This window comes from Pyramidobacter sp. C12-8, from assembly GCF_002007215.1.
Taxonomy (GTDB): domain Bacteria; phylum Synergistota; class Synergistia; order Synergistales; family Dethiosulfovibrionaceae; genus Pyramidobacter.
On record NZ_MUHX01000022.1, the window covers coordinates 1 to 43,019 of the forward strand.

Below are 43,019 nucleotides of genomic sequence, written 5' to 3' on the forward strand. Positions count from 1 at the left end.
GCAAAACCTCGTTGGCCGCCGTGATATCCGAGACGCCAAGCAGCCTCAGCTCCCCGGCAGCCTGTCCTGCATCGTGTTCCAAAGACGTTCGACACGCCCCTTCGCCTCCGGCGTCAAGGCAAAGATCTGCCCGATCCCAAGATCCTTCAGCCCCCGTCCGAAACAACTTAACGGCTCCCCCTTCCCCGCCTCATTCCCTTCATTTCCTTTATTCCTTTCATTCCCTTCATTTCTTTCATTCCCTTCGATCCGATCCTCATCATCCTGCGCCCGTGCCTTTGGAGAGCGGAAAATCGTATGCCGGTCGCTGTAAATCGCCATCGGCAGCCCATACCCCTCGATCCCCATCCCCAGCGCGGCGACATAGCCCGCCATACATTCGTTCTCAGTGAAACAGGCGCCAGTCACGATCCCCGTCGCATCGTCAATATAAGCGTGCAGCGTCGCGCGCCCGTTCCCCCTGCCAAACCATTCAAACGACGTGGCGTCAGTCTGCCACAACATCCCCGCGGCCACCTTCCGCGGTCGGGAACGGTGAAGCTTCGGCCGCCGCCGCACACTCTTCTTGCTCCTGATCCCCTCGTCCTTCAGAATGCGGACGACACTCGAACGGCTGATCCCGATCCCCTCCCGTTCGTTCAGGCATTCCGCAAAGTGAGAGAAGTTGAAATCGTAATAGACCTCCTCATACGCCTTCAGCACCGACTCCCTAACCTCATCTCCGATCCTGCGCCGAGACGTTCTGCCGCGGTTGCCGTGAACAAGCCCCGCCGCCCCTTGAGCGACGAACCTCTTCTTGATCCTGATGATTTGCCGTTGACAGAGCCCCAGCTTTTCCGCCGCCTCCCTGTTCGTCATGCGTCCGTCGACAAGCGCTCCGATAATCCTGATACGATCCAGTTCCTTTTGTGACAATGTCATTCGCTCCTGTTTCATGAACGGTATTATCTCAGAGTGACATTTTCTTGGAACAGTTATGGGGGACTTTATCACTGAACAACGACACAACGGCCATGAAAGATTGTAATCCAGGCGGACTGTGCTAGAATGATCGTGCTACGTAAAAAATAGAAAGTAGCGTTATTTTTACTCTTTGAATCGGAGGTTATGGATATGGCATCGTTGAAAATTCCACCGGAACTAACGCCCGTCGTCGCTTTTCACGGACATCTGTGTCCCGGCCTGTTGATCGGCTGGCGCGCTTCTCGAATGGCCATGAAGCTGCTGAATCTGTCCCGCGACGTGGATGAAGAGATTGTGGCGGTTGTGGAAAATGACGCCTGCGGCGTGGATGCGATCCAAGCAGTTCTTGGCTGCACGTTCGGAAAGGGAAATTTCATTTTCCGCGATTACGGCAAGCACGCTTTCACCGTTTTCCGCCATTCTGACGGACGCGGCGTGAGGCTGGTCTATCGCTCGCCTGAAAACGCACTTTCGCGCGACGAACACATGGGCCGTCTTTTGACGGAACCTGATGAAGCTCTGTTCGACGTGAAGAAACCCGAAGAGGCGATCCCGCAGAAAGCGCGTATTCACGATTCGGAAAACTGTTCCGTGTGCGGCGAGAAAGTCATGGTCACTCGCCTCGAGACGTGCGCGGACGGACGAAAAGTCTGTGTGCCCTGCGCGGAAAAGATCAGGAGGATGACAAAATGAAGAGTTCGATGAAATTTCTTGCGTCCCTTGTGTTAGCGATGCTGTGTGCGTCTGCGGCATGCGGCGCGGAGATGACGGTCACGGACTGCCTCGGGCGTTCCGTGACCGTGCCCGTCGCGCCGCAGCGGATCCTTGGCTCGGGATCCGGAGCCTTGAGGCTGCTGACCTACCTTCAGGCGAATGATCGCGTGATCGCGGTGGATTCCATCGAAAAGCGCAACGATCCTCCGCAGAGCAAAGCATCGCGTCCTTATGCCTTCGCTCATCCTGAGTTTGCCGCTCTGCCTCTTTTCGGCGAGTTTCGCGGCAAAGACAATCCCGAACTGATTGCCGGGCTTTCTCCGCAGCCGCAGGTGATCTTCAAAGTGTCGCCTCTTTCCGGTCCTCATCCCGACCAGCTGACGGCCAAAACGGGGATTCCCGTGATCGGCCTGGAATACGGAAATCTGAGCGACGAAAAGGAACAGTTCTACGCGACGCTGCGTCTGATGGGGAAAGTCCTTGACAAGGAACAGAGGGCGGAAGAAGTGGCGGCTTTCTTCGAAAAGCACCTCGCCGAACTGCGCCGGAGGACTGCCGGCGTTCCCGAAGAAGAGCGCAGAAGCTGCTATATCGGCGGCGTATCCATGCGCGGCACGCATGGTTTCACCTCGACGGAAACGGGATATCCGCCGTTCCTTTACACCGGCGCGAAAAACGTGGCCTCCGACGGTTCCGGCAGATCGGAAACGGTCAACGTCGCCAAGGAAAAGATCTTGCAGTGGGATCCCCAAGTCGTCTTCATGGACATCAACACCCTGCGGGCGAAAGGCGAGGCCAGCGGCCTCTGGCAGCTCAGTTTCGATCCCGTCTACGCCGAACTGTCGGCCGTCGAAAACGGCGAGATCTGGAGCGTGCTTCCCTACAATTCGTACACGATCAATTACGGTTCCGTGCTGGTCAACAGCTATTTCGTGGGGAAAACTCTCTATCCCGACCGTTTCGCCGACGTCGAGATCGCGTCCGTCGCCGACGAGATCTATTCTTTCCTTGTCGGAAAACCGCTCTACGCTCAGATCAGCGAAGCCCTTTCCGGCAAAATTTTCCGACGTCTGAACCTTGAAGGGAAATAAGCCGTGCTTCGGCAGGAGCATCTCCTTTCGTTGGAGTACGAAGCCTACGTCGGCCGTAAAAAGCTTTTTCTCCTTGGACTGGGAGGGCTGTGTTTGCTCCTCGGCCTGCTGTCCGTGGCCTGGGGAGCCGTCAGGATCCCTGTCTCCGAGGTGATCGAGGTTCTTCTCGGCGGCGGGGAAGGGCGGGCCAAGGTGATCGTCGTGAATATCCGCCTGCCCCAGACTCTGGCCGCTATGCTGGCGGGAGGCGGGCTGTCGCTCGCGGGGCTGGTCATGCAGGCAGTGCTGCGCAATCCATTGGGGTCTCCCTTCACGTTGGGGATCTCCAACGCGGCCGCTTTCGGCGCGGCCTTCTCGATCATCGTCCTCGGCTCGGGAACGATGCAGAGCACTGCGGCGGACGCGGTGACGATCATGGACCACTGGCTCACGACGGGGGCGGCCTTCGCAGCCGCTCTGGCCTGCATGGGCATCGTGCTTTTCATCGTCTCGGCAACCGGCGGCGCGGGCGAAGTCATGGTGCTGGCTGGCGTCGCGCTGAGTTCGCTGTTTACCGCCGGGACCATGTTTCTTCAGTATTTCGCCGACGACGCCCAGCTGGCGGCTACTGTCTTCTGGACTTTCGGCGACGTCTCGCGCGCGTCGTGGCGCGAGATCCCCATGATGTCGGCTCTGTTGGCCCTTTCTTCGGCGTTGTTCTTTTACAGGCGCTTCGATCTGAACGCTTTGTGCTGCGGCGATGAGACCGCTGTGTCGCTGGGCGTCTCGGCTTCGTGGATCCGTCTCGAAGCCATGGTCGTGACGTCGCTGCTTGCCGCCGTCATGGTGGCGTTTCTCGGCGTGATCGGTTTTGTCGGACTTGTCTGTCCCCATATGCTGCGCCGTTTCCTCGGGGGCGATCATCGTTTCCTGATCCCCGGCTCGGTTCTCTTGGGAGCGGCCCTTCTGACGGGCGCCGACATGGGGGCGCGGCTCCTGCTCGCGCCGCGTCTTCTTCCCGTCTCCGTCTTTACGGCGTTCATGGGCGCGCCGGTGTTCGTGGCGCTCCTGATGAAAAGGAGAAGCCGAAAATGACGCTGTCGGTATCGGGACTTTCCTTCGCCTACGGGCGCAACGACGTTTTGAAGGACGTGAGTTTTTCTCTGGAACAGGGGGAGATCGTCGTGCTGCTCGGTCCCAACGGCACGGGAAAGACCACGCTGCTGCGAGCCATTAACGGGATCCTGCGCCCTGCGATGGGGACGGTCTTTCTTGATGGGCGTACGCTCGCCTTGTGTCCGCGGCGCGACCGGGCCAAGATTTTCGGTTACGTCCCCCAGAGGGACGAACCGCAGCATCTGACCGTTTTCGACGCGGTCCTGCTTGGCCGCCGCCCGCACATCGCATGGACGATAAAGGACGAAGACGTTGAAAAAGTGGAAGCGGCGCTAAAAGCTCTGTCTCTCGAAAAATTTTCCCTGCGGTTCCTCGACGAGCTGAGCGGCGGCGAGTTCCAAAAGGTCGCTCTTGCCCGCGCTCTCGTGCAGGAACCCAAAGTCCTGCTGTTGGACGAACCGACGAGCAGCCTTGATCTCAAAAATCAGATCGACATGCTGCGGACGCTGCGGCAGATCGTTCAAGGACGGAACGTGGCGATTCTGATGTCGATCCACGATCTAAACACGTCTTTGCGCGTCGCCGACCGTTTGATCTTTCTGCGCGACGGCGCCGTTTGCGCGGCCTGCCGGCCGGCGGAGGCGACCGCCGATCTGATCGGCGACGTTTACGGGATTCCCGTAGACGTGATCGCGCACGACGGCGCGCCTTTGGTGATTCCGCGCCTGCGGAGCGATTCCGCTTTTCGCGCGTGATGCAAATTTTTGCTTTATGAAAAAACAATGACGCGGAACAAAAAAATGACGTTGGAAGTTCGTCCTTCCAACGTCATTTTTTTGTTCTTCACGCGCTTTTCCCTTGCGCGCGCCGTGTTTCAAGGTTCTAAATGTAGCTGGCGGCGGCGAGGATCTTGCGGGCTTCTTCTTCTTTACTCTTGTTCAGCTTGACGACGGGGCCGGTGCAGCCCATCGAGCTTTCGGCGTAAATGCCGTGCTTCCACAGCTCGCGCACGGCGTCCTCGATGGCGAGCACGTCGACGCCGTGGATTTCCTCGTCGGTCGGCTCGGCCGCCGGGGCTTTGATTTCCTCTTCGGCCGCGGCCGGTTTGGGCATGAAGCTGGCGATGATTTCCTCGAGGCCGCAGCCCTTGGCCGCTTCGACTTCCTTGGCGACCAGTTCGGGAAGTTTGCCTGCCGCCGCGGCGCCGCAATAGGCGACGGCGTTGGCGATCACGGGAGCGCCGGAAGCGCGCGAGATGATGTTGACGACGTGCTTCCAGCCTTCGCCGGCGGAGGGGCCGTAGCCCCAGCCCAGCGCTTCGTACGAACCGCCGGTGCTGAACGAGGAGAACATCTTCATCAGCACGTTGCCGGTCAGCGTGTCGCAGACGCACACGTCGACGACGCCCTGGAGGATGTCGTTGCCGCGCAGGACGGAACCGCCGTCGGCGCGTTTGCTTTCGCCGAAAGTGATGTCGTAGTCGTTTTCCTGGAGCTTGCGCAGCGCCTTGAAGACCACCTGCGCGCCTTCGACGTTGAGGATCCCAACGGTGGGGTTCTGTTTGCCGATGGACTTGGCGACGGCGATGCCGTAGACGGCGTTGCGGATCATGGCTTCGACGCGGTTGATGGCGCTGGTGCCGGTCGTGGAGGCGACGATCATGTCGCGGCCGCAGGCGGGCGTAAAGACGCGGCCGATCGTGGTCACGCCCATGGGGAACGGATGGTGCATGGCGACGATGCCGGCGACTTTGCCGCTGTCCATGGCTTCGTCCATGGCTTTCTCGAGGTCGATCTCGCAGTCGGGGGTCTCGATCCACTCGAGGTCGTCGAAACCTTCGACTTTTTTAGGGCCGATCATCACGACCTGGATGTTGGGGTTCTGGCGCTGGGCGAGGCGTGCGGCGTTGGCGATTTCTTCGGAGCCGTGCTCGCTGCCATTCGCCTGCAGGCCGACGCGGACGCGGGGGCCGCCGTGAGCGGCAGAATCGATGATCTCGGAGAGAGCCTCACCGATGAGCTTGCGAACGTCAGACATACAAAAGCCTCCTTACTTCTTGAGGTCTGCTGCGATTTCGGAAAGAGACTCCAACAGCAGGCTCTTGATGTCGTCCTTGCTCACTGCCGCGGCTACGGGCGCGGGCTTCTCGAGCAGGAACGAAGCGCCGTCGGCGAGATTGGTCAGGCGGGCGAGGAACAGGCTGCCCTTGCCGATGATCATGGCGCGGTTGATCTTGCCCTCCTTGATCCAGTCGGCGGCGGGGCCGATGAAGGGCGCGCCGGCGGGGATGTGTCCCTGAGTGTGGGCGAAGCCGTGCAGTCCCTTTTCCTTGACGAAGGTCATCATGTCCTTCTTTTCGATGCTCTTCTTCATGACGGCCAGAGCGGCGATCATTTTGATGTTGGCGAGCGGCACGTTGCCGGCGCCGGCGGGTTCGGTGATCTCGGGGATATGAAGTTCGGCGCCGAACTTGTCGACGTCGGCGAAGGTCAGGCCGGCCTTCTGGAGCGGCTCCCAGGTGAGGGCCTGCGTGACGGCCTGAGGCGAGGCGCCCGCGCCGACGGAGTGTTTGCCGAGGACGTCCAGACGCATTTCGGCGCTGACGCCGTCGCAGGGAGTGATCAGGATCGCGAACGAGCCAAGGCAGTCCTCGAGAGCGGGCATGTCCTTCTTGACGTGGTCGCGGCTGTTCATGTAAAGCTTGGGGATGGCGCCGCCGGCCAGGACGACGACGTTCTTGCGGGCGCCCGCGGCGACCTGGGAAGCGCCGTTGATCATGGCGTTGACGGGGCCGGCGCAGAAACCGCGCACGTCGCAGCCGCTGGCGTTCACGCAGCCGGCGATCTCGGCGATGGCCTTGGCGAAGTTGCCGCCGGCGCGCTGGCAGGCGTCGCCTGCGCCTTCCTCGGAACACTCGATCACGAAATCGACCTCTTCGGGTTTCAGGCCGGTGTTGCGGAGCAGATGGAGCAGGGCGAGCACGGAGCCGGCCTTGCTGGCAAGATTCTCGAGCAGAACGTGGGCAAACAGATTGTCGTCCACGGCGTGCGCCGCGCGCGCCATGCCGACGACCTTGCCGTCGAAATAGAGCGGCAAAACCTGAGTATGATCGCTGCTCTTGAGGTATTCTTCGATCTCGGCGCGATCGTGTCCAGCTTCGAGGCGGGCGAGAATGGACTCGGTGATCAGTTCGTGCTTGGAAAGCTTTTCGCGGACGGAGGCGGCAAAGTCCTTTTCGAGCCAGATCAGGTCGAAAACGTCGCAGATGTCGAGCAGGCCGAGGAATTCGTCTTCGGGCATGATCTCGCCGTATGTGCCGAAACGGGGCGCCTCGAGATTGTAGTTCTGGTACATGGGCGTCGGCTGCGCGTCAAGATCCTCAAGGGGCAGAGCTCCGATGTACGTCATGTTGGGAGCATATCCCTTCGCCTGTTCGTAGGTCTGAAGATGCTTGGGAAGAGCCTGAAGATACTCTTTCTCGCCTTCGCCGGCCGTATAGGGCGTGTTGCCGTAGTGAAGCCCCAGCTGGGGAACATGCTCAAGGCAGTAAGCGGAACCTTTGATTGCAACTCTGGACATTACTGAAAATACCTCCTCAGGGATTTTGTGGAGCGAAAATTTATCGCAAGGACTTTGCCTTGTAACCGACGCTATTATAATACAAGATGTCGCAATAAAAACCAAGATCCTTGATTTCTCAAGTGATGATGAAAGTTTTTATGTTTTTTGCTGAAATTGTCTTTTCCCCTTTCGCGACGAACATTCGCAGTTTTTATAATTGCAGTGATATTTCAATGAGAAGAGATTTTTTTACCGTGAAATGAGGCCTGTAGAAATACGATGGGCGACAAAATCAAGCAAATATGAAAAAGAGGCGGTGTCGAGCCGCCTCTCCTTATGATCATCGCCGCTGATTATTTGACGAAGACAAGTTTGTTCGATTGATCAGGCTGAATATCGTTTGTCTTGAGCTGATAGCCCTGGTTTGTCATGAAGCGGGTAACGTTCGTGATCGACGTCGGGTTATCGAGAAAAATCTCGATCTCCTTTTCTCCCGTCGCCGCCGCTTTTTTGGCCTCGACGACAGGCTGAGGACAGGAAAGTCCGCGTGCATCAACAACCATTTTTTCTCCTCCTTAAGCCTTCCTGCGCATCACGAAACCGACGCAGAGACAGAAAATCATGCCGATGACGAAAGCGGTCGGGGCGTGAGCGCCGATCCCGGCGCCGCTGCTGGCAAGACCGAAGTTATGGGCCACCGCCGCGCCCGCGATCATGCCGAAGACGAAAACAGCCGCATCGCCGTCGCCCTCGCCGGCCATGACCAGCTGACGGCCGGGACATCCTCCGGCGAGCGTGAAGCACAGGCCGGACAGGACCATGCCGAGGAAATTCCAGAGCGAGTCGGTATGAGCCACGGGCTGCCCCGCGAATCCGGACTTGAAGCTCCCCAGCACGAAGTTCATGCCGAACGCGGCCACCAGCAGGGCGACGATCCCCCAGAACAGATAGCCGTCGTGGGCGAGAACGAGATCCCTGAGCGCTCCGATCGTGCAGAAGCGGCTGCGCTGCGCAAGCCAGCCGACCAAAAGCATCACGGCCAGACTGACATACCACGGCGCGTGCATCGAGCCGGGACCCTTTTCGGAGAAGAAAATCGGTCCCGTCCCCTCGGCTCCCAACTTGGGCGCGATCAGCAGCAGCGCCAGCAGCCCAAGCGCGAACAGCGGCATCATCAAACCGGATAATTTCGCTTCGGCCGGAGCGGGATAGGCTCTACCCAAATTGTAGTTGGAACTGATAAAATAAATGCCGATCAAGATCCCCACAAAGAGTCCGGCGATGCCGTAAAGGGCGTTGAAATCGCCGCCCGCCAGACGGAGATACGCTCTCCAGGGGCAGCCGAGGAAGATCAGCGCGCCGATGGAAGCGAAAATGCCGAGCAGAAAGCGCACGGCGGGGGCCGATCCCGCGCGCGGCTTGAATTCCTTGAACGCCAGCGCGGAACCGAAAGCGCCGAGGATCAGGCCGATGATCTCCGGACGGATATACTGGACCGCCGCCGCCCTGTGAAAGCCCAGCGCCCCGGCGATATCGCGCTCGAAACAGGCAACGCAGATCCCCATATTGCCCGGGTTCCCCAGAAGCACGAGAACCGGCGCAAGTATGCCCACGGCAAGACCTGCGATAACGGGGCCCAACCGCGACACCATGAGAGAATCAAAATTTTTCAATGACAACCGCCTCCTGCGATGAAATGAAGTTTGAACAAGGCATAGTATAAATAACTATCATTGACCTTATTCTTGTTCTTTAGTATATTCGAAAAAAGCCGGAAGTCAAATTATCAAAACGCATGAATAAAACCCTTGCATAAATTCATAATCTATAAGGAGTTCTGTATAATGAAATGTCTTGCGACCTTTGACGTCACCAGTATGGCCCTGATGTTCGAGAAACAATGCCGCCGCGCCGGTTTCGACGTGAGGATCATCCCCGTGCCCCGGCAGATCTCGGCAAGCTGCGGGCTGGCCTGCTCCTATCCCTGCGACCGCGAAAACGAGATCATACGGCTTTGTGAAAAGGGCGGGATCGAGATCTCCGAGACGCATCACATGACAGACTGACGGTTTCACGGAAATTCCGCCTTGAGAGAAAATGTGCGATGCATTATACTGCAACCGTGTGAGACGCGTTCCCGCGTTTTCATATGGATAAAGTTTGGAGAAGAGAGAATGCTTGACAGGAAGTTGATCGAGATGATGTACGAAACGGCGGCCAAGAGCGAGCTGCAGGGCGCTCGTTCGGCGGCGGCGGTTTATCGGCAGATGCTGGAGATGCCGCTGGATTCGCAGATGACGGTCCGTTTTCGGGAAGGCGAAGATTTTATCGTCACCTGCCGCGAAGAAGGGTATGAGCTTGCGTAGTTCCAAAAAGAAGATCGATCTGCAGAGCCTGGACGCCGAATCCTTCACGATTGCCGACGCCATGGGGCTGTCGCGGGAACCGGCCCGCCTGTCTGCGAAGGAGCCGTCTCGCGCCGACGCCGAACCGGCGCGAGACCACGCGCTTGAGACGGCGCCGTTGAGGCTTTTCCTGGAGCGCAAGGGCAGAAGCGGAAAAAACGTCACGCGGCTTGCCGGTCTGCCGTCGGGAGAACGGAGCAGCCGTCTTGTGAAGGAGCTGAAGCAGAATTTGGGCTGCGGCGCCGCAATCGAAGAGGAGGATGTTTTCTTTCAGGGAGATCAGCGCGCGCGGTTGTCGAAACTTCTGAAGGATCTCGGCGCGCGGAATGTGAAGATCGTTTGAGGCAACGGGGATTTTTGTCTTATAATGATTTTATAAAACGGTGATCGAAAAATTTCATGCGGAGGCGTAAAAACGATGATGTTCGATAAGGCTGTCAAAATAAATTCTTTTCAATGGGAAGAACTGCCGCCGGCCGAAGAGCGGCAGCTGGACAAAGCCGCGCAAGTCTGCAAGGGCCTCGCGGTGGCGATGGTCGCCCGCGCCAACAGCGGGCACCCCGCGGGGGCGCTCTCCAGCATGAAAATGTACATGGCCGCCTACGGCGCTGCGAACGTGTCGCCACAAAACTGCGACTCGCTCGACCGCGATTTCGTCGTGATCAGCCACGGGCACACCTCGGCCGCGGCGTATGCGACCCTGGCGTATTACGGATTTGTGGACGCGTTCGACGCCGTGAACGAGTTTCGACGAACGGGCAGCCGCTTTCAGGGACACGTCGAGCGCATGGTCCCCGGCATCGACTGGGGTTCCGGCTGTCTCGGCCAGGGGCTGTCCGCGGGAGCGGGGTTTGCCCTGGCGCAGAAGGCGCGCGGCTACGACGGCCGCGTCTACGTTCTGATGGGGGACGGCGAGCAGCCGAAAGGGCAGATCGCCGAAGCGCGCCGCTTGATCGCGGCTCGAAAACTGACCAGCATGACGGCGCTGATCGACGTCAACGACATCCAGATCTCCGGGCGCTGCGGCGACGTCATGCCCGCGCATATCAAGGAGCTCTGGGAAGCCGACGGCTGGCAGACGCTCCTGTGCGACGGCGATTCGTTCGCGGAGCTGTACGCCGCTTTGAAGGCGGCGCGCGCCGCCGGGCGCCCGACGGCGATCCTCTGCCGGACGACTATGGGCAAGGGCGTTTCCTTTATGGAAGACAAGCCGGACTATCACGGCAAGGCCGCTTCGGGCGACCTCTACCGGCAAGCGATGAAAGAGCTGGGACAGCCGGATCTCGTCGTGTTGGCCGCGGAGCACAAAAAAGCGAAGTTCAGCGCCGCGCGCGCCGTCGAACCGCTTGAAGCGGTCCTCGATCTGGGCGCAGCGAAGGTCTACGGCCCCGCCGACACGACGGACAACCGCTCCGCCTTCGGCTCGGCGTTGGCGGAAGTGGGGCAGCTCAACTACAAAAAGACCGGGCGCGCCCCCGTGCTCGTTTTCGACTGCGACCTCGCCGGTTCGGTCAAGACCGGCGAATTTGCGAAAAAATGCCCGGACAACTTCATCCAGTGCGGCATTCAGGAGAACACCACGGCCACGGCCGCCGGAGCGGCGTCTGCCGGCGGCGTCGTGTCAGTCTGGGCGGACTTCGGCGTTTTCGGCCTGGCGGAAGCCTACAACCAGCAGCGCATGAACGACGTCAACCACGCGAACGAAAAGCTCGTCCTCACTCACGTGGGGCTCGACGTCGGCGAAGACGGCATGACGCATCAGTGCATCGACTACGTTGCGCTGATGTCGAACTTCTTCAACTGGAAGCTGGTCGTTCCCGCCGACCCGAATCAGACGGACCGCGCGACGCGCTGGGCGCTGAAAACGGCGGGCAACGTCTGCCTGGCGATGGGGCGCAGCAAACTGCCGGCGCTCTGCGCGAACGGCAAGCCGCTGTTGGCGCGCGATTTCACGTACGGCGAAGCCGTCAAAGTCCGCGAGGGCAAGGACGCCGCCATCTTGGCGCTGGGAGCGATGGCGGGGCGCGCCGTGCAGGCGGCGGAGCTGCTTGCCGAAAAAGGCGTCGAAACGGCGGTCTACGCCGTCTCGTGCCCGCTGGAGATCGACGAGAGCGCGTTGACGGAAGCGTTTCAGACCGGTACGGTGTTGACCGTCGAAGATCACAATGTCGTCAGCGGCATGGGCAGCCTCTGGCTGGCCCGCGCCGAAGAACTGGGACTGCATTCCGTCGCGCGCCGTTTAGGCGTGCATCGTTACGGCGATTCCGGCCCGAGCGAAGAAGTGTACGCCGCCATGGGGCTTTCCGCGGACAAAATCGCAGAATCTCTCGAGGAACTGAAAAAAGTCGCGCGCTAAGAGCTGTCGATGGAAGAAAAATTACTGTTCCACGCCTGCTGCGGTCCCTGCGCGACGACCGGCGTCCACGCTCTGACCGAGGAGAAACGGGAAGTGACGCTTTATTTTTACGGCGGCAACATCCATCCCTACGATGAATGGCAGCGGCGGCTGGAAGCTTTGCAAAAACTGGCGGCGGCGTATTGCCTCCCGCTGATCGTCCGCCCTTACGACACGTCCGAATGGGACCGCCGCACGGCGGGATTGGAAAACGAACGGGAAGGCGGCCGCCGTTGCGAGCGCTGCATGCGCCTGCAGCTGGAAAGCGCCGCGGAAAAAGCGGCCGAGCTTTCCGTGTCGACGCTTTGCACCAGCCTGACGCTCAGCCCGCAGAAACACCCCGACCTGATCAACCTCTGGGGGAGGGGGCTTGCCGGCCGTTACGCGCTGAACTGGGAAGAACGAATCTGGAGAAAAAAGAACGGGCAGCTCTTCTCCGTTCAGGAGTGCAAGCGGCTGGGGCTTTACCGGCAGAATTACTGCGGGTGCCGTTACAGCATGGAGCGCCCTCACCATTTTTAGGAGCGTGAAGATCGTATGCCTCATGAGAATTACATGGAGAACCGTCTGGTCGGTCTGAGAAAAAAACTGCTGGAAGAAAAACTCGACGCCCTGCTTTTGATCGATTCCGAGTCGAGCGGCTGGGAGAATCTGTTTTATTACAGCGGATTTCACGGTTCGTCCGCCGTCGTCGCGGTGACGCAGGAGCGGGCGATCCTTGCCACGGATTCGCGTTATCTGACCCAAGCCGCGCAGCAGTCGCCTTTCGAGATCCGCGCGGTGAAGACGGGGGAGAGCCAGGTCGCGACGGCCGGACGTCTTCTCGGCGAGCTGAAAATCCGCCGCTGCGGCTACGACGGCGCCATGCTCAGCGCGCAGACTTATCTGGCGCTGAGCGAGTTTTCCGTCGAATGGCGCAACTTTTCCTCAGCCATGGCTGAACAGCGCCGCCGCAAAGACGCTCATGAAATCGAATCGATCATCAAAGCGGCCGACATCGCTTCCGCCGCGTATCTGGAAACGCTGCCGCTGGTCAGGCCCGGCATGAAGGAAAAAGAATTCGCCAAGTTGCTCGAATTGAACATCGCCCGCCACGACGGCGAAGGCGTGTGGCACAAAAACGAGATGATCGTCGCTTCCGGCGTTCGCAGCGCCATGCCGCACGGCGTGGCCAGTGCGAAAAAAATGGAAGCGGGCGACCAGGTCACCGTCGATTACGGCGCGATCTTCGGCGCCTACATGTCCGACCTGACGCGGAACTTTTCTCTGGGCGCGCCCAAAGACGCCGAGTTTCTGGAGATCCACGAAGTTCTCCTGAAAGCCCACCGGGATTCCGCGGCGCTGCTGAAGCCGGGGGCACGCGGCTGCGATGTGCATGCGGTCGCCGCCCAGGTTATCGCCGACGCCGGTTACGGCGCGTATTTCGGTCACGGACTCGGGCACAGCTTCGGCCTGGAGATCCACGAAACGCCGCGCCTTTCGCCTCTGTACCAGGGACCTCTCCAGTGCGGCGACGTGATCACGATCGAGCCGGGCATTTACATTCCCGATCGCGGCGGCCTGCGCATCGAAGACGATTATCTGATCACGGAAGACGGAGCGCGCCGCCTTTCCGCCAATTTACCGCAGGAGTTCGTTCACCTGCCGCTGTGATTGATAAACTTGAATCATCGTCGTCGCGGTGGCGGCCGGGGGATTTATATGATAGAATTTCGGTAATGTTTCACAGATACGATATGGGGGAGGAAAAAACATGAAAAAGTATGTGTGTTCTGTGTGTGGGTGGGAATACGATCCGGCGGTGGGCGATCCCGATAACGGCATCGCGCCCGGCACGGCCTTCGAAGATCTTCCCGAGGACTTTGTCTGCCCCGTCTGCGGCGTGGGCAAGGATCAGTTCGAAGCGGTCGAATGAGTTCAGGTTCGTAAGATAAAAAGAGACTCTCGAGTTCATCTTTCTCGAGAGTCTCTTTTTTGTGCCGTTCCGTTCGCCGAGCGGACGAGGCGCGGTGGAAAAGCGGGGTTCTTTTCGAAGAATGCTTTATTTCGCCGCCCGTTCGGGTATAATTGACGGGAAGCTATTCTGGAATGTACTCGTGGAGGTTTTTTCAGTGTACGGTTTTGCGATGAAAGTTTACGGGTGTCAAATGAATCAGTACGACGCCGACAAGATCAGGACGGCGCTCGTCGCGCGCGGGGCTTACGAAACCGCGGAAGAAAGCGCCGACGCGATCGTCTTTATCGGCTGCAGCATCCGAGACAAGGCCGAGCATAAAGTCTGGAGCGAATTGGGGCATTACGAAGAACGCTGGCGCAAAGAAGGGCGTCCCGTCGTCGCCATGACGGGCTGCATCGCTCAAAACGTGGGCGTCGACATGTCCAGACGTTATCCGTGGATCCGCGTCGTTTCCGGCCCCCGGCATATCGGTCTGGTGCCCGACGCTTTGGAAACGGCCTTGTCGGGCAGCGAGAAAGTCGTCCTGCTCGACGACGATCCCCGCGAACTGCACGAACTGCGCTTTGCCCCGCTGGAACGCCAATTTCCCTGGAAAGCTTCGGTAATGATCTCGCACGGATGCGACAATTTCTGCACCTACTGCATCGTCCCTTACGTGCGCGGTCGATTCGCTTCCCGCAGCTCCCGGGAGATCATGGACGAGGTGGAACAGCTTGTCGAAGGAGGGGTCAAAGAGATCTGTCTGCTCGGGCAGAACGTCGACACCTACGGAAAAGATCTCGACCGTTACAGCTTCGCCGATCTGCTGAACGACGTCGCCCATATCGCGGGGCTGGAACGTCTGCGCTTCATGACTTCTTATCCGACGGATTTCACGAAAGACGTGGTCGAAGCGATCGCCGAAAACGCCAACATCTGTCCCGCAATCAACCTGCCGATCCAGGCGGGCAGCGACCGGATCCTGAAAGCGATGAACCGCCGCTACACGGTGGAGGAGTATGCCAAGGTCGTCGACGGCATCCGCCGCGGCCTGCCCGAAGTCGGCCTGACCTCCGACCTCATTGTCGGTTTCCCGGGCGAGACGGACGAAGATTTCGCCTGTTCGATGGCGGCGCTGGAACGGTTCCGCTTCGATCAGGTCCACACGGCGGCCTATTCGCGCCGGCAGGGGACGCCGGCCGCCGCGATGAAGGAGCAGGTCCCCGAAAACGTAAAGAGTCGGCGCTTGAACGAGGTCAATCGACTGCAGACGGAAATCGCCAAAGAGATCAACGAAAAACTGATCGGGCGGCGCTATCGCGTGCTGGTCGACGGCAAGGCGCTGAAAGGGGATTTGCTGCAGGGGAGAAATCCGGCCGATAAAGTGATCCTTTTCGAAGGCGGCGAAAGCTTGATCGGAACGTTCACCGACGTGGAGGTGACCGCCGCCGACAGCTGGTCGCTGAAGGGGAGAATCCTTTAATAAGGGAGGGGAGCCGCCGGTGGAGAATCGGACGAAAATTTCTTTGTGCGTCGCCGGGGCCATATTCTGCATAGGCTGCGCCGGCGCCGCGGTGCGGATTTTCAGGGGGAGCTGGCAGGACGAAGCGCCGACGGCGGTCGCGGGGCCCGCCCTGTGGCTTCAGTCGCCGTCTTACAAGCTGCCCGCTTCGTCTTCGCCCGAACACTACGCTTATATCACCGGCGCCGTTTCCCGTCCGGGCGTTTATCCCATCTCGGCGGACGCGCGGGTCTTTCAGCTCGTGGAAGCCGCCGGCGGTTTCCGCTTCGACGCGGATCAGTCGCAGGTCAACCTCGCCGCGCCGATACGCGACGGCGCGCATGTCCACGTCAAAGCCGCCGCGCTTACGCCCCGGACTTCCGCCAAGAGCGCATCCTCTCAGGACAGGAAGCGGGAGAACAAAACGCAGTACGTCTACGTCAACACGGCAACGGAAGAAGATCTGTGCACGCTTCCCGGCGTCGGCCCGGCTACGGCCCGGAAGATCATAGAGTACCGCCAGACCCACGGGCCTTTCCATTCCGCCGAGGCGCTGCTGGAAATTCCCGGCATCGGCAAAGGCAAACTGAGCCAGATGCAGACGCTGCTTCGGTTTTGACGCCGCATGGATTCTCTGTTGAACAGGATCCCTGCGCTCCTGCTGCTGCAAGGCGGCGTGCTCTCGCTGGCGGCAGTGGAAAGCGGGCTCCCTTTATGGCTGGCGATTCCCCTTTCCGTCTGCGCGCTCAGCGCGGAAATGCTGCTTTCGGAAGAGCGCTGGTATGCGTGCAAGTTTTGTTTCGCGCTGGCGCTCGTGGTGCTTTCAGGCGTTTTCTCCGTGTTCCTGCAGTCGCGGCTCGAAGAGGGGCCGACGTCCGTAAAAGCCGTTTCCGGCCGTTTCCTTGTGGCGGAGCGGCGGCAGTGGGGAGAGCGCGAAGTGCTTCGATTGACCGACGCGCGCGGCGCCGGCTGGCTTCTCGCCGTCGGCAAAGGACTGCAGGACGTCGAAGAAGGGGACGAGCTCTCGTTGGAAGCTTCCGTCGTTCCGCTCCGGAACGGTTCTCTGAGAAGTTCCTTTTCCCCGCGTCGGTACTGGCGGGCGCGCGGCGTGCAGGGCGAACTGCGCCGGGCCGCGCGCATCGAAAAACGGGGCAAAAGCTTTTCGCGCCACAGCTTCCGCCAGTATTTAAGGATGCGGCTCGAAACGTTGCCGTGCAACACGCACGCTCTGGCGGCCGCCGTCCTTCTCGGCGACCGGGACGCCAACCTCCGCGAGGATTACAGGAGATGGGGGATCAGCCACATCTTGGCCGTCTCGGGGTGGCACGTCGGGCTGGCGCTGATGCTCGGCTGCCTGATCTTCGGCGGCGGACGGCGCGGCCTTCTCTGGTGCTCGCTGCTCCTGTGGGGATACTGTCTCACCAGCGGGGCGTCGATGAGCGCCGTACGCGCCTCTTTGATGGTCCAGATCGGCATGCTCGGGCTTTACTGGGGGCATCCCGGACGCGCCCTGAACGCGATCGGCGTCGCCGGGATCGCGATGCTTCTGTGGAATCCGTGGTGTTTTTTCGATCTTGGCTGGCAGTTGTCGGTGATCGCCGCGATCGCCGTGACGGCTTTGGAAAAATGCAAGTCGGCGCTGCTCGTCGTCTTTTCTCCCCTTGTCATGTGGATCTTGACGTCGCCGCTGATCGCGCCGCTGGCCGGAGGCGTTTATCTGTCCTCCCTGCCGATCAACGCCATGGCTTCCGCGTTGTTTGCCGTGATCCTTTTTGCCGTGCTTGCCGCGGCGCTTCCTTGGATCTTGGGGATCCGGCTTTTCTGGCTGGCTTGGCCGGCGGAAAAGCTGATGCAGATCTGGGCGCTGGCGGCCGATCAATGGGTGGAATGGCTGCCGCAGGCGCTCCCGGTCCATTTCTTCCCCGCCTGGCTGTGCGCCGGCATTTTGTTCTTTCTCGTCGCCCTGGCGGAAAAAGTTTCCCTCGGGCGGGCCGTCCTGCTGGGAGGCTGCGGCGCGTTCATCGCCGTCATCTTTTAGAGAGAATGTCTGAGAGGATTTTATGGAAACGAAACTCGTGATCGGCGGGGTGGAAGTCGAGAACCCCGTGTTTTTTGCGCCTTTGGCCGGCGTCAGCATCGCGGCGGTGCGGCGGCTTTTCCGCCGCCTGGGGGCCGCTTTGACCCATACGGAGATGATCAGCAGCGCGGGGCTTCTTTACGCCGGGACGAAGACCTGGCGGATGACGGAATGTACCGACGGGGAAAGACCGCTCGTCCTGCAGCTTTTCACGGGCGACGCGGACAGTCTGTGCCGCTCGGCGGAGCGGTGTCTGCAAAGCCGTTCGTACGCCGCGTTCAGCATCAACATGGCCTGTCCGATGCCGAAGGTCCACAAAAAAGGCGCCGGCAGCCGCCTGCTGCAGGATCCCGACGTCGCTTTCGCGATGGTGCGCGAGCTGAAAAAATTCGGCCTGCCCGTCTGGCCCAAGATCCGCAAGATCGTTCCGGACGGCCGCGAATATCGCCTGGATACGCTGCAGTTCGCCGAGGGATTGCTCGCGGCCGGGGCCGACAACGTGACAATCCATGGACGCACGCCCCAGCAGCGGTACGAGGGGAAAGCCGATAAAAGCGAAGTCGTCCGCGCGGCGCGGCGCTTCGAAGGCAGAATCACCGCTTCGGGGGACGTTTACGCTCCCCGCGACGTCGCGTTCTATCTCGACAACGGCTGCGCGGCAGTGCTCTGTGCCCGCGGCGCGATCGCCGATCCGTTCATGGTCGTGCAATCTTTGCGGGTTTTGGGTTATAATACTCGAATGTCAGATGGCGAGCCCTCGCTTGAAGAACGCGCGGAAATCCTTATCGGCTTTGCGGACGATCTCTATCGGCTCCATGGCGAACGCGCGGCTCTTGTGCTCTTGAGGCGTTTCCTTGCCGGATTTTTCAGGGGCAAGGCGGGGACCGCGGAATTCAAACGCACGCTGGCCAGCGCGAAAGACTGGGATTCTGCGTACAGGATCCTGTGCGACTGGCGCTCATATTTTGAAAGGGGATTCATGTAAAATGGCGGAAATTGCAGCCGGCACTCAGGAAACGGAAATTCTCAGACAGCGCATCGACAAACTGAGACGACTTCGCGAAGAGGAAGGCTATAATCCTTTCGAAAACGAAAAGTGGAACGTCGATCACACCGTCGCGCAGGTGCGGAAAGATTTCGATTATCTCAAGGCGGAAGAAGCCGTCCCCGAGACGAAATTTTCCATGGCCGGACGCCTGATGACGCTGCGCCGCCAGGGCAAAGCGGCGTTTGTCAACATGCAGGACGAGACGGGAACGATCCAGCTCTATTTCCGTTACGACACTCTGGGCGAGAAAGACTACACCTTCTTCAAGAAGTGGCTCGACTCCGGCGACATCGTCGGCATCGTCGGCCATCCGTTCCGCACGCAGCGCGGCGAGCTGACGGTCGCCGTCGAGCGGTTCCGCCTGCTGACCAAGGCGCTCCGCCCCCTGCCCGAGAAGTGGCACGGCCTGACGGACCTTGAGATCCGTTACCGCAAGCGCTATCTCGATCTGATCGTCAATCCCGAAGCGCGCGAAGTCTTCAGGAAAAGGGCCAAGATCATCTCCACCTTCCGCGCCGTGCTCGAGAAACACGGCACGCTGGAAGTCGAGACGCCGGTGCTTTCCTATCTCGCCGGCGGCGCCAACGCGCGTCCTTTCATCACCTATCACAACGCGCTGGGCGCCAACATGTACCTGCGTATCGCCACGGAGCTCTATCTGAAGCGGCTCGTCGTCGGCATGATGGGGCGCGTGTACGAGATCAGCAAGGATTTCCGCAACGAGGGCATGGACCTGACGCACAATCCCGAATTCACGATGATGGAAGTTTACTGGCCCTATGCGGATTACGTCGACATGATGGATCTGACCGAAGAACTGATCCGCGAGTCCTGCATCGCCGCCAACGGCGCGCCGTTCATCGAGCGCAACGGCGTGACGCTGGATTTTGCCAAGCCGTTCCGCCGCGCCACGATGGTGGAACTGGTGAAAGAGACCTGCGACGTCGATTTCGCCGCCATCACCGACGAAGAAGCGCGCGACGCCGCCCGCAAGAACAAGATCGAGATCACGGGGCACGAGTCGCGCTTCAAGATCCTCACCATGTTCATGGAGGAGTTCGTCGAAGAGAAACTCGTGCAGCCGACGTTCGTGATGGGACATCCCGTCGAGATCTCGCCGCTGTCGAAGAAGGACCCCGAGCACCCCGACTACACCCACCGCTTCGAGCTTTTCTGCTGCGGCAAGGAACTCAGCAACGGCTACAGCGAGCTGAACGACCCCATCGACCAGAAAAAACGCTTTCTCGATCAGGCGCAGAAAAAGACCGAAGGCGAGGACGAAACGCATCCTTTCGACGAGGACTTTGTCGAAGCCCTGGAGCAGGGGCTGCCGCCGACCGGCGGGCTGGGGATCGGCATGGACCGCGTCGTCATGTTCCTGACCAACTGCCGCTCGATCCGCGACGTCATCTTCTTCCCGACGATGAAACCCATCGAGAACCGAGAACCGTCCGCCAAGCCGGAAGATTAAAGAGGCGATCATCCGACAGATATACAAGGGAGCGGGCGGCGTATGCTGCCGGTTCTCTTGTATATCTATAGCGCACACGCAAAAAGGCAAGGATCCGAGCGGGAAAAAGAACGCAGGAGCGGAAACAGGGGGGGGAGAAACATCGTGTTGGCTGCGAAAATAAAAGAAGCAGAACGCGCCGGCATGTCGTCGGAGGAGTTTGAAAAAACGACGTTGAGGAATCGCATTATCGTGCGTACCAGTATCATCGGAATTCTCGCGAATGTCATGTTGGCCGCATTCAAGGCGGTGATCGGTGTGATGACTGGCTCGATTGCCATCACGATGGATGCCGTCAATAATATCAGCGACGCAGCCTCTTCGCTGATTACGATCATCGGCACAAAATTGGCGACAAAGCCGGCAGACCGGAAGCATCCGTTTGGATACGGCCGGATCGAATATCTGAGCGCAATGATCATTTCTATTATCGTCTTCTATGCCGGCATTACCTCTTTTGCGGAATCAGTCAAGAAAATCGTACACCCGGAAACACCAGAATATTCTATGACATCTTTGGTGATTGTCGCGATAGGCGTTCTCGTCAAAATCGTGCTTGGACATTTTGTCAAGAAAACCGGCCAGAAGGTAAACTCAGATTCGCTTGTCAATTCCGGCGAGGATGCCAAGCTGGATTCCGTTATTTCCGCTTCGACGCTAGCGGCAGCAGTCGTTTTTATGATCTTTCACGTGTCGTTGGAATCTTGGCTTGGAGCAATCATTTCTATTGTCATTATCAAGTCTGGCCTGGAAATGTTGAGGAACACAGTGTCCGAAATTCTTGGCGAGCGAGGGGATGCCGAACTTGCAAAGGGAGTCAAAGAGACGGTCTCGTCTTTTCCGGAAGTTCGTGGAGCTTATGATCTGGTCCTGAATAATTACGGACCAAATGCATATAGCGGCTCTCTCCATATCGAAGTCCCAGATACGATGACTGCTGATAAGCTGGACGTTTTGACGCGGCAAATCACAGCGGAAGTCTCCATGAAAAATCATGTATACCTTACGGCAATCGGCGTCTATTCCTACAACACAAAAGATCTGGAAGCTGCCACAATGCGGGACAGGATTAGAAAGAAAGTCATGGAGCATGAAAATGTTATGCAGATGCATGCATTTTACGCAGACAGGGAACGGAAGGTGATCCGTTTCGATATGATTGTAAGTTTTGACGCAAAAGACAGAACGGCGCTTTATCATGAGGTTACCGAGGAGATTCAAGAAATGTATCCGGAATATACAGTCATTACCGCTCTCGACACAGATTTTTCGGAGAGTTAAATTGAAGGGGCATCTCTTTGTTCATTATGATGCAGAGATCAGCAACGGAGAAACGAGATTCCTATTAGAATTTGTGCCGATGATCGTGATCAGCAAGGAATCGGCGCATAAAATCCCAGGGACAACGCAAACCGTCGGAGCACGCAGCTCCGGCGGTTTCTTTTATATCCATCTGCCGGCGAATGGCGCCGAAGCCCGCGTGATTTATCGTCTTCCGCATTCGAACGGCGGGAATCTCTTGCTGGAAAAGCATTTTGGGGTTAGAATTTATCAATGTTCTGCATACATAATGAGCATCTGTCCCGCTTCGCTTCATAAAATCGGGAAGATCGCTCGGGCAGCGGCTTTTTCCCCGCCGCTGGCAATGTGACAGGGGTGGTGTTCTGCGTGGAACAGGAAAAACTGGACCGCTATCATTGGCTCGTCGACGAGCTGAATCGTCATGGGCGCCTCTATTACGTTCTGGACGCCCCGGAAATCGAGGACGACGAATACGATGCGCTGATGCGCGAGATGCTTCAGTTCGAAAGGGAACATCCCGACCTGATCCGCGACGACTCTCCGTCGAAGCGCGTCGGCGGTACGGTGCTGGAGGCGTTTGAAAAAGTTGCGCACGCCAAACCGATGCTCAGCCTCGAAGACGTTTTCTCGAAGGGAGAGCTTCACGACTGGCTGCAGCGGGCGGCAGAAGGCGTCGGGCAACCGTGGATCCCCTGGTGCTGCGAATTGAAGATCGACGGCTTGGCGGTGTCTTTGATCTTCGAGGACGGCAAATTCGTTCAGGCTTCGACCCGCGGCGACGGTATCGTCGGCGAGGACGTCACGGAAAATCTGAAAACGGTCAAAGACCTGCCGCTTCGCCTCCTCGGCGATGTCCCGGGGCATCTGGAGCTGCGCGGCGAAGTGTACATGAGCAAAGAGGGATTCGCTCGACTGAACGCCGCAAGGGAAGAAGCGGGGCTGCCGCTTTTCGCCAATCCCCGCAACGCGGCGGCGGGCAGTTTGCGACAGCTTGACACGGCGGTCGCCGCCAAACGGAATCTGCGCCTTTTCACCTACTATGTGCAGGATGCGGAATCCTACGGCCTGCACAGCCAATCGGAAGTCCTCGGATGGCTGAAAGCCCGCGGGCTTCCCGTGCAGAGAGCCTGGCGCCGGGCCGGGACGGAAGCCGAGGTTCTCGATTTCCTGGAGCGATGGAGCGGCGAACGTTTCAGTCTGCCCTACGCGACGGACGGCGCCGTGTTCAAGGCCGATCCGACGGAATACTGGAAGATCCTGGGAAACAACGTCAAAACGCCCCGCTGGGCCGTGGCCTATAAATATCCGCCGGAAGAGCGAAAAACGAAACTCGAGAGCATAGAGATTTCCCTCGGCCGCACGGGCGTGCTCACGCCGGTGGCGATTCTGACCCCTGTCTTGATCTCGGGAACGGTGGTGAAACGCGCCAGCCTCCACAACGACGAGGAGATCCAGCGCAAGGACATCCGCGTCGGCGACCAGGTCTGGGTCCGCAAAGCCGGCGAGATCATCCCCGAGATCGTCCGCGTCGACACCGCCAGCCGTACGGGCACAGAGGAATCTTTCACGATGCCCGCAACGTGTCCCGTGTGCGGAGCGGCCGTGGCCAAGCTTCCCGGCGAAGTGGCGCTGCGCTGTCCCAACAGATCCTGTCCGGCGCAGCTGACCCAAGGGTTGATCCATTTTGCCTCCCGCCAGGGCATGGACATTCGGGGCATCGGCGACCGTCTGGCGGAACAGCTCGTCCAGAGCGGGCTGGTCAAGAGTTTCGGCGATCTGTACGCCTTGCGCGTCGAGCCGCTTATCCGTCTGGACCGCATGGGAGAAAAGTCCGCGGGGAAACTGATCCAGGCCATCGCAAAATCCAAAGAGCGCCCGCTGAAATTTTTGATCACGGCGCTGGGGATCCGGGAAGTCGGCGCGGGAGTCGCGGCGGAGCTGGCGAAACGCTTTTCGTCGCTCGATGAGATCGCCGCCGCCGACGAAGAACGGCTCGCCGCCGTCGAGGGCGTGGGACCGGTGATCGCCGGGTCGATCAAAGCGTTTTTCGGCGAAGAGCATAACCGGCGGCTCATCGACGAACTGCGCGAAGCCGGCGTATCCATGCGGAGCGAAACGGCGCCGGAAGCCCCGATAGGGCCGCTGGCCGGCAAGACGTTCGTCTTTACCGGGGAGCTTTCGCGTATGTCCAGGGCGCAGGCGCAGGAACTCGTGGCGCAGCGCGGGGGAAAAAACGTCGCTTCCGTGAGCAAAAAGACGTCCTATGTCGTCGTCGGCGAGGCGCCGGGCAGCAAGGCCGAAAAAGCGCTCAGCCTGAACGTGCCGACGCTGAACGAAGAGGAATTTTTCGCCATGATCGATAAATTACCGCAGCACATGTCTGGAGGAACGAACGATGCCTAGATTGTCCAAGGAAGAAGTCCTGAAGATCGGCAAGCTTGCCCGTCTGGAGATCGCCCCTGAAGAGCTCGATTCTTTGTCGGAGCACTTCAACGGCATTCTCGATTATTTTTCCAAACTCGAGGAGCTCGATCTCAGCGCCGTCGATCCGTTCACGATGGAAGATACCCGGCCGGTCCGCCTCCGCGACGACGAAGTGGAGGAGAACGACCGGAGGGAAGCGATCCTGAACCAGTCGCCCTCGCGCGAAGGCGACTTCATCAGAGTCCCCCGCATCGGAGGCGACAAGTGATGGAGCTGTACAGACTGAGCGCCGCGGAAATCGTCGCGGGACTGAAGGCGCGCCGTTTCAAGTGCGCCGACGTCGTGCGGTCGTGCCTTGAGCGCATGCGGGAAATGGAATCCCACCTTCACGCCATGCTTCATATCGCGGCGGATTCCGCGCTTAAAACCGCCGCCGCCGTCGACGCCGCCGTCGCGGAAGGCCGCGATCCGGGGCGCCTGATGGGCGTGCCCGTCATCCTCAAAGACAACATCTGCACCGGCGACATGCCGACCACCTGCGCCAGCAAAATCCTCGCCGGCTGGGTGCCTCCCTACGACGCGACCGTCGTGAAGATGTTGAGGGCCGAGGGCGCCGTCATTCTCGGCAAAGCGAACTGCGACGAGTTCGCCATGGGAGGCTCCACGGAAAACTCCGCTTTCGGCCCGACGATGAACCCCTGGGACGTCGGCCGCGTGCCGGGCGGCAGTTCCGGCGGCAGCGCCGCCGCCGTCGCCGCCGGTTATGCGCCGATCTCCCTGGGCAGCGACACCGGCGGTTCGATCCGCCAGCCCGCTTCGTTCTGCGGGCTCTACGGCATGAAACCGACCTACGGGCAGGTGAGCCGTTACGGGCTGGTCGCCTTCGCCTCGTCGCTCGACCAGATCGGCCCCTTTGCGCGCACCGCCGAAGACCTCAAACTAATCCTCTCGGCGATCTGCGCGTTCGACCCTCACGACTCGACCAGCGAAGACCGTCCCGCGCCCCGTTTCGATCTCAGCGACGCGCCGTTGTGCGGGAAGAAGATCGGCGTGCTGACGAAGCTCGTCGACGGCAAGCTGACGGCCGACCTGCAGGCGGCGATGGACGGACAAATCGAAGAATGCCGCCGCCTGGGGGCGGAGATCGTTGAAGTCGCTCTGCCGAAAGCGCTTGAGTACGGACTGGCCTGCTATTATATCCTCGCGCCCGCGGAGGCAAGCTCCAATCTCGCCCGTTACGACGGCGTGCGCTACGGAGCCGCTTACGGGGATGCCAAGTCGCTGCTCGAGCTTTACGTCAAGACGCGTGGGGAAAACTTCGGCCCGGAAGTGAAGCGCCGTATCCTGACCGGCACCTACGTGCTCAGCTCGGGATTTTACGACGCCTATTATCTGACGGCGCAAAAGGTCCGCAAAGTCATCAAGCAGGAATTCGCCGCAGCCTTCGAACAGGTGGACGCCATCCTGCTGCCGACCTCGCCGACGCCCGCCTTCAAACTGGGGGAGATGAGCGCGCCGCTGACGATGTATATGGCGGACGTTTTCACGATCCCCGTCAATCTGGCCGGTCTGCCCGGCATTTCCTTCAACGCCGGCTTTTCGTCCGCAGGACTGCCGCTGGGGATGCAGTTGATCGGCCCGCGCTGGTCCGATGCGGCGATTCTCGACATGGCCGCCGCTCTTGGCAAAAAGGCGGAAGGCCGCATCGCCGAGGGAGGTGTCCGTTAATGGCTCTTGAATTCACGACCGTCATCGGGCTGGAAATCCACATCCAGCTCAACACGAAAACGAAGATCTTCTGCAGTTGCTCGACCGACTACATCGGCGCAACGCCGAACTCCCATGTCTGTCCGGTCTGCACCGGACAGCCGGGCGCTCTGCCGGTCCTGAACGGGAAAGTCGTCGAGTTCGGCGTGCGCGGCGGTCTGGCGCTGCACTGCAAGATCAACAAACTGACGCGCTTCGACCGCAAGAACTATTTCTACGCCGACCTTCCCAAGGCGTATCAGATCACCGAATACTACGTGCCGCTCGCCGAGAACGGCTATCTGACCATCACCGGCGACGACGGGCAGCCCCGCCGCATCGGCATCACGCGGCTCCATCTCGAAGAAGACGCCGGCAAACTCGTTCACGTCGCATCCGACGGACGGATCGTCGGCTCCAGCCAGTCTTTCGTCGATTACAACCGCGGCGGCGTGCCGCTCGCCGAAGTGGTGTCCGAGCCCGACATCGCTTCGCCGCGCGAGGCCCGCGAGTACGTGTCGGCCATGCGCCAGCTGGTGCGCTATCTGGGCATTTCCGACGGCGACATGGAAAAGGGATCTATGCGCGTCGACGCGAACATTTCGCAGAAAGTTTCCGACGGCCGCTGGGGCAACCGCGTCGAAGTCAAAAACATGAACTCGCTCAAGGCGCTGGAACGCGCGCTCGAGTACGAGACGCTGCGCCAGCGCGACCTGCTCGCCCGCGGCGAACGGATCGCTCAGGAAACGCGCAACTGGGACGACGCCGACGGCATCACAACGCCGTCGCGCAGCAAAGAAGAGTCCAACGACTACCGTTATTTCCCCGAGCCCGATCTGCCGCCGCTGCTGCTCGACGACGAGTACATCGAAGGCATCAAAGCCGCCATGCCGGAGCTCCCCGACGCCAAGCGCGAACGGTTCCTCGCGCAGTACAAGCTGCCTGTGGAAGACGTGCTGGTGCTGACGGAGACGCCCGAAGTCGCCGCGTATTACGAGAACGTCGTGAAAGCCGGCGGCGAGCCGGTCAGATCTTCGAACTGGGTGCGGACCGACCTGATGAGAGCGCTGAAAGAGCGGGGCCGGGAGATCGCCGACGCCCCGGTGAGCGCCGAAACTTTGGCCGGGCTGATCAAGCTCGTCGACGGCAAAAAAATCTCCACGACGGCCGCGAAAGACGTTTTCGAGAAACTCGCCGGCAGCGAGATGACGCTCGAACAGGCCATTCAGGCCTGCGGCATCCAGACCGGCGCGGTGGGCGGCGACAGACTGCGGGAAATCATCGCCGCGGTCGCCGGCGCCAACGCCGACGTCGTCGAGGTGATCCGTTCCGGCCAGGACAAGAAAGACAAGAAGCTCAAGTTCCTCATGGGGCTGGTCATGAAGGAGAGCCGCGGACAGGCGAAACCGGACGAAGTTTTGAAAGCTTTGAACGAGTTTCTTGCGAAGGAGTAGTGTTATGTTTGAATAAATCTGTTAAAATACGGGAGTATAGAAAAACTTAAACAAGGAACTGTGTCATCGCCGAAATCATCGAGGAGGTTGGCAAGAGATATGGGAATGAAAACGGAAGACATCAGAAGTATCGCGATTGTTGCTCACGGAAGCGCAGGCAAAACTTCGCTTGCGGAAGCGTTGCTCTTTGACGCCGGCGTCACGACCCGCCGGGGCAGCGTGGAAAACGGGAACACCGTTTCCGACTACACTGCCGAAGAACAAAAACGCCAGATCTCTATCAGCACCTCCCTCCTGAATTACGACTACAAGGGCAAAAAAGTCTTTGTCCTTGACGTTCCCGGCTATGCCGACTTCATTGGCGACCTGCGCAGCTCGCTGCGCGTCGCCGGTTCCGCCGTGATGCTCGTGAGCGCGGTCGACGGCGTTGAAGTGCAGACGGAAAAAGCCTGGGAGTTCGCACGGGAGTTCGAGACGTCTACCATTTTCTTCGTCAACAAGATGGACCGCGAAAACGCCGATTACAACGGGGTTTACGAACAGATCCGCGCCAATCTGAGCAAGGGCGCCTACCGTTTCATGCTCCCGATCGGCAGCGAAGCCTCCTTTAAGGGCGTCGTCGATGTCCTCAAGGACATCGCTTACGTTTACAACGACGATTCGGGGAAATTCGAAGAGCAGGGGATCCCCGAAGAGATGATCAGCGACGCGCACCGCGCCCGCGGCTATCTCGTCGAAGCCATCGTCGAAGAAGACGAAGAGATGATGATGCGTTATCTCGACGGCGAAGACATCCCCATCGACGAACTGCTTCCCGTTTTGCAGCGCTGCATTTACAAGTGCAAGATCTTCCCGGTCATGCCCGGTTCCGCGCTGAAAAACATCGGCGTCCGCCAGCTCATGGACCTGATCGTCGATTATCTTCCCAGCCCGCTGGAGATGCGCGAACGCCCCGCGGTCAAGGGAGGGGAGAAAGAGATCACGATCAAGCCGGACGACGACGCCACGTTCAGCGGCCTGTGCTTCAAGGTGCTGGTCGATCCTTACGTGGGCAAACTTTCCTATGTCCGCGTCAATTCCGGCAAACTGACCACCGACGAACCGATCTTCAACGTCAGCACCGGGCAGGAGGAGCGCGTCAGCACCTTCAAGATTATGCAGGGCAAGGAGAGCGTCGACGTCAAGGAAGTCACGACCGGCATGATCGTCGCCATTCCCAAGCTGCAGAGCACGCGGGCCGGCGATACGATGGGCAAGGCCGGCAGCACCGTGCTCTATCCGGCCATCAAGTTCCCGCGCCCGGTGTATTCGGTCGCCGTCGATCCCGAGAGCCGCGCCGACGAGGACAAGCTGGGGACGGCGGTCCGCCGTATCACCGAAGAAGATCCCACGGTCAGCTTCGAGAAAAACGCGGAAACGAACGACAACATCCTTTCCGGCATGGGCAATCTCCATCTCGACATCGTTCTCGCCAAGCTGAAAGACCGCTTCGGCGTCAACCTGAAGACCCGCGTGCCACAGGTCGCGTATCGCGAAACGATCCGCAAGTCGGCCAAGGCGCAGGGCAAGCACAAAAAGCAGACCGGCGGCCACGGCCAGTACGGCGACGTTTATATCGAGTTCAGCCCCCTCGAGCGGGGAGAGGGCTTCGTCTTCGAAGACAAGATCACCGGCGGCACCGTGCCGAGACAATATATCCCCGCCGTCGAAAAAGGGCTGCGCGAGTGCCTGAACAAGGGCGTGCTGGCGGCGTTCCCGACGGTGGACTTCAAAGCGTCGCTGTATTTCGGTTCGTATCACGACGTCGATTCCTCGGAAATGGCCTTCAAGACGGCGGCGCACCTGGCCTTCAAGAAGGGGATGGCCGAAGCTTCGCCGATCCTGCTCGAGCCGATCATGGACGTGAAAGTCATCGTCCCCGATCAGTATCTCGGCGAGATCATGGGGGATTTCAACACCCGCCGCGGCCGCATCATGGGCGTCGACACGCTGGGGCATCTCCAGGTCGTCAACGCGCAGGTGCCTCAGGCGGAGATGTTCCAGTACGCCATCAACTTGCGTTCGATGACTTCCGGACGCGGAACTTACGAAATGGCCTTTTCGCACTATGATCCCGTCCCCGAAGAGATCACGAAAAAGATCGTCTCCGAACGCCAGGGGTTGCTGACCGAGGAAGAAGAGTAGTTTTTGATGCGACGGAAGCCTGCTTTTCGAGTGAATGCCATGCCGGGAAGCAGGCTTTTTGACAACCAACGGTGCAGAAAAGCGAGGTCAGGCATGAAAAGAATTTTCCTGTTCGGCAATTGGAAAATGAACCAGAGCCTTCACGCCATAAATGATTTTGCCGCCGAGAGCGCCGCCTTCTTTTCGGAGCGGCCGGGCTTGAACGCCGAAACGGAGATTTGCGTTTTTCCTCCTTTCGTCCTCATTCCCGAAGCGGTGAAAAACTTCACGAACCTCGGCATCAACGTGGGGGCGCAAAACGCCAGCGACCACGGCGAAGGCGCTTATACCGGCGAGGTCGCGCCGTCGATGCTGAAGGAAGCCGGCTGTCGGTACGTGATCGTCGGGCACAGCGAGCGCCGTCATATCTATGGCGAATCTTCGGAGCTGGTCAACAAAAAAGCGCTGAATTGCCTGGCGTCCGCTTTGATCCCGGTGCTGTGCGTCGGCGAAACGCTCGAACAGCGCGACGCCGGGCGAACGGCCGCCGTCATTTCCGATCAGCTTCAAAAAGGCGTGAAAGACTTTCCCGCCGGCGCGGCGTATATCGTCGCTTACGAACCGGTCTGGGCCATCGGCACCGGCCGCGCGGCCAGCGCCGAAGACGCGGAAAAAGTCTGCCGCCTCATCAAAGATTCGGTTCGCGTTCCGGTCCTGTACGGCGGCTCGGTCAAACCGTCGAACGCGGCGGAACTCTTCAGCCGGCCGTCGATCGACGGCGGCCTGATCGGCGGCGCTTCATTGAAAGCGCGCGATTTTTTCGCGATCCTGAAAAATTTCCGCGCCGCCGAGCTCTGATTTGTATCCAGCCAAAATCGGCAAGAATTCCCCTGCGCGTAACATAAGATACATTATAGGACACCATGAAAAACGATCGGGACAAAATCTCAAGGAGGCATATAAACATGTTGGAAGAAAAAACGAAGATCGCTGAATACGTCAAAGGTCTGGGGGTAAAGAAGATCGTTCTGATCGTTCTCGGCGTCGTTCTGCTCCTGAATATTTTGGCTACGGTGACGAACAGCCGTTTCGACTCTTTGAAGGCCGAGCTGGATCAGATCAAGACGTCCGCCGTCGGTCAGATGCCGAATGACGAGATCGCCCAGGTCAAAAAAGACCTGGCTTCGATGCAGAAATCCGTCGACGAGCTTACGGCTTTCACCCAGAATCTTGCCCGCGCCGAATACGACGCCTTTAAAGCGCAGCTCGAGCAGATGAGCAAGCATCTTGACGAAATGGGCAAAATGATCGGCAAATAAGGTATTTGACTCGATGGCGAATCCCCGGAAAAGAGACGTTTCTCTTCTGGGGATTCGCTTTATGCGTAGGCGAAAGGATTTTTCGAACATGAAACCATGTGTGACAGTCATCGAACCGGAAGGACCGGAAGCATGGTTCGCCGCGCTGCGCGAGATCGCCGCGGTCGAATTTGTCAATCCCGACGGTCCCGTGCGGCCCGAGGAGATCGACGAGATCCTTGCCCGTTCCGCGGCGGTCGTGATTACCTCCGCGACGGCGATATCCAACGATCAGCTGCTGGCGGCGACCGGACTCAAGCTCATCGCCAAGTGCGGCGGCCCGCCTTCCAATATCGACGTCGGATATGCCGCCCGCTGCGGCGTCGCCGTCTCATGCGTCCCCGGCGCCAACACGACGACGATCGCCGAATATACCGTCATGCTGATCATCGCCGCGCTGCGGCGCTTCGACCTGCAGCTGCCGGTCATCCGCCGGGGCGGCTGGCGCAGCTCCGACTCTTTGCTGGGACATGACCTGCGCGGTGCCACGGTCGGGATCGTCGGGCTGGGGGCGATCGGCCGCGAAGTCCTCGACCGGCTCGTCCCCTTCGGCTGCCGTCTGCTCGTCTACTCCCCTCATGCCCGGGACGGGCGCCCGGACGACGGCCGGTTCTCTTTCGTCGAGACTTTGGAAGAGATGCTGCCTCAGTGCGACGCCGTGACCCTTCACTGCCGGGTGAACGAAGCCACGCGGGGATTTTTCGACGAGCGACTCTTCGAAATGATGAAGCCCGGCTCCGTCTTCGTCAACACGGCCCGCGGCGCGCTCGTCGACGAAGCGGCGCTCGCCCGGGCGCTCGAAAACGGCCCCTTGTCCGCCGCGGCCGTCGACGTCTTTCAGGTCGAACCGCCGCAGTCCGGAAATCCGCTTCTTCGCTGCGGCAGCGCCCTGCTCACGCCCCACTCCGCCGGCTGGACTGCCGAAGCTCTGCGGCGCGAGTGCCGCGGCGCCGTCGATTCCGTCCTGGCGTTCTTCGCCAACAGGACGATCCCCGGCCTGTTGAACGAAGACTATATTCGGCATCTCCGTTAAAAAATCGACACGCCAGTCTTTATGAAGTCTGGCGTGTCGATTTTTAATATTGTCTTATAATAGTTTTATAGCCATCCCGCCGGGATCATCGGACGGAGTTCTGACGAGGCGGCATGAAAATGAAACGCGCGGCGATCTGCCGTTCCAACGATTCTTTGTCCAAGATCCACTGCGGCGCGACCAGCTGCGCCGGTCTCACGCCCGCCGTCAGCCTTTGCAGGACGATCCCGTCGGGCAATTTCCAAAGAGCTTCGACGAGACGCCCGACGTATCCTTTCCGGCTCAGCGGCTCGAATCGCCCCGCCGCGTACAGAGTTTCAAGCGGCGTCCCGCGCAGCACATACAGCGGGTGGAATTTGAGCGCCTGCACTCCCCTTTCCGCAAGCCACAGAGCCGACCGCGTCAGCTGATCTTCCCGTTCACCCGGGATGCCCGCGATCAGGTGCGCGCAAGTTTGCACGCGCGTTTTGCTCAGCCGGGCAAGAGCCTGCTCCACGACGTCCAATCCATGCCCGCGGCGCAGCCACCGCAATCCCTGCGGGTCCGTGGTCTGCACGCCGAGCTCCAGCCAGATCTGGCAGTTTTCCGCCAGCTCCTGCAGATAATTGAGGACCGGCTCGGGGAGCAGGTCGGGGCGCGTGCTCACGGAAATGGCGCGCACGTTCGCTCCCAAAGCGGCCGCGGCGTCGCGAGCTTCGTTGAGCGCCGACGCGAACCGTTCCAGCGGCAGATTGGTCGCCGAATAGCTCTGAAAGTACAGGATGATGGAACGAGTGCCGTAATGTTTCCAGGCTCCGGCGATCCCTCTTCTGACCTGTTCCCGCAGGGATATGCCCTGAATGAAGGCGCCGCTGCCGCCTCCCCTTTCGTCGCAGAAAATGCAGCCGCCGCCGCGCAGTCCCTGGCGATGCGGGCAGCCGGCGCCGATATCCAGGGAAACTTTCTGGACCCGTTCGCCGAATTGCCGCCGCAGGACGGCCGACCATCGTAACAGGTGCTTCATGAATCTCGCGCTCCTCTGTGATTGGGCGGTTTCGGACCGCTCCGCCGCGATCGCATGGATTTATTTTTTTTGAATTTCTCCGAAGTTAACGCTTCGATTGTCATAATCTACATTGCGCGCGTTCAAAATAGAGATATAATTCAAAATCAGAGCTATTATAACTCAAGCACGGTGAAATTGGCGCGTCTTCTCTCAGGGCGCCGTTCGATGGCGGGAAAGGACGGATAAGATGAAAATTGTCGAAAGTTCGATGCGCAGGCCTGTCGGCGTGATTATCGGCACTCTGGCGCTGATCGTCTTTGGACTGTACGGCCTGTATCAGATCGGCATCGAGCGGATGCCGAACGTCGATATCCCCGTCGTCATGGTTCGCACGACGCTCGAGGGCGCCAGTCCCGCCATCGTCGACAACGACGTGACCGACGTCCTGGAAGCGCGCATCAACACCATCGAGGGCATCAAAAACATCTCGTCGAGCAGTTACGAGGGACGCTCCTTCATCATCGTCGAGTTCGTCCTCGAGCGCGATATCGACAACGCCGCCGCCGACGTCCGCGGCAAGGCCAGCATGGTGCAGAGCAGTCTTCCCGACGACGCCAAAAGCCCGCAGACCGACAAGTTCAACATGGACGACCGTCCCGTCATGTTCATTGCCGTCGAAAGCACCGGTCAAACCAGCAGACGCGACCTTTCCCGGTTCGTCGACAAAGTCGCCCTCGAACGTCTGCAGACGGTCCAGGGCGTCGGCGGCGCCGAAAGCGGCGGCTTTCAGGAACGCCAGATCCGCGTCTGGGTCGATCCGTACAAACTGGAGTCGCGCAATCTGACGGCCCTTGAAGTGAAGAACGCCATTCAAAACAAGCACGTAGAGCTTCCCGCCGGACGGGTCGAGACCGGCGCGCAGGAGTACGGGATCCGCCTCAACGGAGAATATGCCAGCGTCGAAGAGCTGGCCAACCTGCCGATCAAAAACGTCAACGGCGCCGTGATCCGCCTCCGCGACATCGCCCGCATCGAAGACGGCTTTGAAGACGTCAGGAACGTCGCCCTCTACAACGGCAAGGATTCCATCTTGATTTTCATCCGCAAGCAGCGAGGCGCCAACGAGGTCGATCTTGCCGCAGGCGTGAAAAAACGCCTCGAAGAGCTGAACGGCATCGCGCCTCCCGGCGTGACGCTGAAAGTCGTTCAGGACAACTCCGTCTACATTCTCAACTCCATGCACGGCGTGCGCGACGACATCATTATGGGGATCCTGCTGACCTCTCTGATCATGTTCCTGTTCCTGCGCACTTTCAGGGCGACCATCGTCACGGTCATCACGATCCCCGTCTGCCTTCTGGGAAGTATCATCGTCCTCTGGGGCATGGGATTCACCCTGAACAACATGAGCGCCATGGGACTGTCGCTGGCCGTCGGCATGGTCGTCGACGCGACCACCGTCGTGATCGAGAACGTGCAGCGCCACCGCGAGATGGGCAAGACGGCCATGCGGGCGGCGCTCGACGGCACGAGCGAAGTGGGCGCTTCGGTCATTGCCGGCGCCGCGACGACGATCGCCGTGTTCCTGCCCGTCGCGCTGATGCCCGGCATGATCGGACGTTTCTTCAGTTCCTTCGGCACCACGGTGACGGTGACGATCGCCATCTCCCTGCTCCTTTCGGTGACGCTGACGCCGTTTCTGTGCGCCAACCTGCTCGGACGCATGAAAAAGCCGGTCCGCTGGCAGAACTGGATGGAGAAACCGCTGATCTGGCTCGAGCGCGGTTACAGCCGCGTCCTGAAAGCCGCGGTCCGCCACCGTCTCTCGACGCTGGCGATCGCCGTCGGCGCTTTCACCGCAGGCATTTTCATCGCCGGGAAGCTGGGCAGCGAATTCTTCCCCAACGAAGACCAGGGGCGCTTCAACATCAGCGTGGAAATGGCGGCCGACGCTTCGATCGAGAGCACGCTCGCCTTCATGAAGGAGCTTTCCGAAACGGTCCAGCAGGATCCGCGGGTTTTGTATACCTACGGCAACGCCGGCGGCGGCGCCGGTTCGGCCGTGTACAAGGGGACGCTACACGTCCATCTCGTCGACCGCAAGCTCAGGCCCTCGTCCGGCGCGATCATGCGCGAATGGCGCGAGAAGCTCGCCGCGTACAAGGACGTCGACATCAAGCTCGGCAACTGGGGCGGCAGCGATCTGACGCTGGTCATCCAGGGGCCGACCACCGAAGAGCTGGCCAAGCTCGGCGACGAGATCAAGGCCGACCTGCAGCGCGAAAAGCGCGGCCTCGCCGACATCGTCACCGACCTGCAGATGAACAAGCCGCGCATCAACCTCGAGCTCAACCGCGCCCTGGCGGACGACCTCGGCGTCAACGTGAGGACGCTTTCGTCCGAGCTCGACGCCTGGTTCGGCGGCACGACTGCCGGCACGTTCAACGACGAAGGATACCGCTACGACATCCGCATCCGCGCCGACGAACCCGGACGCAACACGCCGGATAAAGTGCTCAACACGCTCGTGCGCACGAACGGCGGCGACCTGATCCGCGCCGACGGTCTGGTCACGCCCGTCATGGATATGGCCCCGAACGTCATCAAGCGCTACAACCGGCAGCGCTCCATCCAGATCCAGGCCAATACCGAAGGGATCTCGCCCGGCGAAGGCATTCAGATCATGGAAGAGGTCTTCCGCCGCCACGCCCCGCAGAACGGGCTCTTCACGATGACGCCGGCCGGGGATTCCGAGAACATGCGGGAGAGCTTCGGTTATATCGTCACGGGCATCGTTTTCGCCGTCGTGCTCGTGTACATGGTCATGGCCGTGCAGTTCGAATCGTTCCTGCACCCGCTGACGGTGATGTTCTCCCTGCCGCTCATGACCAGCGGCGCGTTCGGCTTCCTCTACCTGATGGGGCTGCGGCTGAGCGTCATGAGCCTGATGGGGATCATCCTTCTGATCGGCATCGTCGTCAACAACGCCATCATGCTCGTCGATTTCGCCAACAAGGAACGCGCCAAGGGCCTGGACAAGGTCACGGCGATGCTGAACGCCGGACCGCTGCGCCTGCGGGCCATCCTGATGACGACGACCTCGACGATGATCGGCACGCTGCCGATCGCCCTTGGCCTCAGCCTTGGCGGCGAAGTGCGCCAGCCCATGTCCGCGGCCGTGATCGGCGGCCTTTTCACCTCCACGCTGCTGACATTGCTCGTCATCCCCGTCGTGTATCTGTCGATGGACGATTTCGCCGATTTCGTCAAGGGCAAACTCCATCGCGCCAAGGCCGTGCGCCGCGGACGCCGGATGAAAAAGGCGGCGTTCTCGCAGACGAAAGGAGCGTAACATGAAACGGATCATGCGGGCGGTTCTTCTTGCGGGCGCTCTCCTCTGCCCCGCCGGGCTGCGCGCTCAGGACCTCTCGATCGGCGAAGCGATCGTCACGGCCTTGGAACAGAGCCCGACTCTCAACTCCCGGCGGCAGGAGCTCAACAAAGCCAAAGGCGGCGTCGTGCAGGCCCGGGGAAATTTTTTGCCGCGATTGAGCCTGACCGGCCAATACAGCGACAACCGTTCCCCCACCGTCATCGGCACTTCGCGGACCGACAGCGTCAGCGCCGGCATCGCGTTGACGCAGAACCTTTACGCCGGCGGCAGGCACGCGGCCCAGCGGCGTCAGGCGCAGGCGACGCTGTCGCAGGCGGAACTCGGCGTGCGGGAAGCGGAAGAGGCGTTGGCCGTGAACGTTTACGACGCCTTTTACGGCGTCATCCTCGCGCGCGAGAAAGTGGCCGCGGCGCAGGACGCCGTGGAGACTTCCCGCACGCACGTGCGGGAAGTCCGGCAAATGCTCGGGGTCGGCCTGGCCAATCAGCTCGAAGTCATCCGCGCCGAACAGAAGCTCAGCGCCAACGAGGCGGCGCTGGCTTCCAGCCGCGGCGCCTTCGACGCTGAGCGCATCACGTTGCTGAACCTGATGGGGCTGGCGCCTTCCAGCGCGCTGCTCCCCAAGGGGACCCTCGAACTCGCCGATCCCCGGGGCACGGCGCAGCAGTCCGTCGCGCTGGCTCAAAAGCAGCGCGCCGACGTCGCCATGCTGGAAAAACAGATCGCGATCCAGTCGGAACAGATCAAGATCGTCCGCGGCGCCATGAAGCCAAGTTTCGATCTGAGCGCGGCCGCCGACTACTCCGATCCATATCGTAACCAGGACGCCGGCGACGACTCATGGAAAGCGACGCTCACCCTCGAGATCCCGCTCTACGACCGCGGGCAGACCCGCGGCGAAGTCATGAAGGCGAAGGCCGTTCAGGAGCAGAACAAACAGGCACTGCGGCAGAAAGAACTGGACGTCCTCTCGGAGATCGAGCTGGCCTGGGTCGAGATCGGCGACAGCGCCGTTCAAGTCGAAGCGCATCGCAAGTCGCTGGCATTGGCCCGGGAGACGCTGCGCCTCTCCCAGGTCGGTTACCGCGAAGGCGTGACGCCGCAGCTCGACCTGCTGGAAGCCCAATCCAACCTGACGGCGGCGCGCAAGGATTACAGCCAGTCGCTCTTCGACCATTTGATGAAAGTCGTCGCGTTGAAACGTGCCGAGGGAGCCTTGATTCCCTGGACGCTGGAAGGGAAAAAACGATGAAAAAACGTTTCTGCCTGATACCGCTGCTGGCGCTGACACTGTCGCCTCTTCGGCCGGCCCCGATCGCGGCGGCCCCCGCCGGGCCGGCCTATGTGCGGATCAAAGTGCTGCGCGCCGACGCGACGATCCGCGAAGGCTTCACGCAAAACACCTCGCTCGAGGCGCTGCAGCGCGTCGTCCTCTATCCGCGCGTCACGGGACGGCTGGAAAGACTGACCGTCGCCAAAGGCGCCGTCGTCAAAAAAGGACAGCAGATCGCCGTCCTCGCCCACGCCGAACAGGACGCCCAGATCGCCGCGGCCCGGGCCGCCGTCGCCCGCACCCGCGCCGAATGGGCCAACGCGCAGATCGAGCTGCAGCGGTACCAGCGTTTGAAAAAAGAGGGTTTCAGCACGCAGCAGCTGCTCGACAGCAAAGACACGGCCTATCGAAGCGCCCGCGCGCAATACGACGCCGCCAGATCCGATCTGGACCGCCTCACGGTCACCCGCGACGAATACATCATCACCGCTTCGATCGACGGCACCGTGCTGAACGACTATGCCCTCGCTCCCGGCGCCATGCTCTCCCCCAACACGCCCGTGGCGGAGCTGGCAGACCTGAGCGTTATCAAGGCGACCTTCCGCGTGCCGGAAAAGCGCTTTTACTCCGTCCATCCGGGCATGTCGGTGCTTCTCTCTCTCGACGCGCTCCCCAGGGAAGAGTTCAGGGCGCAGATCGTCGCAGTGGACGATTACATCGATCCGCAATCCCGCACCGCTTCCGTGGAAGCGCAGCTGGAGAACGCCGCGGCGGGCGACAAACTTCGCCCCGGCATGTTCGGGCGCGCCTTCGTCGTGGAACGGGAAGCCGTCGGCGCGTTCGTCGTGCCGACAAGCGCGCTGCGCCTCGACCGCACCGCCGATCCGGAAAACAATGAACTGGTGCTGCACGAGCATGGAACGGCGAAAGTCGTCAAGGTCAAAACCGGCATCTCGCAAGGAGTCGACGTGCAAATCCTGGCGGGCCTGAAAGACGGCGACGAAGTGATCGTCTTCGGCGGCAACGCCCTCAAAGACGGCGATCCCGTCAGGCTGATGCAATAGAAAAAGAGGAAGGAACCAGAGCGCGGTTCCTTCCTCTTTTTCTATTGTCGCAACATGGTTCATTCCAGCGCGATCCGCCCGTCCGCGCCGTGGCGGAAGCTTTTGCCGTAGAACGCGCGCGCAGCGGCGATCAGGTATTCGGCGTCCTTGACGCCGGCGATTTCATAGCAGCTGTGCATGGCCAGCTGCGGCAGGCCGATGTCGACCGTCGGCACCGACAGGTGCGAGCCGCTGATGTTGCCCAGCGTCGAGCCGCCCGGCAGGTCGGCGCGGTTGCTGTAGCGCTGCACCGGCACGCCGGCCAGTTCGCACAGCCGCGTGAAGACCGCGCCGGAAAGGCCGTCGGTCGTGTACTTCTGCGCGGCGTTGTATTTGATGACGACGCCGCCGTTCAACACCGGGAACTCGTTGCCGTCGGCGTATTCGGAATGCGCGGGATGGATCGCGTGGGCGTTGTCGGCGGAAATCATAAAGCTGTCGGCGACGGCCGCGCCGCGCTCGTCGGCGCTCATGCCCAGGCTTCCGCAGATGCGGCCGACGGTGTCTTCCAAAAATGTGGAATTGGCGCCCTGGCGGCTGCCGCTGCCCACCTCTTCGTTGTTGAAGACGCAGAACAGCGGCGCCGAGGCGGACGGTTCGCTTTCGCTCTCGACAAAACCGTTATAGCAGCAGAACACGCATTCGAGGTCGTCGAGCCGCGGCGAGGCGATGAACTCTTCGTTCAAACCTACCAGCGTGCCGGGCGTGCGCGGATAAAGGAACAGCTCCGTCGAAACGATCTCGTCCGCGCCGACGCCCGCGGCTTCGGCGACCAGACGGCGGAACGCGCCCTCCTCGCCCGCCGCGGAAAACAGCGGCAGCATGTCGACGTTGGCCTTGAGCTCGACGCCCTTGTTCATCTCCCGGTTCATGTGGATGGCCAGGCTGGGGATGACGAGCAGGTCGCGGTCGATGTCGATCAGTTTGGAGGCAAGCCCCGCGCCCTCCTTGACGAAGACGCGTCCGGCCACGGACAGCGGTTTGTCGAGCCACGAGCGCATGATGGCCCCGCCGTACCCCTCGACGCTGAGGCGCACCGTATTGCCCGCGGAAGGGACTTCGGCGTTCTGGCGCAGCTTGAACGTCGGCGAGTCGCTGTGCGAGGCCGTCAGCATGAAGCCGCGCAGCTCGCCCGCGGGGAGCCGGAACGCGATCAGCGACGATTCGCCCCGCGTTACGAAATATTTGCCGCCGCGCGCGAGCGCCCAGCGTTCGGACTCGCGAAGCGGCGCGTAGCCCTTTTCCCGCAGTCGGGAAGAAAGATTTTCGATCGCCTGGTAGCACGTGGGACTGCCGTCGAGAAAGTCGATCAGCCGCCGCGAAACGTCGTTTTTCATGAGGATCCCTCCGCTGTCATCGCAAAATTTTTACGGCCGCGCAAGGTCGTTGCCGCCGCACGCATCATAGCACGATCCCCTGGAATTGCCAAATCGCCGCGAAAGGTCGATAAAAAGCAAAAATTTCTCCGGAACCTCTTGACTGACCAATATTGACCATATATAATGCAGCTGTGAAAAAGAAGCGCACCCCGAAAGGAGGGTTCTCCATGAACCTCAATAAATTGACGCAAAAATCCCAGGAAGCCCTGTCCGAAGCCCAGAACCTGGCCATCCAGCGCGGCCATCAGGAGGTCGACGTCGAACACCTCACGCTCGCCCTGCTCTCGCAAAAGGACGGACTGATCCCTTCGATCCTCGAGAAGACCGGCGCCAACGCGGCGGCGCTGAGCGCCCGCACGGCCCAGCTTTTGGAGCGCAAGCCGCGGATCACCGGCGGCTACGACAAAGACCGCATCTACCTGTCGCAGAATCTGTCCAAAGTCCTGACCGACGCCGAGAAAAGGGCGCAGGCGCTTGGCGACGAATACGTTTCCGTCGAGCACCTGTTCGCGGCCATCCTCGACCTGCCCGGTCATCCCGTCGCCCAGCTGCTGGCCGAGGGCGGCGTCGGCGCCGACGCTTTTCTGAAAGCGCTCGAGAGCGTGCGCGGCGGCGCGCGCGTGCAGAACGCCAATCCGGAAGAGACCTACGAAGCCCTGAAAAAATACGGCATCGACCTCGTCGAGTACGCCCGGAACGACAAGCTCGACCCCGTCATCGGCCGCGACGACGAGATCCTGCGCGTGATCCAGATCCTCAGCCGCAAGACCAAGAACAACCCCGTGCTGATCGGCGAGCCCGGCGTCGGCAAGACCGCCATCGTCGAAGGGCTGGCGCAGCGCATCCTCAAGGGCGACGTGCCCGAAGACCTGAAAAACCGCACCGTCTTCTCCCTCGACATGGGTTCCCTGATCGCCGGCGCCAAATACCGCGGCGAATTCGAGGAGCGCCTCAAGGCCGTCATCAACGAAGTGAAGCGCAGCGAAGGCCGCGTCATCCTCTTCATCGACGAGATCCACACCATCGTCGGCGCCGGCAGGACCGAAGGCTCGATGGATGCCGGCAACCTGCTCAAGCCGATGCTGGCGCGCGGCGAGCTGCACTGCATCGGCGCCACGACCATCGACGAGTACCGCAAGAACATCGAGAAGGACGCCGCGCTCGAACGCCGCTTCCAGCCCGTGATGGTCGATCCGCCCTCCCAGGAGGACGCCATTTCGATTTTGCGCGGCCTGAAGGACCGCTTCCAGGTCTATCACGGCGTGCGCATCACCGACGGCGCCATCGTCGCCGCCGTCACGCTCTCCGACCGTTACATCAGCGACCGTTTCCTGCCCGACAAGGCCATCGACCTGATCGACGAAGCCTGCGCCATGGTGCGCACGGAGATCAACTCCATGCCTTCGGAACTGGACGGCGTTTCGCGCAAGGTCGTGCGCCTGGAGATCGAAGAAGCGGCGCTGAAAAAGGAAAAGGACGACGCCAGCGCCGCCCGTCTGGCCGAGCTGCAGAAAGAGCTTTCCGACCTGAAAGACCGGCAGAAGGAACTGACGGCGCGCTACAATTCCGAAAAGGAAAAGCTGACGGAAGTGCAGCAGCTGCGCCAGAAGATCGAAGCGACCAAACACGACGTCGAAACGGCGGAGCGCCGGTACGACCTGAACAAGGCCGCCGAGCTCCAGCACGGCGTGCTGCCCCAGCTGCAGAAGGAGCTGAAAGAGAAAGAAGCCGCCCTGCGCGGCGCATCGGGCGACGGCTCGCTGCTGCGCGAGTCGGTGACGGAAAACGAGATCTCGCGCATCGTCAGCGACTGGACGGGGATCCCCGTCACCAAGCTGATGGAAGGCGAACGGGAAAAACTCCTCCACCTCGACGACGAACTCCACAAGGGCGTCATCGGCCAGGACGAAGCCGTTTCGCTGGTCGCCGACGCCATCATGAGAGCGCGGGCCGGCATCAAGGATCCGCGCCGCCCCATCGGTTCCTTCATCTTCCTCGGCCCCACCGGCGTCGGCAAGACCGAACTGGCCAAGACGCTGGCGCGGACGCTCTTCGACAGCGAAGACAACATGGTCCGCATCGACATGTCCGAGTACATGGAGAAGTACTCCGTCTCCCGCCTGCTCGGCGCGCCTCCCGGATACGTGGGCTACGACGAGGGCGGCCAGCTCACCGAAGCCGTGCGCAGCAAACCGTACAGCGTCATCCTCTTCGACGAGATCGAAAAAGCCCACCCCGACGTGTTCAACGTCATGCTCCAGATCCTCGACGACGGCCGCGTCACCGACAGCCACGGCCGCACCGTCGATTTCAAGAACACCGTCATCATCATGACCAGCAACCTCGGTTCCGATCTGCTGCTCGAAGGCGTGCGCGACGAGACGATCCCGCCGGACGTCAGAGACGGCGTCATGGATCTGCTGAAAAGCCGCTTCCGCCCCGAATTCCTCAACCGCGTGGACGACATCGTGCTCTTCTCGCCGCTGGACAAGGCGCAGCTCCGCAAGATCGTCGGACTGATCCTGAACGACCTCGCCAAGCGCCTCGGCGAGCGCCGCATTGCGCTCAACGTCAGCGACGCGGCCCTCGATTTCATCACCGAGTACGGCTACGACCCCGTTTTCGGCGCGCGCCCGCTGAAACGCTACATCAGCCACAACGTCGAAACGCTCGTGGCGCGCTACCTGATCGCCAACTCCGTCGTCGAAGGCGCCACGCTCTCTATCGACGTGCAGGGCGACCGGCTGGCGCTTTCTGCGCAGCCGCCCCGGGAATAACGATATCAAAAACGAAAAGGTCACGGCAAAATGCCGTGACCTTTTCGTTTTTGCGGTGCGAAACGAGCGCCGGAGCGCGGGGCGATACGTTTTTTCCCGTATCCGCGAGTCCTGGCTGCGTCTGTGCTAGCGCCGCGAAGCGCGAAGCAGACGCCTCATTTCCTCCATGTTCGCCTTCAATTCCGCCTGCATCGCCTTCAGTTCGGCGATCTCCTGGCTCTGTAGCGCGTTCGTTTCGGCCTGCTGGGCGTTCGTGCGTTTCAGCGAGGTTACCTCGGCCTGCAGCTGAGCGTTCTCCTTCTGCATCACGTAGACGCTGTTCATGGGGCCCT

Annotated in this window: 38 protein-coding genes; 30 read left to right on the forward strand and 8 right to left on the reverse strand. The window is 60.5% G+C overall.

Features of this window, described 5'->3' with window-relative positions; all coding sequences use genetic code 11:
- Window positions 1-45 precede the first annotated feature (45 nt).
- A complete protein-coding gene (locus B0D78_RS08700; RefSeq protein ID WP_078016584.1) occupies window positions 46-936 on the reverse strand; it encodes an ISNCY family transposase in 891 nt (296 codons plus the stop codon).
- 177 nt (window positions 937-1,113) lie between these two features.
- Between B0D78_RS08700 and B0D78_RS08705 the strand changes: the two genes are divergently transcribed.
- The 4 genes from B0D78_RS08705 to B0D78_RS08720 are packed head-to-tail and all read left to right on the forward strand — an operon-like array spanning window position 1,114 to window position 4,618.
- On the forward strand, window positions 1,114-1,656 hold the full coding sequence (locus tag B0D78_RS08705) for an FmdE family protein (RefSeq protein ID WP_078016585.1): 543 nt from the start codon (window positions 1,114-1,116) through the stop codon (window positions 1,654-1,656).
- Window positions 1,653-2,768 (forward strand): iron ABC transporter substrate-binding protein, encoded by a 1,116-nt coding sequence (locus B0D78_RS08710; RefSeq protein WP_078016586.1) that lies wholly within the window; start codon window positions 1,653-1,655, stop codon window positions 2,766-2,768. The genes B0D78_RS08705 and B0D78_RS08710 overlap by 4 nt, the downstream gene beginning before the upstream one ends.
- Window positions 2,769-2,771: 3 nt before the next feature.
- Window positions 2,772-3,842 (forward strand): FecCD family ABC transporter permease, encoded by a 1,071-nt coding sequence (locus tag B0D78_RS08715; protein WP_078016587.1) that lies wholly within the window; start codon window positions 2,772-2,774, stop codon window positions 3,840-3,842.
- Complete coding sequence (locus B0D78_RS08720) at window positions 3,839-4,618, forward strand: ABC transporter ATP-binding protein (protein WP_078016588.1); 780 nt, start codon at window positions 3,839-3,841, stop codon at window positions 4,616-4,618. Before B0D78_RS08715 ends, B0D78_RS08720 begins: the two co-directional genes overlap by 4 nt.
- A gap of 127 nt (window positions 4,619-4,745) precedes the next feature.
- Here the strand turns inward: B0D78_RS08720 and grdD are convergent, their stop codons facing one another.
- The 4 genes from grdD to yedE all read right to left on the reverse strand — a co-directional run bounded on the left by grdD (window position 4,746) and on the right by yedE (window position 9,097).
- Window positions 4,746-5,900 carry a glycine/sarcosine/betaine reductase complex component C subunit alpha gene (gene grdD / locus B0D78_RS08725; protein WP_078016589.1) on the reverse strand — a complete coding sequence of 385 codons (1,155 nt, stop codon included), beginning with the start codon at window positions 5,898-5,900 and terminating at the stop codon, window positions 4,746-4,748.
- A gap of 12 nt (window positions 5,901-5,912) precedes the next feature.
- Window positions 5,913-7,442, reverse strand: a complete 1,530-nt coding sequence (grdC, locus tag B0D78_RS08730; protein WP_078016590.1) for a glycine/sarcosine/betaine reductase complex component C subunit beta — start codon at window positions 7,440-7,442, stop codon at window positions 5,913-5,915.
- A gap of 335 nt (window positions 7,443-7,777) precedes the next feature.
- The gene (locus B0D78_RS08735; RefSeq protein ID WP_078016591.1) at window positions 7,778-7,987 is read right to left on the reverse strand and encodes a sulfurtransferase TusA family protein; all 210 of its coding nucleotides are present in this window, start codon (window positions 7,985-7,987) and stop codon (window positions 7,778-7,780) included.
- Window positions 7,988-7,999: 12 nt separating this feature from the next.
- Window positions 8,000-9,097: a YedE family putative selenium transporter gene (yedE, locus tag B0D78_RS08740; RefSeq protein ID WP_143521804.1), complete on the reverse strand. Its 1,098-nt coding sequence runs from the start codon at window positions 9,095-9,097 to the stop codon at window positions 8,000-8,002.
- A 171-nt stretch (window positions 9,098-9,268) separates the two neighbouring features.
- Between yedE and B0D78_RS08745 the strand changes: the two genes are divergently transcribed.
- The 22 genes from B0D78_RS08745 (at window position 9,269) to B0D78_RS08850 (ending at window position 31,776) form a co-directional block, all read left to right on the forward strand.
- Window positions 9,269-9,490, forward strand: a complete 222-nt coding sequence (locus B0D78_RS08745) for a DUF3343 domain-containing protein (protein WP_078016592.1) — start codon at window positions 9,269-9,271, stop codon at window positions 9,488-9,490.
- Window positions 9,491-9,598: 108 nt separating this feature from the next.
- Entirely contained in the window at window positions 9,599-9,790 is a 192-nt protein-coding gene (locus B0D78_RS08750) for a hypothetical protein (protein WP_078016593.1), read from the forward strand.
- Complete coding sequence (locus tag B0D78_RS08755; RefSeq protein ID WP_205948286.1) at window positions 9,783-10,172, forward strand: translation initiation factor; 390 nt, start codon at window positions 9,783-9,785, stop codon at window positions 10,170-10,172. Before B0D78_RS08750 ends, B0D78_RS08755 begins: the two co-directional genes overlap by 8 nt.
- Window positions 10,173-10,247: 75 nt before the next feature.
- Complete coding sequence (locus B0D78_RS08760; RefSeq protein WP_078016594.1) at window positions 10,248-12,185, forward strand: transketolase; 1,938 nt, start codon at window positions 10,248-10,250, stop codon at window positions 12,183-12,185.
- A gap of 9 nt (window positions 12,186-12,194) precedes the next feature.
- The gene (locus B0D78_RS08765; protein ID WP_078016595.1) at window positions 12,195-12,746 is read left to right on the forward strand and encodes an epoxyqueuosine reductase QueH; all 552 of its coding nucleotides are present in this window, start codon (window positions 12,195-12,197) and stop codon (window positions 12,744-12,746) included.
- A 15-nt stretch (window positions 12,747-12,761) separates the two neighbouring features.
- Complete coding sequence (locus B0D78_RS08770; protein ID WP_078016596.1) at window positions 12,762-13,877, forward strand: M24 family metallopeptidase; 1,116 nt, start codon at window positions 12,762-12,764, stop codon at window positions 13,875-13,877.
- A gap of 100 nt (window positions 13,878-13,977) precedes the next feature.
- The gene (rd, locus tag B0D78_RS08775) at window positions 13,978-14,139 is read left to right on the forward strand and encodes a rubredoxin (protein WP_078016597.1); all 162 of its coding nucleotides are present in this window, start codon (window positions 13,978-13,980) and stop codon (window positions 14,137-14,139) included.
- 196 nt (window positions 14,140-14,335) lie between these two features.
- The gene (miaB, locus tag B0D78_RS08780) at window positions 14,336-15,643 is read left to right on the forward strand and encodes a tRNA (N6-isopentenyl adenosine(37)-C2)-methylthiotransferase MiaB (RefSeq protein WP_078016598.1); all 1,308 of its coding nucleotides are present in this window, start codon (window positions 14,336-14,338) and stop codon (window positions 15,641-15,643) included.
- 19 nt (window positions 15,644-15,662) lie between these two features.
- Window positions 15,663-16,280 (forward strand): ComEA family DNA-binding protein, encoded by a 618-nt coding sequence (locus tag B0D78_RS08785; protein WP_078016599.1) that lies wholly within the window; start codon window positions 15,663-15,665, stop codon window positions 16,278-16,280.
- A gap of 6 nt (window positions 16,281-16,286) precedes the next feature.
- Window positions 16,287-17,699, forward strand: a complete 1,413-nt coding sequence (locus B0D78_RS08790; RefSeq protein WP_078016600.1) for a ComEC/Rec2 family competence protein — start codon at window positions 16,287-16,289, stop codon at window positions 17,697-17,699.
- 22 nt (window positions 17,700-17,721) lie between these two features.
- Window positions 17,722-18,723, forward strand: coding sequence for a tRNA dihydrouridine synthase (locus tag B0D78_RS08795; RefSeq protein WP_078016601.1), 1,002 nt, complete (start codon window positions 17,722-17,724; stop codon window positions 18,721-18,723).
- Between the two features lies 1 nt (window position 18,724).
- Window positions 18,725-20,257: a lysine--tRNA ligase gene (gene lysS / locus B0D78_RS08800; RefSeq protein ID WP_078016602.1), complete on the forward strand. Its 1,533-nt coding sequence runs from the start codon at window positions 18,725-18,727 to the stop codon at window positions 20,255-20,257.
- Window positions 20,258-20,299: 42 nt separating this feature from the next.
- Window positions 20,300-21,577 carry a cation diffusion facilitator family transporter gene (locus tag B0D78_RS08805; protein WP_205948287.1) on the forward strand — a complete coding sequence of 426 codons (1,278 nt, stop codon included), beginning with the start codon at window positions 20,300-20,302 and terminating at the stop codon, window positions 21,575-21,577.
- Window position 21,578: 1 nt separating this feature from the next.
- Window positions 21,579-21,947, forward strand: coding sequence for a hypothetical protein (locus B0D78_RS08810; protein WP_143521806.1), 369 nt, complete (start codon window positions 21,579-21,581; stop codon window positions 21,945-21,947).
- A gap of 8 nt (window positions 21,948-21,955) precedes the next feature.
- Window positions 21,956-24,001 (forward strand): NAD-dependent DNA ligase LigA, encoded by a 2,046-nt coding sequence (gene ligA, locus B0D78_RS08815; RefSeq protein WP_078016604.1) that lies wholly within the window; start codon window positions 21,956-21,958, stop codon window positions 23,999-24,001.
- Window positions 23,994-24,290 (forward strand): Asp-tRNA(Asn)/Glu-tRNA(Gln) amidotransferase subunit GatC, encoded by a 297-nt coding sequence (gene gatC / locus B0D78_RS08820; protein ID WP_078016605.1) that lies wholly within the window; start codon window positions 23,994-23,996, stop codon window positions 24,288-24,290. The genes ligA and gatC overlap by 8 nt, the downstream gene beginning before the upstream one ends.
- Entirely contained in the window at window positions 24,290-25,750 is a 1,461-nt protein-coding gene (gene gatA / locus B0D78_RS08825) for an Asp-tRNA(Asn)/Glu-tRNA(Gln) amidotransferase subunit GatA (protein WP_078016606.1), read from the forward strand. Before gatC ends, gatA begins: the two co-directional genes overlap by 1 nt.
- Window positions 25,750-27,222, forward strand: coding sequence for an Asp-tRNA(Asn)/Glu-tRNA(Gln) amidotransferase subunit GatB (gene gatB / locus B0D78_RS08830; protein WP_078016607.1), 1,473 nt, complete (start codon window positions 25,750-25,752; stop codon window positions 27,220-27,222). Before gatA ends, gatB begins: the two co-directional genes overlap by 1 nt.
- Before the next feature lie 99 nt (window positions 27,223-27,321).
- Window positions 27,322-29,406, forward strand: a complete 2,085-nt coding sequence (gene fusA, locus B0D78_RS08835; RefSeq protein ID WP_078016608.1) for an elongation factor G — start codon at window positions 27,322-27,324, stop codon at window positions 29,404-29,406.
- A gap of 93 nt (window positions 29,407-29,499) precedes the next feature.
- Entirely contained in the window at window positions 29,500-30,243 is a 744-nt protein-coding gene (gene tpiA, locus B0D78_RS08840) for a triose-phosphate isomerase (protein WP_078016609.1), read from the forward strand.
- A gap of 107 nt (window positions 30,244-30,350) precedes the next feature.
- Entirely contained in the window at window positions 30,351-30,704 is a 354-nt protein-coding gene (locus tag B0D78_RS08845) for a hypothetical protein (protein WP_078016610.1), read from the forward strand.
- Window positions 30,705-30,792: 88 nt separating this feature from the next.
- A complete protein-coding gene (locus tag B0D78_RS08850; RefSeq protein ID WP_078016611.1) occupies window positions 30,793-31,776 on the forward strand; it encodes an NAD(P)-dependent oxidoreductase in 984 nt (327 codons plus the stop codon).
- An 85-nt stretch (window positions 31,777-31,861) separates the two neighbouring features.
- On the opposite strand, the gene B0D78_RS08855 is transcribed toward B0D78_RS08850, so the two are convergent.
- Window positions 31,862-32,779, reverse strand: coding sequence for a TIGR01212 family radical SAM protein (locus tag B0D78_RS08855; RefSeq protein ID WP_078016612.1), 918 nt, complete (start codon window positions 32,777-32,779; stop codon window positions 31,862-31,864).
- Between the two features lie 229 nt (window positions 32,780-33,008).
- Between B0D78_RS08855 and B0D78_RS08860 the strand changes: the two genes are divergently transcribed.
- Genes B0D78_RS08860 through B0D78_RS08870 form a run of 3 tightly spaced genes read left to right on the forward strand, consistent with a single transcriptional unit; the run spans window position 33,009 to window position 38,492 of the window.
- Entirely contained in the window at window positions 33,009-36,113 is a 3,105-nt protein-coding gene (locus B0D78_RS08860; protein ID WP_078016613.1) for an efflux RND transporter permease subunit, read from the forward strand.
- A gap of 1 nt (window position 36,114) precedes the next feature.
- Window positions 36,115-37,407 (forward strand): TolC family protein, encoded by a 1,293-nt coding sequence (locus B0D78_RS08865; protein ID WP_078016614.1) that lies wholly within the window; start codon window positions 36,115-36,117, stop codon window positions 37,405-37,407.
- Window positions 37,404-38,492, forward strand: coding sequence for an efflux RND transporter periplasmic adaptor subunit (locus B0D78_RS08870; RefSeq protein WP_078016615.1), 1,089 nt, complete (start codon window positions 37,404-37,406; stop codon window positions 38,490-38,492). The genes B0D78_RS08865 and B0D78_RS08870 overlap by 4 nt, the downstream gene beginning before the upstream one ends.
- Window positions 38,493-38,551: 59 nt before the next feature.
- Here the strand turns inward: B0D78_RS08870 and B0D78_RS08875 are convergent, their stop codons facing one another.
- Window positions 38,552-39,868, reverse strand: a complete 1,317-nt coding sequence (locus tag B0D78_RS08875) for a M18 family aminopeptidase (protein WP_078016616.1) — start codon at window positions 39,866-39,868, stop codon at window positions 38,552-38,554.
- A 209-nt stretch (window positions 39,869-40,077) separates the two neighbouring features.
- Here B0D78_RS08875 and clpB point away from each other — a divergent pair, with 209 nt between their 5' ends.
- Entirely contained in the window at window positions 40,078-42,687 is a 2,610-nt protein-coding gene (gene clpB / locus B0D78_RS08880; protein WP_078016617.1) for an ATP-dependent chaperone ClpB, read from the forward strand.
- A 126-nt stretch (window positions 42,688-42,813) separates the two neighbouring features.
- On the opposite strand, the gene B0D78_RS12855 is transcribed toward clpB, so the two are convergent.
- Window positions 42,814-43,019, reverse strand: a 206-nt coding sequence (locus B0D78_RS12855) for a hypothetical protein (protein WP_205948289.1), incomplete at its 5' end; no start/stop codon positions are given.

Coding starts and splice junctions, on each gene's coding strand:
- B0D78_RS08700 (WP_078016584.1), bottom strand. CDS start 936: ATGAAACAGGAGCGAATGACATTGTCACAAAAGGAACTGGATCGTATC.
- B0D78_RS08705 (WP_078016585.1), top strand. CDS start 1,114: ATGGCATCGTTGAAAATTCCACCGGAACTAACGCCCGTCGTCGCTTTT.
- B0D78_RS08710 (WP_078016586.1), top strand. CDS start 1,653: ATGAAGAGTTCGATGAAATTTCTTGCGTCCCTTGTGTTAGCGATGCTG.
- B0D78_RS08720 (WP_078016588.1), top strand. CDS start 3,839: ATGACGCTGTCGGTATCGGGACTTTCCTTCGCCTACGGGCGCAACGAC.
- grdD (WP_078016589.1), bottom strand. CDS start 5,900: ATGTCTGACGTTCGCAAGCTCATCGGTGAGGCTCTCTCCGAGATCATC.
- grdC (WP_078016590.1), bottom strand. CDS start 7,442: ATGTCCAGAGTTGCAATCAAAGGTTCCGCTTACTGCCTTGAGCATGTT.
- B0D78_RS08735 (WP_078016591.1), bottom strand. CDS start 7,987: ATGGTTGTTGATGCACGCGGACTTTCCTGTCCTCAGCCTGTCGTCGAG.
- B0D78_RS08745 (WP_078016592.1), top strand. CDS start 9,269: ATGAAATGTCTTGCGACCTTTGACGTCACCAGTATGGCCCTGATGTTC.
- B0D78_RS08750 (WP_078016593.1), top strand. CDS start 9,599: ATGCTTGACAGGAAGTTGATCGAGATGATGTACGAAACGGCGGCCAAG.
- B0D78_RS08760 (WP_078016594.1), top strand. CDS start 10,248: ATGATGTTCGATAAGGCTGTCAAAATAAATTCTTTTCAATGGGAAGAA.
- B0D78_RS08765 (WP_078016595.1), top strand. CDS start 12,195: ATGGAAGAAAAATTACTGTTCCACGCCTGCTGCGGTCCCTGCGCGACG.
- B0D78_RS08770 (WP_078016596.1), top strand. CDS start 12,762: ATGCCTCATGAGAATTACATGGAGAACCGTCTGGTCGGTCTGAGAAAA.
- rd (WP_078016597.1), top strand. CDS start 13,978: ATGAAAAAGTATGTGTGTTCTGTGTGTGGGTGGGAATACGATCCGGCG.
- B0D78_RS08790 (WP_078016600.1), top strand. CDS start 16,287: ATGGATTCTCTGTTGAACAGGATCCCTGCGCTCCTGCTGCTGCAAGGC.
- B0D78_RS08795 (WP_078016601.1), top strand. CDS start 17,722: ATGGAAACGAAACTCGTGATCGGCGGGGTGGAAGTCGAGAACCCCGTG.
- lysS (WP_078016602.1), top strand. CDS start 18,725: ATGGCGGAAATTGCAGCCGGCACTCAGGAAACGGAAATTCTCAGACAG.
- B0D78_RS08805 (WP_205948287.1), top strand. CDS start 20,300: ATGCTGCCGGTTCTCTTGTATATCTATAGCGCACACGCAAAAAGGCAA.
- gatC (WP_078016605.1), top strand. CDS start 23,994: ATGCCTAGATTGTCCAAGGAAGAAGTCCTGAAGATCGGCAAGCTTGCC.
- gatA (WP_078016606.1), top strand. CDS start 24,290: ATGGAGCTGTACAGACTGAGCGCCGCGGAAATCGTCGCGGGACTGAAG.
- gatB (WP_078016607.1), top strand. CDS start 25,750: ATGGCTCTTGAATTCACGACCGTCATCGGGCTGGAAATCCACATCCAG.
- fusA (WP_078016608.1), top strand. CDS start 27,322: ATGGGAATGAAAACGGAAGACATCAGAAGTATCGCGATTGTTGCTCAC.
- tpiA (WP_078016609.1), top strand. CDS start 29,500: ATGAAAAGAATTTTCCTGTTCGGCAATTGGAAAATGAACCAGAGCCTT.
- B0D78_RS08845 (WP_078016610.1), top strand. CDS start 30,351: ATGTTGGAAGAAAAAACGAAGATCGCTGAATACGTCAAAGGTCTGGGG.
- B0D78_RS08850 (WP_078016611.1), top strand. CDS start 30,793: ATGAAACCATGTGTGACAGTCATCGAACCGGAAGGACCGGAAGCATGG.
- B0D78_RS08855 (WP_078016612.1), bottom strand. CDS start 32,779: ATGAAGCACCTGTTACGATGGTCGGCCGTCCTGCGGCGGCAATTCGGC.
- B0D78_RS08860 (WP_078016613.1), top strand. CDS start 33,009: ATGAAAATTGTCGAAAGTTCGATGCGCAGGCCTGTCGGCGTGATTATC.
- B0D78_RS08865 (WP_078016614.1), top strand. CDS start 36,115: ATGAAACGGATCATGCGGGCGGTTCTTCTTGCGGGCGCTCTCCTCTGC.
- B0D78_RS08870 (WP_078016615.1), top strand. CDS start 37,404: ATGAAAAAACGTTTCTGCCTGATACCGCTGCTGGCGCTGACACTGTCG.
- B0D78_RS08875 (WP_078016616.1), bottom strand. CDS start 39,868: ATGAAAAACGACGTTTCGCGGCGGCTGATCGACTTTCTCGACGGCAGT.
- clpB (WP_078016617.1), top strand. CDS start 40,078: ATGAACCTCAATAAATTGACGCAAAAATCCCAGGAAGCCCTGTCCGAA.